Annotated in this window: 53 protein-coding genes and 1 tRNA gene (1 of these 54 running past the window's edge); 28 read left to right on the top strand and 26 right to left on the bottom strand. The window is 63.5% G+C overall.

Annotated features, from left to right (window positions below; all coding sequences use genetic code 11):
* Nucleotides 1–252: 252 nt before the first annotated feature.
* The 5 genes from NKH21_RS23920 to NKH21_RS23940 form a co-directional block, all read right to left on the bottom strand.
* Nucleotides 253–717: a Ros/MucR family transcriptional regulator gene (locus tag NKH21_RS23920; RefSeq protein ID WP_352669322.1), complete on the bottom strand. Its 465-nt coding sequence runs from the start codon at nt 715–717 to the stop codon at nt 253–255.
* A gap of 164 nt (nt 718–881) precedes the next feature.
* The gene (locus tag NKH21_RS23925) at nt 882–1,586 is read right to left on the bottom strand and encodes an ROK family protein (RefSeq protein WP_352669325.1); all 705 of its coding nucleotides are present in this window, start codon (nt 1,584–1,586) and stop codon (nt 882–884) included.
* Nucleotides 1,587–1,605: 19 nt separating this feature from the next.
* Entirely contained in the window at nt 1,606–2,982 is a 1,377-nt protein-coding gene (zwf, locus tag NKH21_RS23930; RefSeq protein ID WP_352669327.1) for a glucose-6-phosphate dehydrogenase, read from the bottom strand.
* Between the two features lie 22 nt (nt 2,983–3,004).
* Nucleotides 3,005–4,021, bottom strand: a complete 1,017-nt coding sequence (gene gnd, locus NKH21_RS23935; RefSeq protein ID WP_352669330.1) for a phosphogluconate dehydrogenase (NAD(+)-dependent, decarboxylating) — start codon at nt 4,019–4,021, stop codon at nt 3,005–3,007.
* Between the two features lie 100 nt (nt 4,022–4,121).
* Complete coding sequence (locus tag NKH21_RS23940) at nt 4,122–6,521, bottom strand: glucan 1,4-alpha-glucosidase (RefSeq protein WP_352669333.1); 2,400 nt, start codon at nt 6,519–6,521, stop codon at nt 4,122–4,124.
* A 218-nt stretch (nt 6,522–6,739) separates the two neighbouring features.
* On the opposite strand from NKH21_RS23940, the gene NKH21_RS23945 reads away from it, so the two are divergent.
* The 5 genes from NKH21_RS23945 (at nt 6,740) to NKH21_RS23965 (ending at nt 13,435) form a co-directional block, all read left to right on the top strand.
* Nucleotides 6,740–7,753 (top strand): ABC transporter substrate-binding protein, encoded by a 1,014-nt coding sequence (locus NKH21_RS23945; protein ID WP_352669335.1) that lies wholly within the window; start codon nt 6,740–6,742, stop codon nt 7,751–7,753.
* Between the two features lie 47 nt (nt 7,754–7,800).
* Entirely contained in the window at nt 7,801–9,321 is a 1,521-nt protein-coding gene (locus NKH21_RS23950; protein WP_352669338.1) for a sugar ABC transporter ATP-binding protein, read from the top strand.
* A gap of 1 nt (nt 9,322) precedes the next feature.
* Entirely contained in the window at nt 9,323–10,297 is a 975-nt protein-coding gene (locus tag NKH21_RS23955) for an ABC transporter permease (RefSeq protein WP_352669339.1), read from the top strand.
* Between the two features lie 2 nt (nt 10,298–10,299).
* Entirely contained in the window at nt 10,300–11,247 is a 948-nt protein-coding gene (locus NKH21_RS23960; protein WP_352867936.1) for an ABC transporter permease, read from the top strand.
* A 118-nt stretch (nt 11,248–11,365) separates the two neighbouring features.
* The gene (locus NKH21_RS23965; RefSeq protein ID WP_352867938.1) at nt 11,366–13,435 is read left to right on the top strand and encodes a 3-hydroxyacyl-CoA dehydrogenase NAD-binding domain-containing protein; all 2,070 of its coding nucleotides are present in this window, start codon (nt 11,366–11,368) and stop codon (nt 13,433–13,435) included.
* An 8-nt stretch (nt 13,436–13,443) separates the two neighbouring features.
* On the opposite strand, the gene NKH21_RS23970 is transcribed toward NKH21_RS23965, so the two are convergent.
* Entirely contained in the window at nt 13,444–14,256 is an 813-nt protein-coding gene (locus tag NKH21_RS23970; RefSeq protein ID WP_352669345.1) for a helix-turn-helix domain-containing protein, read from the bottom strand.
* A gap of 114 nt (nt 14,257–14,370) precedes the next feature.
* On the opposite strand from NKH21_RS23970, the gene NKH21_RS23975 reads away from it, so the two are divergent.
* From NKH21_RS23975 to NKH21_RS24020, 10 genes are all read left to right on the top strand, one after another.
* Nucleotides 14,371–15,501 (top strand): ABC transporter ATP-binding protein, encoded by a 1,131-nt coding sequence (locus tag NKH21_RS23975; RefSeq protein WP_352669348.1) that lies wholly within the window; start codon nt 14,371–14,373, stop codon nt 15,499–15,501.
* A complete protein-coding gene (locus NKH21_RS23980; protein ID WP_352669351.1) occupies nt 15,482–16,645 on the top strand; it encodes an ABC transporter substrate-binding protein in 1,164 nt (387 codons plus the stop codon). Before NKH21_RS23975 ends, NKH21_RS23980 begins: the two co-directional genes overlap by 20 nt.
* A 76-nt stretch (nt 16,646–16,721) precedes the next feature.
* Entirely contained in the window at nt 16,722–17,585 is an 864-nt protein-coding gene (locus NKH21_RS23985) for an ABC transporter permease (protein WP_352669354.1), read from the top strand.
* Nucleotides 17,585–18,397: an ABC transporter permease gene (locus tag NKH21_RS23990; RefSeq protein WP_352669357.1), complete on the top strand. Its 813-nt coding sequence runs from the start codon at nt 17,585–17,587 to the stop codon at nt 18,395–18,397. The genes NKH21_RS23985 and NKH21_RS23990 overlap by 1 nt, the downstream gene beginning before the upstream one ends.
* A 12-nt stretch (nt 18,398–18,409) precedes the next feature.
* Entirely contained in the window at nt 18,410–19,171 is a 762-nt protein-coding gene (locus NKH21_RS23995; protein ID WP_352669360.1) for an SDR family NAD(P)-dependent oxidoreductase, read from the top strand.
* 145 nt (nt 19,172–19,316) lie between these two features.
* The gene (gene pcaF, locus NKH21_RS24000) at nt 19,317–20,522 is read left to right on the top strand and encodes a 3-oxoadipyl-CoA thiolase (protein WP_352867942.1); all 1,206 of its coding nucleotides are present in this window, start codon (nt 19,317–19,319) and stop codon (nt 20,520–20,522) included.
* Nucleotides 20,523–20,674: 152 nt separating this feature from the next.
* Entirely contained in the window at nt 20,675–21,706 is a 1,032-nt protein-coding gene (locus NKH21_RS24005) for a BMP family protein (RefSeq protein WP_352669365.1), read from the top strand.
* Between the two features lie 205 nt (nt 21,707–21,911).
* Complete coding sequence (locus tag NKH21_RS24010; RefSeq protein ID WP_502903466.1) at nt 21,912–23,402, top strand: ABC transporter ATP-binding protein; 1,491 nt, start codon at nt 21,912–21,914, stop codon at nt 23,400–23,402.
* Nucleotides 23,402–24,457, top strand: a complete 1,056-nt coding sequence (locus NKH21_RS24015; RefSeq protein ID WP_352867946.1) for an ABC transporter permease — start codon at nt 23,402–23,404, stop codon at nt 24,455–24,457. Before NKH21_RS24010 ends, NKH21_RS24015 begins: the two co-directional genes overlap by 1 nt.
* Entirely contained in the window at nt 24,454–25,398 is a 945-nt protein-coding gene (locus NKH21_RS24020) for an ABC transporter permease (protein WP_352620589.1), read from the top strand. Before NKH21_RS24015 ends, NKH21_RS24020 begins: the two co-directional genes overlap by 4 nt.
* 14 nt (nt 25,399–25,412) lie before the next feature.
* Here NKH21_RS24020 and NKH21_RS24025 read toward each other — a convergent pair whose 3' ends face one another.
* Nucleotides 25,413–26,180, bottom strand: a complete 768-nt coding sequence (locus NKH21_RS24025) for an SDR family NAD(P)-dependent oxidoreductase (RefSeq protein WP_352669369.1) — start codon at nt 26,178–26,180, stop codon at nt 25,413–25,415.
* A 267-nt stretch (nt 26,181–26,447) separates the two neighbouring features.
* Between NKH21_RS24025 and NKH21_RS24030 the strand changes: the two genes are divergently transcribed.
* Both NKH21_RS24030 and NKH21_RS24035 read left to right on the top strand, forming a co-directional pair.
* Nucleotides 26,448–26,603 (top strand): hypothetical protein, encoded by a 156-nt coding sequence (locus NKH21_RS24030; protein WP_023678176.1) that lies wholly within the window; start codon nt 26,448–26,450, stop codon nt 26,601–26,603.
* Nucleotides 26,604–26,733: 130 nt separating this feature from the next.
* Nucleotides 26,734–27,696: an LLM class flavin-dependent oxidoreductase gene (locus NKH21_RS24035; RefSeq protein WP_352669372.1), complete on the top strand. Its 963-nt coding sequence runs from the start codon at nt 26,734–26,736 to the stop codon at nt 27,694–27,696.
* Nucleotides 27,697–27,703: 7 nt separating this feature from the next.
* On the opposite strand, the gene NKH21_RS24040 is transcribed toward NKH21_RS24035, so the two are convergent.
* From NKH21_RS24040 to NKH21_RS24095, 12 genes are all read right to left on the bottom strand, one after another.
* On the bottom strand, nt 27,704–28,033 hold the full coding sequence (locus NKH21_RS24040) for a GYD domain-containing protein (protein WP_352669375.1): 330 nt from the start codon (nt 28,031–28,033) through the stop codon (nt 27,704–27,706).
* A gap of 1 nt (nt 28,034) precedes the next feature.
* Nucleotides 28,035–28,709, bottom strand: a complete 675-nt coding sequence (locus NKH21_RS24045; protein WP_352669377.1) for a cysteine hydrolase family protein — start codon at nt 28,707–28,709, stop codon at nt 28,035–28,037.
* Between the two features lie 17 nt (nt 28,710–28,726).
* Nucleotides 28,727–29,806 (bottom strand): ABC transporter ATP-binding protein, encoded by a 1,080-nt coding sequence (locus NKH21_RS24050; RefSeq protein WP_352669380.1) that lies wholly within the window; start codon nt 29,804–29,806, stop codon nt 28,727–28,729.
* Between the two features lie 15 nt (nt 29,807–29,821).
* Nucleotides 29,822–30,682: a dimethylarginine dimethylaminohydrolase family protein gene (locus NKH21_RS24055; RefSeq protein WP_352867950.1), complete on the bottom strand. Its 861-nt coding sequence runs from the start codon at nt 30,680–30,682 to the stop codon at nt 29,822–29,824.
* Nucleotides 30,683–30,872: 190 nt separating this feature from the next.
* On the bottom strand, nt 30,873–31,670 hold the full coding sequence (locus NKH21_RS24060) for an ABC transporter permease (protein ID WP_352669385.1): 798 nt from the start codon (nt 31,668–31,670) through the stop codon (nt 30,873–30,875).
* On the bottom strand, nt 31,667–32,005 hold the full coding sequence (locus tag NKH21_RS24065; RefSeq protein WP_352868008.1) for an ABC transporter permease subunit: 339 nt from the start codon (nt 32,003–32,005) through the stop codon (nt 31,667–31,669). The genes NKH21_RS24060 and NKH21_RS24065 overlap by 4 nt, the downstream gene beginning before the upstream one ends.
* Complete coding sequence (locus NKH21_RS24070; protein WP_352868016.1) at nt 31,924–32,508, bottom strand: ABC transporter permease; 585 nt, start codon at nt 32,506–32,508, stop codon at nt 31,924–31,926. Before NKH21_RS24070 ends, NKH21_RS24065 begins: the two co-directional genes overlap by 82 nt.
* Nucleotides 32,509–32,563: 55 nt before the next feature.
* A complete protein-coding gene (locus NKH21_RS24075; RefSeq protein WP_352867952.1) occupies nt 32,564–33,208 on the bottom strand; it encodes an extracellular solute-binding protein in 645 nt (214 codons plus the stop codon).
* A gap of 524 nt (nt 33,209–33,732) precedes the next feature.
* A complete protein-coding gene (locus NKH21_RS24080) occupies nt 33,733–34,812 on the bottom strand; it encodes a LacI family DNA-binding transcriptional regulator (RefSeq protein ID WP_352669391.1) in 1,080 nt (359 codons plus the stop codon).
* Nucleotides 34,813–34,908: 96 nt separating this feature from the next.
* On the bottom strand, nt 34,909–35,859 hold the full coding sequence (locus NKH21_RS24085; protein ID WP_352669393.1) for a dihydrodipicolinate synthase family protein: 951 nt from the start codon (nt 35,857–35,859) through the stop codon (nt 34,909–34,911).
* Entirely contained in the window at nt 35,849–36,844 is a 996-nt protein-coding gene (locus tag NKH21_RS24090; protein ID WP_352867955.1) for a Gfo/Idh/MocA family protein, read from the bottom strand. Before NKH21_RS24090 ends, NKH21_RS24085 begins: the two co-directional genes overlap by 11 nt.
* Nucleotides 36,841–37,812 carry a Gfo/Idh/MocA family protein gene (locus tag NKH21_RS24095; protein WP_352669397.1) on the bottom strand — a complete coding sequence of 324 codons (972 nt, stop codon included), beginning with the start codon at nt 37,810–37,812 and terminating at the stop codon, nt 36,841–36,843. Before NKH21_RS24095 ends, NKH21_RS24090 begins: the two co-directional genes overlap by 4 nt.
* Nucleotides 37,813–37,912: 100 nt before the next feature.
* Here NKH21_RS24095 and NKH21_RS24100 point away from each other — a divergent pair, with 100 nt between their 5' ends.
* The 7 genes from NKH21_RS24100 (at nt 37,913) to NKH21_RS24130 (ending at nt 45,076) form a co-directional block, all read left to right on the top strand.
* On the top strand, nt 37,913–38,626 hold the full coding sequence (locus tag NKH21_RS24100) for a FadR/GntR family transcriptional regulator (protein WP_352669398.1): 714 nt from the start codon (nt 37,913–37,915) through the stop codon (nt 38,624–38,626).
* 32 nt (nt 38,627–38,658) lie between these two features.
* Entirely contained in the window at nt 38,659–40,239 is a 1,581-nt protein-coding gene (locus tag NKH21_RS24105) for an ABC transporter substrate-binding protein (RefSeq protein WP_352867959.1), read from the top strand.
* A 64-nt stretch (nt 40,240–40,303) separates the two neighbouring features.
* Nucleotides 40,304–41,263, top strand: a complete 960-nt coding sequence (locus tag NKH21_RS24110; protein ID WP_352669404.1) for an ABC transporter permease — start codon at nt 40,304–40,306, stop codon at nt 41,261–41,263.
* Nucleotides 41,263–42,165: an ABC transporter permease gene (locus NKH21_RS24115; RefSeq protein ID WP_352669407.1), complete on the top strand. Its 903-nt coding sequence runs from the start codon at nt 41,263–41,265 to the stop codon at nt 42,163–42,165. The genes NKH21_RS24110 and NKH21_RS24115 overlap by 1 nt, the downstream gene beginning before the upstream one ends.
* 18 nt (nt 42,166–42,183) lie before the next feature.
* Nucleotides 42,184–43,101 carry a dihydrodipicolinate synthase family protein gene (locus NKH21_RS24120; protein ID WP_352867961.1) on the top strand — a complete coding sequence of 306 codons (918 nt, stop codon included), beginning with the start codon at nt 42,184–42,186 and terminating at the stop codon, nt 43,099–43,101.
* Nucleotides 43,098–44,108 carry an ABC transporter ATP-binding protein gene (locus tag NKH21_RS24125; protein WP_352669423.1) on the top strand — a complete coding sequence of 337 codons (1,011 nt, stop codon included), beginning with the start codon at nt 43,098–43,100 and terminating at the stop codon, nt 44,106–44,108. Before NKH21_RS24120 ends, NKH21_RS24125 begins: the two co-directional genes overlap by 4 nt.
* The gene (locus NKH21_RS24130) at nt 44,108–45,076 is read left to right on the top strand and encodes an ABC transporter ATP-binding protein (RefSeq protein ID WP_352669412.1); all 969 of its coding nucleotides are present in this window, start codon (nt 44,108–44,110) and stop codon (nt 45,074–45,076) included. The genes NKH21_RS24125 and NKH21_RS24130 overlap by 1 nt, the downstream gene beginning before the upstream one ends.
* Nucleotides 45,077–45,296: 220 nt before the next feature.
* Here NKH21_RS24130 and NKH21_RS24135 read toward each other — a convergent pair whose 3' ends face one another.
* A complete protein-coding gene (locus tag NKH21_RS24135) occupies nt 45,297–45,617 on the bottom strand; it encodes a DUF167 family protein (protein WP_352669414.1) in 321 nt (106 codons plus the stop codon).
* 13 nt (nt 45,618–45,630) lie between these two features.
* Nucleotides 45,631–45,921 (bottom strand): YggT family protein, encoded by a 291-nt coding sequence (locus NKH21_RS24140; protein WP_023678162.1) that lies wholly within the window; start codon nt 45,919–45,921, stop codon nt 45,631–45,633.
* Nucleotides 45,922–46,085: 164 nt separating this feature from the next.
* On the opposite strand from NKH21_RS24140, the gene NKH21_RS24145 reads away from it, so the two are divergent.
* From NKH21_RS24145 to NKH21_RS24160, 4 genes are all read left to right on the top strand, one after another.
* A tRNA-Ala gene (locus tag NKH21_RS24145) sits at nt 46,086–46,161 on the top strand.
* A gap of 240 nt (nt 46,162–46,401) precedes the next feature.
* The gene (locus NKH21_RS24150) at nt 46,402–46,860 is read left to right on the top strand and encodes a hypothetical protein (RefSeq protein ID WP_352669417.1); all 459 of its coding nucleotides are present in this window, start codon (nt 46,402–46,404) and stop codon (nt 46,858–46,860) included.
* Between the two features lie 120 nt (nt 46,861–46,980).
* On the top strand, nt 46,981–50,193 hold the full coding sequence (locus NKH21_RS24155; protein WP_352867965.1) for an AfsR/SARP family transcriptional regulator: 3,213 nt from the start codon (nt 46,981–46,983) through the stop codon (nt 50,191–50,193).
* 482 nt (nt 50,194–50,675) lie between these two features.
* The gene (locus NKH21_RS24160) at nt 50,676–51,779 is read left to right on the top strand and encodes an LGFP repeat-containing protein (protein WP_352867967.1); all 1,104 of its coding nucleotides are present in this window, start codon (nt 50,676–50,678) and stop codon (nt 51,777–51,779) included.
* A gap of 379 nt (nt 51,780–52,158) precedes the next feature.
* Here NKH21_RS24160 and NKH21_RS24165 read toward each other — a convergent pair whose 3' ends face one another.
* The 5 genes from NKH21_RS24165 to NKH21_RS24185 form a co-directional block, all read right to left on the bottom strand.
* Entirely contained in the window at nt 52,159–54,213 is a 2,055-nt protein-coding gene (locus tag NKH21_RS24165) for a M3 family metallopeptidase (RefSeq protein ID WP_352670461.1), read from the bottom strand.
* A 90-nt stretch (nt 54,214–54,303) separates the two neighbouring features.
* Nucleotides 54,304–54,714, bottom strand: a complete 411-nt coding sequence (locus NKH21_RS24170) for a nuclear transport factor 2 family protein (RefSeq protein WP_352670458.1) — start codon at nt 54,712–54,714, stop codon at nt 54,304–54,306.
* Between the two features lie 10 nt (nt 54,715–54,724).
* Nucleotides 54,725–55,369, bottom strand: coding sequence for a carbonic anhydrase (locus tag NKH21_RS24175; protein WP_352670456.1), 645 nt, complete (start codon nt 55,367–55,369; stop codon nt 54,725–54,727).
* A gap of 167 nt (nt 55,370–55,536) precedes the next feature.
* The gene (locus tag NKH21_RS24180) at nt 55,537–56,562 is read right to left on the bottom strand and encodes a transporter (RefSeq protein ID WP_352670453.1); all 1,026 of its coding nucleotides are present in this window, start codon (nt 56,560–56,562) and stop codon (nt 55,537–55,539) included.
* 87 nt (nt 56,563–56,649) lie between these two features.
* Nucleotides 56,650–57,281 carry the end of an inorganic phosphate transporter gene (locus NKH21_RS24185; RefSeq protein WP_352670451.1) on the bottom strand. The gene runs 973 nt beyond the window's last position, so the window shows 632 of its 1,605 coding nt (coding positions 974–1,605); the start codon falls outside the window, past its right edge — the gene reads right to left on this strand; its stop codon occupies nt 56,650–56,652.

The following is a 57,281-nucleotide window of genomic DNA, read 5'->3' on the forward strand; positions in this document are numbered from 1 at the left end:
CATTCAACCCTCCTTCGGCTTTTCCGGCCGAAATAGAATCGAGCTTCGCCGCAAAGCGCAACCCAGATGTGTGAATGCGATAGGTGAAGGACGGGGAGAGGGGTCGCCAGCGTTGCGGCCAAGCCCCTTCTCCCCGTTCTTTACGGGGAGAAGTGCCCGGCAGGGCGATGAGGGGCAGCGCCACGATGGCAATTGGTGCTGCTACGCGATGCAGAGACCGCCGTTCGCAGGCCGATCAAATACCAACGAAGCCTAAGCCGTCGCCTTGGCCTTCCTGCCTCTGCCCTTGACGGGCGCGGGCGGGGCGGCTTTGCGGCCGAGGCCGATCGCCTTGGCGAGCTGCGAACGCGAGGCCGCGTAGTTGGGGGCGACCATCGGGTAGTCGGACGGCAGGCCCCATTTGGCGCGATAGGCGTCTGGCGTCAGGCCGAAATGAACGCCGATATGGCGCTTCAAGGATTTGAACTTCTTGCCGTCCTCGAGACAGATAATGTAGTCCGGCGTCACCGATTTCTTGGGATTGACGGCAGGCGTCAGCGGCGCGGCGACCGGCACTGCCGGTTGCCCGAGCCCGCTTATGGAAGCGCTGACGCTGGCGATGAGATCGCCGAGGCCGGAAGCCGGCAAGCGGTTCTTCTCGACATATGCGGAGACGATATGGGCGGTCAGCTCGAGCAGGTCGATGTCTTTGCGAGCGTTGTTGGTGTCGTCGATCAATCTATTTCTCCGTCCGTGGGGGTCGCAGAAATTCCTAGTCGGCAAATCTGCGCAATGCAATGACGCCGCACCACGTCACACATTATTTTGAATAATAATACTAACGGCAGCGCGGGATTAACAACCCTGAGCCGGTGCTCGATAATATCAGACAATCAGCAATATCAGATAATCAGGGATTTGTCGCGCCACAGTCGAAATCCGCCTTCGAAGGCGCGTGTGTTGTCGCCGCGTCTGCAATCGGCGGGCAAGTCGGTGAGTTCATCGACATTGCCGCCGCCGATGACCACGTAATCCGGCTGCATGGCGGTGCGAAGCCGGTCGACGACGTCGAAGACGTATTTGCGCCATTTCTTCTTGCCGCGCTTTTGCAGGCCGCGTTCGCCGACATAGTCTTCGAAACTGCCGCGCTTCTTGTAGGGAAGATGGGCAAGCTCCATCGGCTGGGCGACGTTATCGACGATCATCGCGGCGCCCAGGCCGGTGCCGAGGCCAAGGAACAGCATGCGGCCGCCCTCATAACTGCCGATGGCCTGCATAAGCGCATCGTTGACGACTTTCACCGGCTTGCCGAACTCAGCGGCGAAATCGCAGCCGACCCAGCCCTTGCCGAGATTGGCGGGTTCGATCAAAGGCCGGTTGTGGTACGCCGGGCCCGGATAGCCCATCGAGACGACATCGTAGTGCAGCCCTTCGGCGAGCGTCTTCACCGCCGCGACCATCTGCTGCGGCGTCAGCTCCGGTCCGGAAGCGGTTCTGCGCTCCTCTGCGGCGGCGCTGGTGCGGATCTTGACGTGCGAGCCGCCGATATCGATCGCAAGCACGATCTTTTCGGCATCGGGTGCCGGTTGCTTTACTGCTTTCGCCATGGCCGTCGCCTCCCAGAAATCATGTCGCTGGATTGATCCAGCCGTTCGGCGGCCCGAATCCAGCCATGGCTTCGGCCGGCCCCCATGTCTTTGGCGCGTAGACGGGAGGCGGCGTGGTGTCGCCGAGCACCGGGCCGACGATGCGCCAGGCGAGCTCGCTGGCGTCCTGGCGGGTGAACAGCTGGCCGTTGCCGTTCATGGCGTCGCCGATCAACCGCTCGTAAGGCGGCATGTCGCCCTTCGAATCGTCGAGCGCGGTGAGCTCGACCTGTTCGCCGACCATGTCGTCGCCGGGTGCCTTGCGCCGGGCTCCGATCGAGATCGCCACCTGCGGATCGATGCGGAAGCGCACGTGATTGCAGTCGCCGGGCTTGATTGGATCGAAGACGTCGAGCGGCGGCCGCTTCAGCCGCACGATGACCTCGGTGGCGTGCACCGGCAGGGATTTGCCGGCGCGGATGAAGAACGGCACATCCTGCCAGCGCCAGGTATCGACGAAAAAGCGCACCGCCGCGAAGGTCTCGACCGGCGAGTTCGGCGCCACGCCCGGCTCGTTGAGATAGCCGTCGAACTGGCCGCGCACGACATCGTCCCTGGTCAGCGTCCGGATCGCCCGCAGCACCTGCACCTTCTCGTCGATCAGATCGTCGGCCGAGCGGCCGACCGGCGGCTCCATGGCGAGCAGCAACAGGATATTGAGCAGGTGGTTTTCGATGACGTCGCGGATGCAGCCGACCTCGTCATAGAAGCGGCCGCGCCCCTCGACACCGAAATCCTCGGCCATGGTGATCTGCACGCTCTCGACGTAATTGCGGTTCCAGATCGGCTCGAGGAAGGAATTGGCGAATCGGAAATAGAGCAGGTTCTGGATCGCCTCCTTGCCGAGATAGTGGTCGATGCGAAAGATCGACTTCTCGTCGAAGACCAGATGCAGCACCCGGTTCAGCCAGCGCGCCGACTGCAGATCGTGGCCGAATGGCTTTTCCACCATCAGGCGCGCGCCTTGGGCGGCGCCCGACTGCTCCAGCCCCTGGACGACCACCTCGAACATCGGCGGCGGCACCGCCAGATAGTGCAGCGGCCGCTCAGCGCTGCCGAGCGCGGTCTTCAGCTTCTCGAAGGTCGCAGGCGCCCGGTAGTCGCCGCTGACATAGCGCAGCAGCGATGCAAGCCTGGCAAAGATATTGTCGTCGATGCTGCCCAAGGCGTTGACGATGCCGTCGCGGGCGCGCGCCTGCAGCTTGGCGAGGTCCCAGGGATCGAAGGCAACGCCGATCACCGGCTCGTTCAGCGTCCCCTTGGCCACCATGGCGTAAAGGGCAGGGAAGATCTTCTTGTGGGCGAGATCGCCGGTGGCGCCGAAAAGCACCAGCGTGTCCGATCGTTCCTGGCTCATGAGCGTGCCTCCCTGTCGCCCGTCACGCGCCGGCCTTGGGTTTTTCGACATGGCCGCCAAAGGCATAGCGCATGGCGGACAGAAGCTTGTCGGCGAATTCGGATTCGCCTTGCGAGGAGAACCTGTCGAACAGCGCCGAGGACAGCACCGGCGCCGGCACGCCGGTGTCGATCGCCGCCTTCAGCGTCCAGCGGCCTTCACCGGAATCCGAGACCCGCCCGCCGAACTGCGTCAGCGACGAATCGGCCTTCAGCACGCCGGCCGTCAGGTCGAGCAGCCACGAGCCGATGACGCTGCCATGCCGCCAGACCTCCGCCACCTCAGCGATGTCGATGTCGAACTGGTAATATTGCGGGTTTTCGAGCGGGCTGGTTTCGGCGTCGGCGGTGCGCTGCCTTTTGCCGGCATTTGCCGACTTCAGGATGTTCATGCCCTCGGCATAGGCGGCCATGACGCCGTATTCGATGCCGTTATGGACCATCTTGACGAAATGGCCGGCGCCGCTTGGTCCGCAGTGGAGATAGCCGAAGGGCGCGGTTCCAGCATCCTTGGCAGGGACGGGCGAAGCGGCGTCGACGCCGGGCGCCAGCGTTGCGAAGACCGGGTCGAGATGCTGGACCGCGCTGTCGGGGCCGCCGATCATCAGGCAGTAGCCGCGCTCGAGGCCCCAGACGCCGCCGCTGGTGCCGACATCGACATAGCTCAAGCCTTTCAAGGCGAGGCGCGCGGCGTGGTCGACGGCCTCGTGATAATAGGAATTGCCGCCGTCGATGATGATGTCGCCAGGTTCCATCAACGCGGCCACCTGGTCGACGATCCTGCCGGTGATCGCCGCCGGCAGCATCAGCCAGGCGCTGCGCGGCTTCGCCAGCTTGCCGACGAACTCCTCCATCGAGGCGGCTCCGACCGCGCCGGCGCTCACAAGCGCGGCGACGCTCGCCGGGTTGATATCGTAGACGACGCATTCGTGGCCATCACGCAGCAGGCGCCGAACCATGTTGGCGCCCATCCGGCCCAGTCCCATCATTCCTATCTGCATGGTCTTGTCCTGCCTTACTTGAGGGATCGATGATCTAGTGGCGCTGTTATTGAAGCATGATCTTTTCCGAAAGCCGGTCTCCACTTTGCGGGATCATGCTCTATCCGGTATCGCCGATGCCGACAGAAAAATCAGCGTTCTCCCAACCGTCGGCATCGGACCAGAAGAATGTGAAGACAATGCTATTGCCCGGAGCAAGCTCGGCAACCGGCAATTCCGCAAGATGGATGCCGAAAGCGTTCGCGGCGGTCTCGGTGTCATGGACGGTTGCCCAATTGTCGCTGCTCCAATGAACCACCGCCCGGGCCAGAAGTTCGATGCGCAGCGCCTTGCCTGTCGGCATGGTACGGATCTTGTGGTTGAAGCGCCATGCCCTGAAGCGCGACACCGTCCTGCCCTCGATATAGCGCTTGACGCCTTGCGGCGGCATGTCGAACACCGTGCCGTCGCGCAGCGACCGCAGCAGCTTGATGTGCTCGGAATGCGCCCAGACCAGCGGCTTGGCGCTGCCGGAGGGCCCGCCATGCCGCAATTCGCGCTCCGGCATGTCCGGACCATCCCAGACCTGCTCCGGCAGCAGGCCGCCCGGTCCGGCAGAGTTCTCGAACGTCCTGAGCAGGCTTGCCGCGCTGTCCTCGCGTCCGGCCGCCAGCTCGTAATGGGCGCGCTCGCCGACCAGAAGAGGCCAGGGCCGACCCTGGCCGGTTCCATCGAAGGGTGCGCCGTCGGCATGCTCGCCATAGCCATCGCCATTGTAGCGGTACCAGAGCGGGCCCTGCGGCAGTTCGCAGCGCAATTGCGCGTCGATGACCTTGACCGTGTCGAGGATGCGCGGATCGTCGGCTGCCCTCAAGCCGAAGCGGACCAGCGCCAGCGCATCCGGGCTAACAATCGCTTCGGCCGGCCGATCCGTATCGCCGGGTGGGCGGTTCTTGATCGGCACAAAGCCGTCCTTCGGCGATGCCGCGCCGGCGGTGTCGGGCGGGGCGATGCGGACATAATAGCCTTCGACGCCGGCTTGCTCGCATGCGGCGGTGCCGGCGACGTAGGTCCAGCGCTCGGTCTGATCGTTCCAGACATCGGCAGTCTCGCGCAGATAGTTTGCCGGCTCTGTTTTGCCGGCGGCATCGAACATGTCGGCAGCCGCAAGCAGCGCGGCGATCTCGACCGCAAGCGTGAACGGGCTGTAGCCGGCGTCTTCTTCCCAGCGGTCCTCGCCGGTGACCGGGCCATTGCGAACGACATAGGCGGCAGCGCGCTCGATCATCGGCATGAAGGAGGAGAGTACCGCAGCCGGCAAATGCCCGGCGCGGCGCAGCGCGTCGGCGAGCAGCAGCGGGAAGGCGCATTCGTCCATCTGGATGCCCGGCCAATAGACCGATCCGTCGAGCCAGGCGTTCTGCGGCCAATGGCCGTCCGGCTGCTGGATCGCGCGCAGATAGCCAAGGATGCGCAAGGCTTCCGCCGGGTCGCCGGCGGCGAGGAAGCCGCCGGCGGTTTCGACCAGATCGCGCGGCCAGACCAGGTGATAGCCGCCGAGATCGTCGTCGCCCTTGTTGAAGCCCCACGGGATCGACAGGCTGGCAACCGCGGCTCCCGCCGACGACCGGTGTGTAGCCAGCACAGCCGTGCTGAGGCGGTAGCTGTTGAGGCAGGACGCCGCATGCCGGTCCAGCGGCAGCAATCCGGCCTGCCATTGGCGCCATTTGTCGATGTAGGATCTGGCTGCGGGCCCAAAACCTTGCCTCAGGCTGGCGAAAGCCGTTTCCGCCGCCTGTTGCGGCGTCGTGCCGAAGCCGAGCGCCAGCAATATTTTTGGGTTCGCGGCCGAAAAGCCGATCTCGCCGGTCAGCGCGACATTGCCGTCCTCGGCCCTGCGGCAGGCCGGATCGAGCCGGCCGCCTTGACGAAGCTGCTGCCAGCCGTCGGAGACGCCGACATAGCCGGCCGAGCACGCCTTCCACGGCAGCGACGAGGCGAGCGCCAGGCAGGTGCCGCGTCCCGATGCAAACAGGACAGGCTGTCCTTCATGGTCGCCGATCCAGGCGGTGTTGCCCATGCCGGCGTTAACGAGGTGTGGAGCCAGCAGCGCGTGGACGCGGTAGTCGGCGGCAGCGCCTTTGAGCGGCGTGAACATGATCTCCTGCAGCAGGACGGGACGTTCCGGATCCGTCAGGATGCGCTTTTCGATCCGGTAGGTTCCATCGCTTGCGGTGTTGACCAGCCGGTAGGCGGGCACCGCGTCCTCGAGGGGTTCGATGTGATGCTCGGCGTCGCGCTTTTCTTCCGAGAAATAGCCGTCGGGTCCGGTGACGATCAGCCCCAGATCGCGGGTGCAGGCGCTATCGAGGCGGGGATAGTAGATCTCGTTGAGGATACCGTGGCTGATGGTGAACCAGATCGGGCAGGCCAGCGAGAGCGCGGTGCCGACGCCGCTCTTGGCGCTCGACGTCCAGCGCGCCGGAATGCCGGGTGCACCCGGGGCAAGATTCGCTGCCATTCAATCGATCTCCAGTGCCATCCCTAGACCAGGAGTCGAACCGGTTTCAATGATTGCACCGCAAGTTGATCGCCGGCCATGGATTGCTGTTGACAGCTTGTCGCCTATCTGCATTTGTCTGATAATAGATAAAAAACAAGATTGTGAGCGTATCAGCCATTACCCACCAGCCAGCCATTAACCACCAGTAAGACAGCAACTCACGGGAGGAGTATGACATGAAGAAAATATTCGTTTTGGGCGCCCTTGCGGCAATGCTCGCCGCAGGCACCGCGCTTGCCGACACCAGCGGCAAGAAGATCGCCTTCTCCAACAATTACGCCGGCAATTCGTGGCGGCAGGCGATGCTGGACAGCTACGCCATCGTCACCAAGAAGGCGGTTGCCGACAAGGTAGTCGGCGCCGCGGACGTCTTCACGACGGCCGACAAGGAAGTGCCGACGCAAGCAGCCCAGGTGCAGAACCTGATCCTGCAGGGCTATGACGCGATCGTGATCAACGCGGCGTCTCCGGATGCGCTCAACGGCGCCATCAAGCAGGCCTGCGACGCCGGCATCGTCGTCGTCTCCTTCGACGGCATCGTCACCGAACCCTGCGCCTACCGCGTCGTCGTCGACTTCAAGGACATGGGCAAGCAGGAAGTCGAGCAGATGGCCAAGTTCCAGCCGAAGGGCGGCAACCTGCTGGAAATCCGCGGCCTCGCCGGCACCTCGATCGACGATGCCATCCATGCCGGCATCCTCGAAGGTGTCGCCGCCCACCCCGAGTTCAAGATCGTCGGCTCGGTGACCGGCGACTGGGACCAGACCACGGCACAGAAGGCCGTCGCGACGATCCTGCCGTCGCTGCCGGATGTGGTCGGTGTCGTCGACCAGGGCGGTGACGGCTACGGCGCGGCGCAGGCCTTCGCCGCCGCCGGCAAGCCACGCCCGACCATCATCATGGGCAATCGCCAGGACGAGTTGCAGTGGTGGAAGGAGCAGAAGGAAAAGGACGGTTACCAGACCTGGTCGGCATCGATCGCACCGGGCGTATCGACGCTTGCCTTCTGGGTGGCGCAGCAGGTGCTCGACGGCCGCACCGACGTGCCGCACGACCTGCTGGTGCCCTATCTTGCCTTCACGCAGGACGATTTCGAGACCGCACTGCCGAAGATTCCGAAGGGCGGCGTCGCCAGCCACGAATACACGCAGGAAGACGCCATCGCGGCGATCAAGGCCAACATCAAGTGAGCATGGCACTATTGTTGCCGCCACAGATAACCGGGTATCGTTGAGGGATGCCCGAGGCCAATGCAGACATCATCAGGCCTGACGGCGCCGTAAAACCTTTCGGCGCCGTCAGTTTGGACATCATAAGACTGGACGGCGCCGAAAAACATTTCGGTGCCGTCAGGGCGCTTGCCGGTGTCGATTTCAGCGTTCGTGCCGGAGAATGCGTCGGTCTCGTCGGCCATAACGGTGCCGGGAAATCGACGCTCATGCATATGGTGGCGGGCACGCTTACCCCGGACGGCGGGCGGATCGCGGTCCGCGGCGGCGTCGAGGCAAGTTATTCGGTGCCGCGCGCACAGCAGCTCGGCATACGCTGCGTTTTCCAGGAACTGTCGCTCTGCCCGAACCTCAGCGTCGCCGAGAACACGCGGATCAACCACGCGTCGCTTAATGGCTTCGGCTGGCGGCGCAAGGCGGCCGATCTGATCGCCGCCAAGCTCGACGAGATCTTCCCCGGCCACAGCATCTCGGCATCCGACATCGTCGGCGACCTTTCCATCACCAGCCGGCAGATGGTGGAGGTGGCACGCGCCTTCACGGTCACGCAGGAGCCGCTCGAACTGGTCATCCTCGACGAGCCGACCTCCTCGCTCGATGCGCATACCGCGGGCCAGCTGCTGGCGTTCGTGCGCCGCTTCATCGCCGCCGGCAAGAGCTGCATCCTGATCTCGCATGTGCTGGGCGAAGTGCTCGGAAACGCCGACCGCATCGTGGTGATGCGCGACGGCAAGGTGGTCGCCGCCGGACAGGCCTATCAATTCGACCGCGACAGGCTGGTGACGGCGATGGGCGGAGCGGAGGCGCGCGAGAAGGCCGCCGCAGAGATTGCGAGCGGCAAGCCGGAGCCCGGTCCGCTGCGGGTCCGGGCGCGTCCGGCGCGACAGCAGGACGGCAACGAGCTTGTCGCCCATGCCGGTGAGATCATCGGCCTTGCCGGACTTGCCGGGCATGGGCAGACCGACCTTTTGCTGGCGATCTTTGCCGCGGCTTCGCGTGCCAAAACCGGCATCGAGGTCACCGCGCCGGTGGCGCTGGTTGCCGGCGACCGCCAGTCGGACGGCATTTTTCCGCAATGGTCGATTGCCGAGAACATCGGCATCCGTTCGCTTGCGCGATTGCGCAACGGCCTCTTGATCTCGCCGCAGCGCGAAGCCGAGCTCGCCGAGTTGTGGCAGCGGAAAATCGGCATCCGTACGCCCGACATGAACAACAACATCTTCTCGCTGTCCGGCGGCAACCAGCAGAAGGCGCTGTTCGCGCGGGCGCTCGGCTCCGACGCCAAGATCGTGCTGATGGACGATCCGATGCGCGGCGTCGACATCGGCACCAAGCTCGAAGTCTACGACCTGGTGCGCGAGGAGGCTCGCCATGGCCGCACTTTCCTCTGGTATACCACCGAAACCGAAGAGCTCGACAATTGCGACCACATCTATGTGTTCAAGAACGGCCGGATCGTCGCCAACCTTCGTCGCGACGAACTGACGGAGGAAAAGATCATCCAGTCCTCGTTCGGCGACGCGGCCTGAGATGACAGCGGTATCCATCGAGAATGGGCTAAAATCTTCGGCTCGCGCCACGAGGCGGGCGCGCATGCTGCGCAGCCTGCTGCCGGCACTGTCGCTGGCGCTGGTGCTCATCGCCATCGCCTGGCTCAACCCGCGCGCCATCAGCTACTTCGGTTTCAGCCTGATGCTCAATCTGGCGATCCCGATCGCGCTGGCGACGATCGCGCAGATGTTCGTCATCGCCGGCAACGAGCTCGATCTGTCGATCGGCACCTTTGTCGGCTTCGTCGGCTGCGTGACGGCGACATGGCTGAAGGACGCGCCGCTGCTCGGCGTCATCATCCTGCTCGGGTCGATCGGTGTCTACGCGCTGCTCGGCGCGCTGATCCATTTGCGCAACCTGCCCTCTATCGTGGTGACGCTCGGCATGAGTTTTGTCTGGCAGGGCATGGCCATCCTCATCCTGCCGAAGCCCGGCGGCAAGGCGCCGGACTGGCTGCTGGCGCTGATGGCCTTCAAGCCACCCTTCATTCCGTTCCCGATCATCGCCGCATTGCTGATCGCGGCCGTCGTCCACTTTGGCCTGATGCGCACTTCCTATGGCGTCATCCTGCGCGGATCGGGCGGCAATTCAGCTGCATTGAAGCGCGCCGGCTGGTCGCTGCTGCGCACCAAGATCGCGCTGTTTGCGCTGACCGGCCTGTTCGGCGTTTTGTCCGGCATGGCGCTGATCGGCATCACCACCTCGGCCGATGCCAATATCGGCAATGGCTACACGTTGCTTTCGATCGCCGGCGTCATCCTCGGCGGCGGCGAGTTCGTCGGCGGCCGGGTGTCGCCGATCGGCGCCGTCATCGGCGCGCTGACGCTGGCGCTGGCGGCATCGCCGCTCTTGACCTTCATGCACATTCCGCCCGACTGGCAGGTCGCCGCCAATGGCGCCATCCTGATCATCGTGCTGGCGGCGCGGGTGCTGATCAGCCGCAGGGAGAGGTGAGCATGGCCTCGCTGCGGACACTGCTCGCCAGACCCTGGATCTGGTCGTTCTTCGGGGCGCTGCTGGTATGGCTGGCGACCATCGCCTTCACCGGCGGCTATGGCGGCGGCGGCATGATCACGGCGGCGCTGTCGCTCGCCGTCTTCACCGTCATCGTCGGCGTCGGGCAGATGTTCGTCATCACGCTCGGGCCGGGCAATGTCGACCTGTCGCTGCCGGCCAATATCGGCCTTGCCAGCGCCGTCGCCATGAAGGTCATGGACGGCAATGATGCGATGATCGCGGTCGGACTGCTGGCAGCGCTTGCCTGCGGCATGGCGATCGGCGCCGTCAACTACCTGCTGATCTGGGCGCTGCGCATTCCGCCGATCATCGCGACGCTGTCGGCCAGCTTCGTCATCCAGTCGGTCGATATCAGCTATGGGCGCGGCTTGCAGATCAAGCCGCCGCCGGGCTTTGCCGATTTCACCAACTGGCAGGTGTTCGGCATCCCGGTGCTGGCGATCCTAACCGTGCTGTTCACCATCGGCGCCGGCATCGTTTTGCAGCGCATGATTTACGGACGCTCGGTGCTGGCGATCGGCCAGAACATCCGCGCCGCCTGGCTGGCAGGCGTCAAGGTCGGCCGCACCCGCTTCCTTACCTACACACTGTCGGGCGCGCTCGGCGGCCTCGACGGCGCACTGCTCGCCGGTTATTTCCGCGGCGCCAACGTCGATATCGGCAATGAGTATCTGCTGGCCTCGATCGCGGTCGTTGTCATCGGCGGCACGTCGGTGGCGGGCGGCAAGGCCAATGTGCCGGGGGTCTGGGGCGCGGCGCTGTTCCTGGTGCTGCTGTTGACCATGCTCAACACGTTCGGCGTCAGCGTCGGCGTCCGCCTGGTGCTGACAGGGCTGATCATCGTCGGCGTCATTACCGCCGCCGGTGGGCAGAAAGCGCTGCGCTGAGGCAAGGACACCGACGGCGCGAGGATATCGATCCGGCCCGCAACACGTGGTTCCCATCCGCATGCCAGCGCTGTAAATCCCGTCGCGATATTGGCCAACATCATTGCATGAGGTTTGCGTGTCCGATTTCGTCAGCACTACAAGACACGGCAACGTCGCGCTGGTGAGCATCGACAATCCACCTGTCAACGCGCTGAGCTTCCATGTGCGCGAGCCGCTGATGCGGGCGCTCGTTTCCCTGCGCGACGAGCCGTCGGTGGGAGCAATCGTGATAGCATGCGCCGGGCGGACCTTCGTCGCCGGCGCCGACATCACCGAATTCGGCAGGCCGGCACAGCAGCCGGAATTGCGCGCCATTGTCGCCGTGCTGGAAACCATCACCAAGCCGACGGTCGCCGCCATTCACGGCACTGCGCTCGGCGGCGGCCTGGAACTGGCGCTCGGCTGCCATTTCCGTGTTGCCGACCGAGCGGCAAGGCTCGGCCTGCCGGAAGTCAAGCTCGGCCTGCTGCCGGGCGGCGGCGGCACGGTTCGCCTGCCGCGCTTGGTTGGTCCGCTGAAGGCACTCAGCATGATCGTTTCGGGAACGCCGGTCGGTGCGGCCGAGGCGCTCGCCGACGGCCTGGTGGATGCCGTCTTCGATGGCGACCTGATCGCGCAAGCGGTGAGTTTTGCGGCAGACATGGCCGCCAAAGGCGGTCTCTTCACGCCGGTGCGCGATCGCAACGATCGCCTCGACCAGGCCGACTTGCCGGCTTTCGACAAGCAGGCCGCAGCGCTTGCGGGCAAAGCGCGCGGTCTCGAGGCGCCGATCGCCTGTGCGCAGTCGGTCCGCAACGCCCTGACGCTGCCCTGCGACGAAGCGCTGGCGGCGGAGCGCGACCTGTTTCTCAAGCTTGTCGCCGGTGACCAATCACGCGCGCAGCGGCATTTGTTCTTCGCAGAACGTGAGGCGGCAAAGATTGCCGGCAAGGATGTCGTCAGGCGCAAGATCGCCCGGGTCGGCGTCATCGGGGCCGGCACGATGGGCGGTGGCATCGCCATGGCGTTCGCCAATGGCGGTCTTCCCGTAACCTTGCTGGAAACGACGCAGGAGGCGTTGCAGCGCGGACTGGCGACGATCAACAAGAATTATGCCGTTTCCGTCACCCGCGGATCGCTGAGCGAAGACGCCAAGCGCCAGCGGCTTGGGTTGTTCAAGGGTTCCACCGACTATGCCGACCTCGCCGATTGCGATCTGATCGTCGAGGCCGTGTTCGAGGAAATGGCGGTCAAGAAGGAGGTATTCGGCAGGCTCGATGCCGTGGCCAAACCGGGCGCGATCCTCGCCACCAACACCTCCTATCTCAACGTCAACGAAATCGCCGCTTCGACGTCGCGGCCGCAAGATCTCCTCGGCATGCATTTCTTTTCGCCGGCTAACGTCATGAAGCTTTTGGAAATCGTCCGCGCCGACAAGACTTCACCCGACGTGCTGGCGACCATCGTCGATCTGGCACGGCGGATCGGCAAGGTGCCGGTCGTCGTCGGCGTCTGCCACGGCTTCGTCGGCAACCGCATGCTGGCTGCGCGCGGTGCGGAACTGGAGACGCTTCTGCTGGAAGGTGCAATGCCGCGCCAGGTCGACCAGGTGTTCACCGATTTCGGCTGGCCGATGGGGCCGTTCGAGATGAGCGATCTCGCCGGCCTCGACATAGGCTGGCGCAACCGCAAGGCGCGTGGCCAGACGGCCGTGATCGCCGATGCGTTGTGCGAACAGGGGCATTTCGGCCAGAAGACCGGCAGCGGCTTCTATCGCTATGAGAACGGTTCGCGCACGCCGCTGCCCGATCCCGAGGTCGAGGCGCTGATCCGCAACAAGGCTGCCGAACGCGGCATTGCACCGCGCGCGATCGGCGCCGAGGAGATCATCGAGCGGACGGTCTATCCGATGATCAATGAGGGCGCCAAAATCCTCGAGGAAAAGATTGCCGCCCGGGCCTCCGATATCGACGTCGTCTGGGTCAACGGCTATGGCTTCCCGGTCGGCAAGGGCGGACCGATGTTCTGGGCAAGCCTCGAAGGCGTGGACAAGATCATCCGGCGGCTGGATCACTGTTACCAGCAGACCGGCAAGGACGTCTTTCGGGTGGCGCGCCGGCTCAGGCAGATGGCTGAAACTGGTTCCTGGGACGGCGCTGCCGGCTGAACTTGGGACTACCGAATCCGAGTGTCCATGATCTCGACAAAACGCGCGAACAGACCCGCCTGCGACTTTATCTTGAGCTTGCGGTAAATGTTGCGGCGATGGACTTTTACGGTTCCCGGCACGATGCGCATCGCCCTGGCAATCGATTCCGTGGAATGGCCCTGAAGCACCAGATCGACGACATGCTGTTCGCGCGGCGTGAGCGAAAGGCTCTTCCAGATGTGAGCACGTTCGAACTCGCTGACCGGAGCAATCGCCTCGTCTTGCTTCGTCCCAACCGGTCCGTCAGCCGGAAGGGTAGGCCAGCGCAGCCTGACGAGGCTGATCACCGCAGGCGCCATGTCGCGCAGCAACCTGGCATCGGCGGTTCCGAACGGCCCCGAAGCGCGCAATCGCATTAGCGAGACCACCAGCGCGTCCTTTCCCGGCAGCGGCACGAAGAAGCCGACCTCCTCCGCAAGCCTGGTCTGGCTGTAATAGGAGCGGTAATATTCGCTGGCATAGAAGCGGTCCGGCGCCAGTTCGCGCATGCGCCAAAAGCCTTCCTTGCGCTCGACTGCCGCATGGTGGAACGGATCGAGCAGATAAGGCCCTTCCTGATAGAGCGCGACGAAGACGTGGCTTTCGGCCGGCGAGAATGTCTCGAACAGCAGCGGCGGGCGTAAGGCGCCGCGATAGCCGAAGATCACGCAATGATCGAAGCTGACATGCTGGCGGAGCCAGGCGACCATTGCCTTGCCGAAAAGCTCGTCGCTCGTCTCCCGCGTCGCTGCGATGAGCGCAGCGAGCAGGCTGTATTCATCGCTGCGCGAAACGCCCAATTCATACCCCTCCAAACGAGAAAATAGACGAAATATACCACCTGGGAGGTATATACTAGCTGCCATTGGCTCTGATAGCGTTTCGAGGTTAGCTACCCGCAGGAGCCCGCAGCTTTGACCGCAGTGCCCGACATCGAGTTTCGCGGGGTCACCAAACGCTACGGCAGCGTGACCGCGGTCAGCGGCATCGATCTTGCCATCCCGCCGTCTGCCTTTGTCGCCTTGCTCGGGCCGTCCGGCTGCGGCAAGACAACCTGCTTGCGCATGATCGGTGGCTTCGAACAGCCAAGCGAAGGTGCGGTATTCATCCGTGGCCACGACATGGCCGGCACGCCGCCCTATCGGCGGCCGGTCAACATGGTGTTCCAGCAATATGCGCTGTTTCCGCATCTGGATGTGGAGGATAACGTCGCCTATGGCCTGCGACAGGCGCGGCCGCGCCTGTCGTCGCGGGAGATCAGCCTGAAGGCAGGCGAGGCGCTCGCCATGGTTCGGCTTGCCGGCTATGGACGCCGCAAGATCCATGAGCTTTCCGGCGGCCAGCAGCAGCGTGTCGCCCTGGCGCGGGCGCTGGTCAACAAGCCGGCGGTGCTGCTGCTCGACGAGCCCCTGGCGGCGCTCGACAAGAAGCTGCGCACCGACATGCAGATAGAGTTGCAGAACCTGCAGCGCGAAATCGGCATCACCTTCGTCCTGGTCACCCACGATCAGGAAGAGGCACTGTCGATGAGCGATTTCGTCTGCGTCATGAATGGCGGGCGCATCGTCCAGCTTGGGCAGCCGAGCGAAATCTATGACGAACCCGCCGACCTCTTCGTCGCCGACTTCGTCGGCAAGACCAATCTCTTGAGCGGCAAGGTCGTCGGGCTCTCGGGCAAGCTCGTCGAGGTGGCGCTCGCCGACGGCACAGTCATTGCCGCGCGCAAGCGCACTCCGCTAGCTCAGGGTGAAGCCGTTTCGGTCAGCCTGCGCCCTGAATCACTAAGCCTCGGCGCGCCCGGAAGCGGCCGGCTGGACGGCCTTGTCCGCAACCGGATCTTTCTCGGTTCGACCGCGGAATATGCAATCGAGGTCCAGGGCATCGGGACACTGCTCGCAAAGGCCGATCATCTGGTCGGCGGTGGAAATCTCTTCAAGCCGGGTGAACCCGTCGCCGTCGGCTTTACAGCCGGAACGCCGCTGGCGTTTCCGGAGAATAACGGGACCAACCAGAGGGAAAACAAAAATGTCGAAATCGTATCGTGACGGACTGCCGATAAGCCCTGAAAACTTCGTCGACCAATTGATGCGCCTCAAGCGCGGTTCCATCGGCCGCCGCGAGTTCCTTGGCCTCACCGGCCTAGGCATCGCAACGGCAGTAATGGCCCGCGAACTCGGCATCATGCCGTCGCCAGCCTTCGCCCAGGAGGGGCTTGGCGACCGCATGTCGATTGCCACCTGGCCCAATTATCACGACCCGGCGACGTTCGAGAATTTCAAGGCCGAGACCGGCGTTGCCGTCGAGGTCAACGTGTTCGGGTCAAACGAGGAGATGCTGGCCAAGCTGCAGGCCGGCGCCTCGGGCTGGAGCCTTTTCGTTCCGACCAACTACACGATCTCGACTTACAAGAAGCTTGGCATCATCGAAGCGCTCGATATGGCCAAGCTTGCCAATGATGACGGCTCGCAAGAAGACCCGCGCTTCACTGGGGAAGGCACCATCGACGGCGTGATCTACGCTGTGCCGAAGAATTGGGGCACCACCGGCTTTGCCGTCAACACCAAGAAACTGACCAAGCCGATGACGAGCTGGAAGGAATTCTGGGACACGGCCATGGCGGAGGGCGACGGCCGGGCCATGGTTCATGATTACCAGCTGACCACGATCGGCAACGCGCTGAAATATTTCGGCTTCTCGTTCAACTCGCTGAAGCCGGACGAACTCGCCAAGGCGGAGGAATTGCTGCTGAAGGTCAAGCCGCATCTGTTCGCGGTCTCCAGCGACTACCAGCCGTCGATGCGTGCCGGCGACGCCTGGATGACGATGTGCTGGACCAATGACGGGGCGCAGCTCCACCGCGACATCCCCGAAATCGCTTATGTGCTTGGCAAGGAAGGCGGCGAGATCTGGACCGACTTCTACGCAATCCCCAAGGATGCGCCGAACAAGCCTGCCGGCTATGCCTTGCTCAACTACTTGATGAACCCGAAAGTTGCGGTCAAGGAGCACCTGGCCAACGGTGCGCCTTCCACCGATGCGCGGGTCAATGCGCTGCTGCCCAAGGAGGTGCTGGACAATCCGATCCTCTATCCGGCGGTGGATCTGCTGAAGCCGCTCGAATTCGGTGCGGCTGCGACGCTAACCGATCCGGGCCGGGCCGAATTGATGGCACGCTTCAAGTCGGCTTGAACCGGGCGGGCCACAGGCTCGATGCAGGCAACTCCCCGGCGGACAGATGTCCGCCGGCACCGGGGCGGTTTTTTCAATGCGCAGCAATGCCCTTCGTCACAATCTCCTGACCGCCCTGCTGCTCGGTCCAGCAACCGCGTGGCTGGTGGTGTTTTTAGTTTTGCCGTTCGTGGCGATCGCCGTTTTCAGCGTCGGCGATCGGGCGCCGGAAGGCGGCTATCAGGCTGCTTTCACCTTGGCGCAATATGCCAATCTTCCGGCGCGGGCGACCGCCTTCTGGAACACCATGGTGCTGGCGCCGGCGGGCGCACTGGCCTGTCTTCTCGTTGCCTATCCGGTCGCCTATTACCTCGCTTTGCGCGCGCCGGAACGGTGGCGGCTGATCCTGCTGGCGCTTGTCGTCATCCCATTCTGGACCAGCCTGCTGATGCGAACTTATGCCTGGATGTATGTGCTTGGCGGGCGCGGCATCCCAGCTCTGCTGGCCTATGTCGGGATGGAGGACGTGCGGCTGATCAACACGCCGGGCGCGGTTCTACTCGGCATCGTCTATGGTTATCTGCCGCTGATGATCCTGCCGATCTATGTCAGCCTCGAGCGGCTCGACCGCCGCTTGCTGGAGGCCTCCGCCGATCTCGGCGCGACGCCGATCTCGACATTCCTCGGCGTGACGCTACGGCTGTCGCTGCCAGGTGTGATGACCGGCTTCTCGCTGGTCATGATCCTGCTGCTCGGCGAATATCTGATCCCGACGTTGCTCGGCGGCGGCAAGGTCTTCTTCATCGGCAACGCGCTGGTCGATCTGTTCCTGCAATCGCGAAACTGGCCATTCGGATCGGCAATCGCCATCACGCTTGTGGCTGTTTCCGTGGTCGTGCTGCTTGTCGCGAACCGCATTTCGACCCGGCTTTCGGGTGCCCGCCGGGTGGACCTGATCTGATGCGTGCCTTCGTCGTTGCGGTCTTTGCCTTTCTCTACCTGCCGATCGCGCTGGTGGTGCTGTTTTCGTTCAACGCCGGCCATCACGCCAGCGAGTTCACTGGCTTCTCTGTGCAATGGTACGGCAAGGCCCTGGCAAACCCGTTCCTGGTCGAAGCGTTGAAGAACAGCCTGTTCATCGCCACGACCAGCGCCTTGCTGGCGGCGCTGTGCGGCACGGCGGCCGCGCTTGGCCTGGCGCGTGTCGGCGCACGGACGCGAGCCGTGTTCGATGCGCTTTTGGGTGCTGCGATCGTCGTTCCTGGCGTCGTCATCGGCATCTCGACGCTTGTCGCGCTGGTCCAGCTATTCGGGGTGGTCAACCCGTTTGTCGCTTCACTGTGGCCGAACGACCAACCACCGCGTCTGGCGCTTGGCTATGGCTCGATCATCGCCGCGCACGGGCTGTTTTCGATGGCGCTGGTGGCGATGATTGTCGGCACGCGCCTCGGCAGCCTCGACCGCAATCTGGTCGAGGCCTCGAGCGATCTTTACGCCACCCCGCTGACGACGTTCCGCAGCATTGTGTTTCCGCAGATCATGCCGGCGGTGATCGCCGGCTTCCTGCTCGCCTTCACATTCTCCTTCGACGATTTCATCGTCGCTTTCTTCGTCGCCGGCGCACAGACGACATTGCCGATCTATGTCTTTGCCTCGATTCGGCGCGGGGTCACGCCGGAGATCAATGCCATTGCGACGATCGTTCTTGTCGCCTCCGTTCTGCTCGTGGTGCTTGCCCAATGGCAGTTGCGGCAACGAAAACCATCACACTGAAAGACAAAAAACATGATTCTGAGAGATCGCATCGCCGTGGTGACGGGTGCCGGGTCGGGGATCGGGCGTGCCGGCGCCATGATGATGGCCAGGGAAGGCGCGCTCGTGGTGATCGCCGACAGGGACCAGGCGGCGGGGGAAGCAACCGCTTCCGACATTCGTGCGGCCGGCGGTCGGGCCGAGGCCGTCGCCACCGATGTCGGCGAGGATGCGGCGGTCGAGCAGCTCATTGAAGGAACGTTGAGCCGGCATCGGCGGATCGACATCCTGCACAACCATGCCGGGATCCAGGTCGGCGGCACGCTGACCGAAGTCGGCGCCGACGGCATGGATGCCTCCTGGCGGATCAATGTGCGGGCGCAGTTCCTCGCGGCCAGGCTGGTCATGCCGTCGATGATCGCGCAGGGCGGCGGGGTGATCCTGAATACCGCCTCGAATTCGGGTGTGTTCTACGACCGCGAAATGATCGCCTACGCAACGTCAAAACATGCCGTGGTGGCGATGACCCGGCAGATGTCGCTCGACTATGCCAAACACAATGTCCGCATCAACGCGCTGTGCCCCGGCTGGGTCGATACGCCCTTCAACGAGCCGTTCATCAAGCAGATGGGCGGGCGGGCGGCGATCGAGAACTATGTCCGCACCAAGATTCCCATGCAGCGCTGGGCCAGCGCGGAGGAAATCGCCGAAGCGATCCTGTTCCTCGTCTCCGACCGCTCGTCCTTCATGACCGGCCAAGCGCTGGTGATCGACGGCGGCGAAAGCATCGGCTGATCCGCTACTCCCCGCATGTAGGAGCGGAAGATATCCTCTTGGCCTAACGGCCGGCGCCGAGATGTGCTTTCGTCTCAAGGAGAATGCGGCCAACATGGCTGGGCCGGGAGCAGAAATCGTCAGCGCAAAAGGGAAGGCTGCATAAATGGCCGAGGCCTATATCTGCGACTACATCCGCACGCCGATCGGACGTTTTGGTGGGTCGTTGTCGGCGGTCCGTGCCGACGATCTCGGCGCGATCCCTCTAAGGGCGCTTGTCGAGCGTAATCCCCGCGTCGACTGGGCTGCCATCGACGACGTCGTCTATGGCTGCGCCAACCAGGCCGGCGAGGACAATCGCAATGTCGCGCGCATGGCGCTGCTGCTGGCCGGCCTGCCCAAGGAGGTTTCCGGCTCGACCGTCAACCGTCTCTGTGGTTCGGGCATGGATGCGGTGATGATTGCTGCCCGCGCCATCAAGGCCGGCGAGGCGGAGCTGATAATATCAGGCGGCGTCGAATCGATGAGCCGCGCTCCGTTCGTGCTGCCGAAGGCAGAGACCGCGTTTTCGCGCAATGCCGAGATTTACGACACCACGATCGGCTGGCGCTTCATCAATCCGCTGATGAAGAAGCAATACGGCGTCGATTCGATGCCGGAGACCGGCGAGAACGTGGCGGAAGAGTTCGCTGTCTCTCGCGCCGACCAGGACGCATTTGCGGTGCGCAGCCAGGACAAGGCCGTAGCCGCACAAGCCAATGGCCGTCTGGCAAAGGAAATCACGCCGGTGATGATCGCGCAGCGCAAGGGCAATCCGGTCGTTGTCGACAGAGATGAGCATCCCCGCGGGGGCACGTCGATCGAAGCGTTGGCCAAGTTGCCGACGCCGTTCCGGCAAGGCGGCACGGTCACGGCCGGCAATGCGTCGAGCGTCAATGACGGCGCCGCGGCGCTGGTCGTCGCCTCGGAAACCGCCGTGAAAAAATACGGGTTGACGCCGATCGCCCGCATTCTCGGCGGTGCCACCGCCGGCGTGGCGCCGCGCATCATGGGCATCGGCCCGGTGCCGGCCACGCAAAAGCTGTGTGCCCGGCTGGGTCTAAAGCCGCAGCAATTCGACGTCGTCGAGCTCAACGAGGCCTTTGCCTCGCAAGGCATCGCCGTGCTGCGCCAACTCGGCATTGCCGAAGACGCGGAGCACGTCAACCCGAATGGCGGCGCCATCGCGCTTGGCCATCCGCTCGGCATGTCCGGCGCGCGCATCACCGGCACGGCGGCGCTGGAGCTGCGCGAACGCGGCGGCCGCTACGGCCTCGCGACCATGTGCATCGGGGTCGGCCAAGGCATCGCCGTGGCGCTCGAGAGATTGTGAGCAAGCGTGGGTTTGCCGGGCCATTTAATGGCGCGTTCCGCCCACTCAAATTTGACCATGTGGACAAAAGCCGGGCACCGCTCCATAGTTCCTTCGCCGATATTCCAGAGAAGAGAGCCGGCTCGACACGGCGCCAATCAGAGGGGCATGCAATGAACAACGGGAAGAGCAGAATCCAATCGAAACGCGACGGGCTTTCGCGCCGCAACGTGCTGGAACTGGGCGCGCTCGGCTTGGCGGCGGCGATACTGCCGGGCAGCGCCTTTGCCAAGACCAAGAAGCTGAAAGTGGCGGCGATCTTCGCCACGCCGATCGAGGAGCCGTGGGACAACCAGATCCACGTTGCCCTGCAGAAGGCCGAGAAGGAACTCGGCATCGAGTACAAATGGTCGGAGAAGGTGCAGACCGCCGATTTCAGCCGCGTCATGCGCGAATATGCGCAGGGCGGCTATGAGCTGGTGCTGGGCGATGCCTTCGCCGCCGAGCGCGAATCGCGCAGGACCGCCAAGCAATTCCCGAAGACCGCCTTCCTGTTCGGCTCCGGCGCCGGGCCGGCCGAGCCGAATTTCGGCGTTTTCGACAACTGGATCCACGAGCCGGCCTATCTGTCCGGGATGATTGCCGGAAAAATGTCGAAATCGGGCACGATCGGCGCCGTCGCGGCGATGGGCATTCCGGAAGTGAACCGGCTGGTCAACGCTTTCTTTGCCGGCGCCAGGGAGGTCAATCCCAACATCAAGAAGAAGGTCGCCTTCATCGGCTCGTTCTTCGATCCGCCGAAGGCAAAGGAAGCGGCTGTCGCCCAGATCGATGCCGGCGTCGACGTCATCTATGCCGAGCGCTTCGGCGTCATCGAAGCGGCGGCGGAGAAGAAGATCCTCGCCATCTCCAACATGTCGGACCAGTCGAGCCTCGGCCCCGACACCGTGATCACCGGGCCGGTCTGGGATATGTATCCGACCGTCGAGCAGGCGATCAAGCTGGTCAAGGCCGGCGTCTTCACCGCGCAGGATTACGGCGATTTCTCGCGCATGGCCAAGGGCGGCTCGTATCTCGCGCCCTACCACAAGTTCGACAAGACGCTGCCGGCCGAGGTCAAGGAACTGGTCGAGAAGAAGAAGGCCGAGATCCTCGACGGCAATTTCCGCGTCGACGTCGATGAGAATACGCCGGTCTCGGACTGAGATCCCTCCCCCTTAAGGGGAGGGTGGCCCGCAGGGCCGGGTGGGGTCCTCGGCGACGCGCTCCGTCGTCTTAAGTCAAAAGTCGAGGCAGCTGAGGTTACCCCTCCCGCCTCGCTTCGCTCGGCACCCTCCCCTCAAGGGGGAGGGATATCGGCGTCAACGCCACCAGGATCCCGCCTTGTCAACGCCTGCCCCTCTCATCGAAATGCGCGGCATCTCCAAGAGCTTCGGCGCCGTCAAGGCGAACGAAGCCGTCGATCTCAGCGTCGCGCCGGGTGAAATCCTCGGGCTGCTCGGCGAAAACGGCGCCGGCAAGACGACGCTGATGAATGTGCTGTTCGGTGCTTATGCGCCCGATGCCGGCGAGATCCTGGTGCAGGGCCTGCCGGTGGCGATCAACAGTTCGGCCGATGCGCTGGCCGCCGGCATCGGCATGGTGCACCAGCATTTTCATCTCGCATCGCGGCTTTCGGTGCTGGAGAACCTTTTGATCGGCATTCCCGGCAGATCGGGCCGGATCGACCGCGCCGGCGGGCTGGCACGGCTCGCCGAGATCGGCCGCCAGCATGGACTGACGCTCGACCCGGACCTTCCCGTCTCGGCGCTGGCGGTCGGCGAGCAGCAGCGGCTGGAAATCGTCAAGGCGCTGTTTCGCGGCGCAAGGCTGCTGATCCTCGACGAGCCGACGGCGGTGCTGGCGCCGACAGAGGTCGACGGACTGTTTTCGGCGCTTCGCTCGATGGCGGCACAAGGGCTCGGCATCATCTTCATCTCGCACAAGCTCAACGAGGTGCGGGCACTGACGCATCGCTGCGTCGTGCTCAGGCATGGGCGCGTTGCCGGCCGGGTCGATGCGCCGGCCAGCACCACGTCCTCGGAGATGGCGCGGCTGATGTGCGGCCACGAGATCGTGCCTCCGGCCAGGGGACCGTCGATGCCCGGTGCGGCCGTGCTGACCCTCGACGGCATCTCGACATCGCATCATTCCGGCATGGCGCTGCGCGATGTTTCGCTATCGGTTCGTGGCGGCGAGATACTCGGCATCGCCGGCGTCTCCGGCAATGGCCAGCGCGCGCTTGCCGAAGTGATTTCCGGCGTGCGAGCGCCCGATGCCGGGAAGATGACCATAGCCGGCAAAACGGTTTCGCGGTTCTCGCCGAGCACAGTCCAGGCGCTCGGCCTCGGCCGCATCCCGGAAGACCGTATGACGACCGGGCTGGTCACCAATCTGCCGCTTGCCGATTCCATGGTGCTGCCGCGCATAGGTACGGCGGCGTTCAGCCGCAACGGCCTGCTCAAGCCGGATGCGATCCGCGCCTTCGCCGAGGCGCAGATCAAGGCCTACGATATACGCTGCCCCGGGCCGATGACGCGCGCCGGGGCGCTTTCCGGCGGCAATCTGCAAAAGGCGCTTCTGGCGCGCGAGCTCGCTTTCGATCCGAAGGTGCTGATCGTTTCGCAGCCGACGCGCGGCCTCGACATCGGCGCGGCGCGCTTCATCCACGAAAAATTCCTCGACATGCGCGCCAAGGGCTGCGGCATCATCGTCATCGGCGAGGATCTGGAAGAGTTGCTGATGCTCTCGGATCGTATCGCGGTGATGTATGAAGGCCGCATCGTCGGCACGCTGGACAGCGCAGATGCCAGCGTCGCCAGACTTGGGTTGATGATGACCGGGGCGGAGGGAAAGGCTTGATGTTCCGTCTCGAGGCTCGCACCTCAACGCCCGGCTGGTTCAATCTGGCGCTGCCGCTGCTCGCCATCGGGGCGACGCTGATCCTGTGCAGCGGCCTCATCGCATTGGCCGGCGCCGGCGTCGTCGAGGCTTATGGTGTGATGTTTTCGGCGTCGTTGGGCGACAGCTACGCCGTCACCGAAACGCTGGTGCGTGCCACCCCAATGATCTTCACGGGGCTGGCTGTGGCCGTCGCTTTCCGCGCCAAATTCTGGAACATCGGCGCCGAAGGGCAATTGCTGGCCGGTGCGGTGGCGAGCTGTGCGGTCGGTGCAATCCCGATGCCGGGACCGCTCGCCATGCTGCTGATGGCGCTGGCGGGTGCCGCCGCCGGCGCGGCCGTCGCCCTGATCCCCGCGACGTTGCGGGTGAAATTCAGGGTCGATGACGTGGTCAGCTCGCTGCTGCTCAATTCGGTCATTTTCTACGCACTGATGGCGCTGATCGAGGGGCCATGGAAGGATAGTTTCAGCGGCTACCCGATCTCGCCGCCGATCGAGGATACGGCCAATTTTCCGGTGCTGCTCGAAGGCACGCGGCTGCATCTCGGCGTCGTCGCGGCGCTGGTCGCAGCACCCCTGATCTGGTTCGTCGTCGCGCGCACTACGCTCGGCTTCCGCATCAGGGTCACCGGCGAAAACCCCGAGGCTGGGCGCTATGGCGGCATCAATGTCGAGCGGGTGCTGATTTCGACGGCGCTGCTGTCCGGCGCATTGGCCGGCCTTGCGGGCGTCGGCGAGGTCGGCGGCGTGCATTTCCAGGTAATGAGCGACATCTCGCCGGGCTATGGCTATTCCGGCATCGTCGTCGCCATGCTGGCAAGGCTCAATCCGCTCGGCGTGGTGCCGGCGGCGATCTTCCTTGCTGCCGTCATGACCGGCGCCGAGGCGATGTCGCGGGCGACCGGCGTTCCGGCCTTCCTCAGCGACGTTATTCAGGGAACGGCGCTGCTCGCCATGCTGGTGGCGCTGCTGTTCACCGCCTATCGCATCCGCCGCGTGGGAACAGCCAAATGAGCGTGGTGCTGGAGCAAATCTTCCAGGTCGGCTTCCTGGCCGCGATCATTCGCATCGCCACGCCGCTTGCCTTCGCGACGCTGGGCGAAATGTTTTCCGAACGCGCCGGCGTGCTCAATCTCGGCATCGAAGGCATCATGCTGTTGTCGGCGATGACCGGCTTCACCGCGGCGAGCCTCAGCGGCAGCCTTTGGCTCGGCGTGCTCGCCGCCGTGCTGACCGGGGCGCTGATGGGCGCCGTGCACGCGCTGTTCACGGTGGCGCTCGGCCTCAGCCAGCATGTCTGCGGCATCGGCGTGACGCTGTTCAGTTCAGGCCTTGCCTACTTCCTCTATCGGCTGATCTTCGGCCAGCAATCGGTGCCACCGAACATCAAGGGGTTCGAGACGCTGCCGATCCCGATCCTGTCCGACATTCCGGTGCTTGGGCCGGCGGTGTTCAACCAGTTTTCGCTGGTCTACATGGCGATGCTGTCTATTCCCCTGGCCGCCTTCGTGCTCTACCGCACGCCATGGGGCCTGTCGGTTCGCATGGTCGGTGAAAACCCGCGTGCCGCCGATTCGGCCGGCGTCAGCGTCATCGCCACGCGCTTCCAGGCGGTGATCCTCGGCGGTGCCTTGATGGGGCTGGCCGGTGCCTTCCTGTCGATGGCGCAGTTCAACGCGTTCACCTTCGGCGTGGTTTCGGGGCGTGGCTGGGTGGCAATAGCGCTCGTCGTTTTCGGCCGCTGGGATCCATGGCGATCGGCAGGCGCGGCACTGCTGTTTGCCTTCGTCGATGCCTTGCAGTTGCGTATGCAGGCGAGCGGGCTTGGCCATATCCCCTACGAGGCCTTCCTGATGCTGCCGTTCATCTTCACCATCGTCGCTATGGCGGTGATGTCGCGCAATGCGGTGGCCCCGTCGGCGCTGCTCAAGCCGTTTAGGCGCGAAGAGCGGTAGCGGCGCTTCGCCTCTCACATAGCGGTAAAGCCGTTGTCGACGAACAGATGGGCGCCGTTGACGAAGCTGGCCTCGTCGCTGGCCAGGAACAGGGCTGCCTTCGCCACCTCTTCCGGCTCGCCGATCCGCCCTTGCTGCGCAGCCATTGCCGCGTCGGAGACATCGACGCCGAGTTTGTCGAGATCGGCGACCTCGCGCAGGCCGTGCGGTGTCCTGATGAAGCCTGGACAGACCGCATTGCAGCGGATGTTGCGGTCGCGGAATTCGACGGCAATGGCGCGCGCGAACATGTGGCAGGCGCCCTTGGTGGTGTCGTAAAGCACCTCCATCGGCGTCGCCGCCACCGCCGAGATCGACGAAGTGCAGACGATGGAACCGCCGCCGGCGGCGATCATGCCGGGCAACACGGCGCGCGTCATCAGGAACATCGAACGCACATTGACGGCATGCAGCCAGTCCCATTCCTGCAGCGTGGTCTCCAGGAAGGGTTTGATAACGATGGTGCCGGCGTGATTGAACAGAACCGTGACCGGGCCGAATTTTTCCATCACGCCCGTCACCGCCGCTTCGACCTGCGCCTCATCCGATACGTCGGCGACCCAGTGTTCGGCGACATGGCCGCGTTGCCTGATTGCCGCTGCGGTGGCAGCGGCGGCTTCCCCGTTGCGGTCGATAATCGCCACCTTGGCGCCCTCGGCCGCGAAAAGCTCCGAGGCCGCACCGCCCATTCCCGTCGCGCCGCCCGAAATGATGGCGACCTTGCCAGCCAGTCTTGTGCCCATGTTTTGCTCCTTGCTGCCTTGCCGTGACGTCGCGGCTTTCCGCTGAAGCAGCGATGCTATCCCGCATCCGTGGGATGGCCAAGGAGCCACAGACACATGGACTTGACGTTTTCTGCCGCTACCCCGGCGTGCCTCAAAAGGGAGCGCTAAGCAGTAAAAGCACTAATTTGTCCGCCGTTTGGAGAAAATTGTTCTAAGGATCGCACGAAAATAGCACTCGACAAAGTCTACTGATTTTATAGATTAAGCGCCGAGACGGAGGTCGATATGTCCTATAGCCAGAACGCTCAGACTGCCCGCAAAGGCCAAAGGCTGGGTTCCGACCAGGTGTGGCGGCCGGCCTATGCCGGCGCTTTCGCCTATCTCGTCTTTGCCCTTGCGTTTGTATTCACCGGGGCAGTGGTACTGGGGCTGATCCCCTGATTATTGAGGCTTTGATCGTCGAGGCCTCCTCGGGATAGCGGCCTGCCGTTTGCAGAAATTCCGGAGTTGATGAACCGAATGCCGGTGCGCTTTTGCGCGCCCTGATTCCAACGTGATGGAGGAGATGGCAATGCCGATCGAGTTCACGCATGTTCCCGGTAAGATCCACGCCGCCGACGCCAGCTTTTTCTACGACTTTGTCGAGACCGCGACGAAGCTGTCACTGATCGAGGATGCCGGATTCCAGAGGATCGTCATCGACGACCAAGCCGGACTGCTGACCAATATGGACCTTGCCGCCCAGACGCTGGATCGGACCTCCTCCCTCGAAGTCGTGCTAACGCATTGGGCGGGCGTGATCGAACCAACCGTGGCGGCGCGGCAGCTCGCTGCCCTCGACCAGAGAAGCGGTGGCCGGCTGTCGCTCAGGATGCTCAGTGAGCCGCTGAGCGACGACGATGCCGAGACGCGTCCCGCCGGCCACACAGTGGTCTGGCAACGCATCGACGAATATCTGGTGCTGCTGAAGCGGTTGTGGTCAAACGACATGCCGTTCGACCATGAAGGCACCTTTTACAGCATCAAAGGCGGCTATGTGCCGCGCAAGGGGCCGCATGGTGCCGATGTGACCATCCGCATGGGTGGGCAGTCGGGCACTGCGCTCAGGGTCGCGGGCCGGCATGCGGACGTGTTCGAGTTGGCGCCGGGCTCGCTTGCAGAAATCCGCCAGTCAATGGAGCGCGTACGCCGCGCCGCCGCCGAACACGGCCGGGCCGGCAAGCTGCGTTTCGCGCTTCCCGTCCGAATCCGTACGGAAGACCGAATCCGTTCGGAAGATAGGCCGGCCGCTTCCTGCCAGAAGGCGCTCGAACTTGCCGGGCCGCCGGCGCAGGTCGCGCTGTCGCTGCTTTCCTACGCCGCTTTGGGGATCAAGGAGTTCATGATCGTCGGCGTCGACAGGCCACGCGAGATTGCGACCGCCGGCCGCGAGGCGATCGCACTGCTGTGCAATTCGCTGGCACGGCGCGAGGCCGATGTCCCTCAGCCGGGGGCGTTTGCGTCACGCGCGACACAGGGAGCACGCGCCGGTTGAACGCTGGTCATCTCAGGACCCGTCCGACGATCTCGCCGAATGCCGACGGGTCGAATGCCGGCAGGATCAGCGGCTCGACGAAACCATCGCGCCGGGCCGTAAGTACATATTGCAGCATGGCTTCGTTATCAGGCATTTCGAAGACCTGGACGAAATCATAGGCGCCGAGGGTGGCATAGAAGGCGACCGACCGTCCGCCGAGTGCTGCAACGCGCTCCTCGCTGACCTTTCTGCGATCGGGGCTGCCGGCCAGCTCTGCCAGCCCTTTATCGGTCAGCCGCATCAGCGACACGTACAGGCGCTTGGTCGCCACCTTGTTGCTAGTCTCCTCGGACATATCAGCGCCCCTTGCCCGGTAATTGCGACAGTGCCGCAATGACGGCGGTCGAATCGGTCAGCGCGCCGAAGATGCCGTTTTCGACCGTCACCATGTGCAGCGCGGCCTCATGCGCATATCTGTCGCCGCTGGCGCAGGCATCCGAGATTGTCAGGCACTGGAAATTGCGGTCGCAGGCCTCGCGCAAGGTCGTGTGCACGCAGACGTCGGTCGTGCATCCCGAAAACAGGAGATGCGTGATGCCTTGCGCGCGCAGCACATGCTCGAAATCCGTGTAGGTGAAGGCACCGTTGCAGGTTTTGTCGACGACGATGTCCTCAGGCGCCACCTCGATCTCGGCAACGATCTGGAAGCCGGGGCTCGAACGCAGCAGAATTTCGGTTCCTTCGAGGCCTGCCCGCTTGCGCCGCCATTTCTCATAGGGCGTCATGTCGGCCATATCCGCCCGATAGCCTTGCCTGGTGTGGATGATCCTGAGGCCGGCCGCCCGCGCGGCCGCAATCAGACGGTTCACAGTCGGCAGAATGGCCCGCAGCGGGCCAGGATCGGAGCCCTGCCTGGCGAAATAGCCTGTCGTCGACAGGAAATCCTCCTGCAGATCAATGACGATGAGCGCAGTGGTTTCGGCAATCAGCCTGCCGTCATAGGGAAAGTCGAACGGTTCTGCCTTGATCATGATGACTCTCGTAGAATTCAGGATATCGAGGCTTCGTTCGGCAGGACGCCGACGGCGGAGGGATGTATGCGGCAATCGACGACCTGTCCGGGCGCGGCGGCGATAGCCGCTTCCGAGCGCAGCGTCGCGACCATCTCTTCGCCCGCCGCCGTCCTGAGCAGGATGCGTTCAAGCGCGCCGACAAAGGAATTCTCGACGACCATCGCCCGAAAGCCGATCTCGTCACCCGTTGCCTGGCCAATGCGGATGTCCTCGGGCCGCACCCACACAGTCAGGATATCGCCGGGCCGCTCGCGGCGGCCCTTTCCCTTCGGAAACCCGAAGCGCGTGCCGAACGCCTCGATCATCGTTTCGTCGTCGTCGGCGCAGTGCCCCGACAAGAAGTTGTTTTCGCCCAGGAAGCCGGCGACAAAACGCGTCGAGGGTTTCTTGTAGAGCTCGCGCGGCGGCCCGACTTCAACGATCCGGCCGTGGTTGAACACCGCGATCCGGTCGGACATTGCGATCGCCTCTTCCTGGTCGTGGGTGACGTAGACGAACGTCACCCCGGTCTCGCGATGCAGCCGCTTCAACTCCTTTTGCATCGCTTCGCGCAGCATACGGTCGAGCGCCGAAAGCGGCTCGTCCAGAAGCAGGATCCGCGGCCCGAAGGCCAAAGCGCGGGCTATGGCGACGCGCTGCTGCTGGCCGCCGGACAATTCGCGCGGCTTGCGCTCGGCAAGATTGTCGAGGCCGACCAGCGACAGCATCTCGGCAACCCGTGCGGCTATCTTCGCCTTGTCCCATTTGCGGACGCGAAGCGAGAAGGCGATGTTGTTGGCGACCGTGAGATGCGGAAACAGCGCATAACCCTGGAAGACGAAGCCGAAATTGCGGTCCTCGGGGTCGACGTGGGTTATGTCCGTGCCATCGAGGCGAATCGCCCCTTTGGTCGGCGTGGTGAAGCCGGCCAGCGACATCAGCAAGGTCGTCTTGCCGGACCCGGAAGGCCCGAGCAAAGTGACGAACTCTCCCGCTTCGACCGAGAGGTTGATCCCGGTCAATGCGGTGACCTTGTCATAGGTCTTTGTCAGATCGTCGATGACCAGCAACGCCATCAGTTCGAGACCATATCAGATCGGGTCCCTGATCAGCGGCGCGGTCGAGCAATGCAGGCCGCCGCCGCCGAGCTCGACCGTCTCGTAATTGCAGGTCAGCACGGTGATGCCGGCGGCGTCGAGCCGGTCCGACAGGCGCTGCGAGCGGCTGCCATGCATGATCACGCGACCGGGCGCGACGGCCAGGCAGTTGAGCGACATTGCGCTGTCCTCGGGAGGCAGTTCGATCATTTTGATGCCGCGCTTCTGCAGATATTCGATGAATGGATAGGGCAGTTCGTTGACGTTGACGATCGCCGTCTCGACATCGACCATGATGAAGGCGCCGTCGATGTGAATGCGGTATCCGGGCATAGGCACCTTGATCAGCTCCACGCCCAGCCCGGCGAGGATGCTCTCGACCTGCCGCACGCCTTCCGGGTTGCAGGCGATGCTGACCGTGCAAACGGCGGTCTTGGCGTCGATGAAGGCAAAGCCGCCGCCTTCGAAGACGGCGGAGCCGTGGATGGTGCCGAGGATCGGGCAGCCGGCCTTGGCCAACGCCCGGGTCACCGGCAGTTCCTCGCCGCGGCGCACCCGCCGCGCCAGGCGCGTGACGATGGCGCCGCCCGGAACGCCGATGACGCTGTCGCGCGTATAGATCTGTTTCATCGCTCCGGGAGCGGCCCTGTCAACGAGAATGACGTCGACGCCTTCCGCACGCAGCAAATTGGTGAACTCGTCATGGGCGCGCTGCATGGCGGGCAAATCGGGCATTGTGCGGCCCATCCAGTACCAGCCTTTCTCCGGATCGCCGAAGCCGCCGACTTCGGGCATCGGCTTGTTTTCGACGACGGAGAGCTCGTCGCCGGGCCGGTGCATCAGGACGGCACGCAAGCGGCCGACATCGTTCGAACAGCCCCAATGGCGCCCCCATACCGGGATCTGTTCCTCAGCCGTATCGAAGCCCGGCTCAGGGACGGAGCCGAATATGCTGAAGAACTTATTCTCCGGTACTCGTTGTCGCTCATTGCGGTGCTCATTGGTCTTCCTTTCCTCGATTGTTCCCGGCGACCGGGTGCTTGAACTAGGATTTCTGTTGCCGGCGTTCGGCCAGCGCGCGTGCGGTAAGCGCCAGCACCGTTATGACGAGCAGGACGGTGGCTATCGCCGCCAGCGCCGGATCGACCGCATCCTGGATGCTGGTCCAGATGCGGCGTGGCAACGTGACGACGGCGCGCCCGGTGATGAAAAGCGTCACCGTGATCTCGTCCCAGGAGGCGACGAAGGTGAGCAGCGCGCCCGCGGCAACGCCAGGCACGATGTTCGGCAAGATCACCTTGCCGAACACGGTCATCGGCCTGGCGCCGAGGCTTCTGGCGGCCTGTACCAGCTTCTGATCGAGATTGGAGAGCGAGGCACCGATCGCCAGCACGGTCAACGGCAAGGCCAGCACGACATGTACAAGGATAACGCCGGTATAGCTGTCGAGCAGCGACAGACGCGCCCACAACTTGACCATGCCGACGGCGTATATGATCGGCGGCACGATCATCGGCGACAGCAGAAGTATGCGCATTAGGGATGGCCACCAGCCTCCTGCCGCCCAGGCGCCGACGGCGAAAGCGACGCCGAGCGCGGTGGCGATCGCAGCGCAGGCAAGCGCGATACCGGCACTGGTCAGCATGCTGGGTAGCCAACCCTTACTCCAGTCGGCGAGCGCCGCGAAATGCTCCATCGAAATGCCGTCCTGCGGCAACGACAGATAATCGCGGTCGGTCAATGCGACCGGGATCACCACCAGGATCGGAACGAACAGGAAGCCGAGCAAGCACCATGCCACAAGGCGCGGCAGTCCGATCTCGAGGATGCGCCGCGGCTTCATTGCTGCGGCCTGGCGACGAAGGCGGCGCGCAGCGCAGGACTGCGCATGGCGGCAAAGACGATGATGCCGACCACCAGAAGCAGCATGGTCGACAGCGATGTCGCTAGATCCCAGCGCGAGGTGCTCGAGATCTGCACCGAGATGTATTCGGCGATCATCAGGGTCTTGCCGGCGCCGAGCAGGGCCGGCGTCACGAGAAAGCCAAGCGAGAAAACGAACACGAACAGTGTCGCCAACGCGATGCCGGGCAGGCTTAGCGGCAGCCAGACGCGCCAGAAGATCGTTGCCGGACGCGCGCCCAGCGACCGTGCCGCCTGAATGATGCGGCGGTCGATATCGACAGATTGGCATAGAGCAGCAGGATGGCGAACGGCATCATATAGTGCACCATGCCGATGGTGACGCCGAAAAGATTGTAGACGAGGTCGAGCGGCGTGGAGATCACGCCCATATCCATCAAGGCGCTGTTGAGGACGCCCCGCCGGCGCAGGATGGTGATCCAGGAAAACGCCCTGACCAGCACCGATATCCAGAACGGCACCAGCACCAGGAACAGCGAGATGCGGCGCCAGCCCGCCGACATATGGATGATGGCGAAGGCGACGACATAGCTTGCCAGCACCGTCATCACCGTCGTCATGACGGACACTTTGAGCGTCGTCATGACGACACGGCCGACCGCTGCGTTGGCGAACAGGTTCTGGTAGTTGGCAAGGCCGAGCTTCGGCTCGGTCAGGCTCAACGCCAGAACCTGCAGGATCGGCGCCGCATACAGGCCGATTGCCACCACGCTGGCGGGAACCGTCAGCAGCAGAGCTGTTGTTTTGAAATTTCGCATCGGACATAGGCCGCCAACTTTGCCGGAGGCGGCCTTTCCTTGTTGGCTCGCCCTCTCAGCTCGAGATGAAGTCCAGGTATTTGTTCTGGAGCTCGGTCTCGTGTTCCGCGTAATAAGCGGGATTGAGCATGATCTGCGAGGCAGCATTTTCCTTCGTCGTCGGGTTCACGAGGGCGTCCTCCGGCGTCATCAAGGCGAGCGTCTTGGGGTTGGACGGTCCATTGCCCATGATCTGCAGCAGCACGAGCTGGCCGGCCGGATCGAGCGTCGAATTGATGAAGTCGAACACTTTCTTGCCGGCGGGATTGCCCTTCGGAACCGACCACGCGCTGGCCGAAAGGATGTTCTGTTCCCAGATCCACTTGAATTTGTCGGGGGTCTCCTTGTGCAGGAGATTGGCGCGGGTGTGCCAGATGTTGCCCATCGCCACTTCGCCCTCGCGGAACAGTTGCTGGGTCTGCGCACCGCCTTCCCAGAAGATGATGTCGGCGAGCATCGGCTTCAGCTTCTTGAACGCCCGGTCGACGTCGAGTGGGTAGAGGTCAGCGGGCGCGACCCCGTCCGCCATGAGGACGAATTCGAGCTGGCCCTGGATCCATTTGCACATTGTGCGCTTGCCGGGGAATTTGGCCGTGTCGAAGAAGTCGGCCCACCCTGTCGGCGCGACACCCTTGGTTGCGTCGGCATCGTAGGCGAGCACGTTCGAATAGACGGTAGTTCGAGATGCCGAACTCGCCGGCGAAATTCTCGGGCACCTGCGACTTGTCGACGATCGTGTAGTCGATCTTCTCGACCAGATTGCCCTTGCCCAGCGTCAGGGAATCGATCATGCCGCCGTCGGTGGCATCCCAGATGACCTTGCCGGACTCGACCATGGCCCGGATTGTGCCGATCGCAGGCCCTGCCCCGTCGATCACCACTTTCATGCCGCTCTTCTGGGTGAAAGGGTTGCCATAGGCCTTGGCGAAGGCGTCCGCCGCAGCCCCTCCCCAGTTGCAGACGACGATTTCGGAGGCGTCGGCCTGGGCAACGCCGGGCTTGAAGGCGGTCACAAGTCCGAGGCCGCCGAGAGCAAAGAGGAAAGAGCGGCGATCGATCTCACCGCGGTTGAATTTTTCCAGCGCGATCTGCGCCGCGTCTTGTGCGAAATGCGAGATTGTCATTTTTCATTCTCCCATTGTTGATGGTGGACTGCATGTCTTCGCGGATTTGATCCGTCTCTGTTCAAATTCCCACTCTTGCCGGCGGTCGGTTTTCCGCTGAGGCGTTTCCAGCCAGTTTCCAATGCGTCTTGCGCGGCGCGCCCACGGAGTGGCGCACGACAAGTTTCACCGCAACCGGCGCCGCGTCCGGTATGTCGACGCCGTTGATGTGGTCGATCAACAGGCCGACGGCTCGACGGCCGAATTCCTCCGCCGACTGACGGATGGCCGTCAGCGGCGGATCGAGCAGGTCGACATTGCGGATGTCGTCGAAACCGACCAGCGACAGATCGGCGGGCACGCTGATGCCGAGCTTGCGACAGCCTTGCAAAATCCCCAGCGCCAGCATGTCTGCAGAGGCGAAGATTGCGGTCGGCGGGTTGTCCAGTGCAGCGAACCGCCGGATCGCGCGCAGGCCGGACTCCTCGTCATAGTCGCCGAAAAAGACGTAGCCGGGATCGAGCTGCAGGCCTCTGCGTTCGAGGCATTCCTCGAAGGCTCCGAACCGCTCCCTGCTGCTGAGCAGCGCCGGCGGGCCGCCGACAAAGGCGATCGCCTGGTGGCCATTATCCAGAAGATGCTCGGTCGCCAGCCTGGCGCCGCGACGGTTATCGGCAAACAGGCGCGGCGCAATGGCGCCGGGAACGTCCTCGTCGACCAGGACGACGTTGCTGCAGGCATTGATCTTCTGGACCAGCGCGCCATCGTCCGGATGGTTGGTCATCAGCAGGATACCGTCGACCTGCGCGTCGTCGATGCGCGACAGGAAGCTCAGTTCCTTGGCGGCGATGTTGCGGCTGTTGAACATCACCAGGCTGTAGCCGAGCCGGCTTGCCTCTTCTTCGGCCGCACTCGCGATGGCGGCGAAAAATGGGTAGGAGATGTCGGAAACGATCAGGCCGATGGTTTCGCTACGACCCTTGCTCAGCCGTCGCGCGATGGCGTTGGGGCGATATTCCAGTTCCGCCACCGCCGCCCTGATGCGTTCGCTGGTTTCCGCCGGCAGCTTGATGCGGCCGTTCAGGTGACGCGACACGGTGGTGACCGAGACGCCGGCCGCATGTGCGACGTTCCTGATCGTGGATGCTGTGGGTTTCTTCATGAGGCGACTTCGCCCAGCGTTGCCGATGGGCAGAGTTCAGCACAGGAATTTACGCTTGTAAACCGCTTTACTAAACCGGTTTCGTGAAATCGAGCGCTACCACCATTCCGGGAAAGCTGCGTGAGCTGCCCTGGCCAGTGTCGGGATTTCCTGATCGGGAACGGAGCTGTAAGGCCAGAGCAGTCGCGGGCCGAGCGGCGCCCACCCGCCAGCCGCCGCCATCGCCTTGTCAAGTGCCGCATCGCTGACATTGTAACGGGTGCGAAACGGTAGGACATGTGCGGCGAGGAAGGCCTGTATGCGGGCCTCGACCTCGGCAGCGGCGACCATATCGGTACGGATCATCCGCCACCACTGCACCGCGTCCTTCGGGTTGAGGCAGGCAACGTTGGAATAGCTGCCGTGAGCCCCTCCAGCATAGCCCGTTGCCAGCGTATGGCCGGGGACGAAGACGGAAAATCCGTCCAGTTTGCGGCGCATATCCGCATACCAGCCCGCGTCGCCGCCCGGCAGCTTGGCGCCGACCAGCGATGGCACGGCCGCACGCAGCCTGGCGATGCCGTCGAGCGTCAGGCGGCGCTTGGCATGCGGCGGATTGTAGAGCACCAGCGCCGTTTCGGGCGCAGCGTCGCAGAGGCCGCCGGCAAAGCGCATGACCTCGTCGTCGCTGGGCGGCCACCAGTCGGGCAGCGTGAATTGCACCGCTGTCGGGCGAAGCGCGGCCACCCGCGTCAACCGCTCGCGCGCGACGCGTGGATTGGACTGGCTGATGCCGATCTGGAAAGGAAGGCGCGCGCGGCCGGCTATGGTTGCGACCAACTCACAAAGCCGGTCGAATTCGGGCTCGGTCTGGCAATGGAATTCGCAGGCCGTGCCATTGGAATAGACGCCGTCGACGCCTGAGGCGCAGAGCCGGGCGATCGTCTCTTCCGTCGCCTGCCAGTCGATCGCTCCGCGATCGTCGATGGCCAGCATCACCGCGCCCCATACGCCGCGCGGCGCATGTGCGGGCAAGCGGGCCAGGTGGTCGTCGAGGTCAGCGTGCACCGGCGATATCGTGTTCGCGGCGGGTTTCGTTCGACGCGAAGGCAGCCTCGATAATGGCGATCATCTTGCGGCCATAGGAGCCGTCGACCGGCACCGGCGTGTCATCGGCAATGGCATCGCGCATTGCGCTCCATTCGCGCACCAGCGCGTTATGCATCCAGTTCGGCTCAAAGGAACCGGGCAACTCGGTCCAGACCGTATCGCGGCCAAGCATCGTGGCGCGGTCCATGTCGATGCGCAGCGTTCCCTGCTCGCAGACCAGGTCCATGGCGTAGGTGGTAGCACCGGTGCGATAGCCGACGCTCTGCACCTGGCCGATGCCGCCGCCGGCGAAGCGCAGTCCGAGCAAGGCGCTGTCGTCTGCTTCCTGGTCATGGAACTTGGCGCCGAGCATGCCGCTCACCGACACGACATCGTCATCCATCAGCCAGACGAGGCGGTCGAGCGCGTGGATGCCGGCAGTCAACAGCATGCCGCCGCCGGTCGCCTTGCGCAGATGCCAGTCGCGGCGATTGTGCTCCATCCACAGCTTGATGATCCAGCTCGATCCGGCGAGCGGCCGGCCGAGCTCGCCTCCCTCAAGAATTTGCCTGGCTGCGATGCAGGGCAGGGCGAAATGCATGAGATGGGCGACCATCAGCTTGACGCCGCTCTCGGCCACAGCGGCATTGATCGCATCGCAGGCAGCCGCCGTCGGCGCCATCGGCTTTTCGAGCAGGATATGCTTGCCGGCGTTTGCCGCGCCGATGGCCATTTCCGCATGGAGGTGGTGCGGGCTGGCGATGAGCACCGTGTCCACCTCCTTGTCGTCCAGCAGCTTGCGCCAGTCGGCGTAACCGCGGCCGCCATGCTCGGCGGTGAAGCGCTGCAGCGCGTCGGCATTTCCTCGAGAGGCGGCGACGAGGCGAATGCCTCCAACCTCGCCGATTGCCCGCGCATGGGCTGCGCCGAAATCGCCGGCGCCGATAATTCCTATTCCAATCATGGTCGTGCCTTTTCATAAGCGGCGTCGATCAGCGACATCGCCGCAACATAATCCTCGATGGACACCGGCGGAGGCGCCTCTCTGGCCAGCCGGTCAAGCGTATCGCGCATGAACAGACGATAGCGCATTGCCGGCAGTTCAACCGGCAAGTCGACGATTGCTGCATCGTCGAGCGTTACGCAGGTGGCATGGTCGCCATGATCGATGAGGGTGGCATTGGCACTGACGATACGCCACTCGAAGTCACCGCCGGGGCGCATCGAAGCAAAGGTGTAGCCGGCCTCGACGATGAACAGCGCTCCGGCTTCGTCTTCCAGCACCAGAAGAGCGTGATCCTCGACCGGGCCGGGATGGATGCGGTTCGCGATCGAAACGCTTTTCAGGCCGAGCTTGCCGGTTGCGAGGCTGAGTGCCGCGTCGACGCCGTGTATGCCGAGATTCCTCAACGCACCCCCGCCACCAACCGCCGGGTCGAGGACCCAGGCGACACCGTCGGCGATGTAGCGTTGCGGCGGGCCGTTGACCAGCCGGAACTGGCAATGCGCCACCGGGCCAGCGCGACCTTGCCGGCGCAGCCGTTCAAAGCCGGCAACGGCCGGCCCGAAACGGTTGGGCAGGGGAACAGCGACAAAAGCCTGGTGCTGCCTGGCAAGCTCGCGCAGCGCTATCAGTTCGCTCGTACGGCTGGCCGCAGGCTTCTCCAGGATCAGCGGTATCCCTGCCGCGATGATCGCGCCTGCCCGCGCCGGCACCATCGAAGGGTGCCCCATCAACAGGATCACATCCGGCGGGCTGGAGAGTATCTCCGCAAAATCTTCGATAAACGGCAGGTCGTGGTGTGCGGCGAACGCATGCGCTTGGCCAGGTTCCTCGTCCCAGATACCGGCGATCTCCGCACCGTAAATGTGTGCGGCGTCGAGGTGCATTTCGGCGTGCCAGTGGCTCGAGCCGGCGAGGGCAATCTTCATTCGGAGGCAGCAGGTTTGTTATGGGCTTGCAGGATATCCTACAAGTAGCTATACGACAAGCGGCGGGCAGACTAATCCGGCGGACGATGAAAGCAGTGGGATGGCGGAACTGAAGTCGATCGAACCGTTGAGTAGACCGCCGCTGCTTCACGTCACCGTGCAGGAAAGCCTCAGGGCCTATATCGAAAGCAACCAGCTCAAGGCAGGCGATCCCCTGCCGCCGGAGACGTTCCTGGCGCAGCGGCTCGGCGTCGGCCGCAACTCCGTGCGGGAAGCCATCAAGGCGCTGGAGTCGATCGGCATCTTGGAGACGCGGCGCGGCATCGGCGTGTTCGTCAAGGAGTTCTCATTCAAGCCGCTGCTGGATAACCTGGCATACGGTTTGCAGGATTCGCTGCGCGATGTCGAAGAGCTGCGCGAAATCCGCCGCGTACTGGAAACCGGCCTCATCGCCAAGACGATCGAGATGATCAGTGCCGAGGACATCGAGGCGCTGCGCCAGTTGACCGAGCGCATGCGGCAACGTGCCGAGCGCCACGAGAGCTTCGCCGAAGAGGACCAGCAATTCCATCAGCTGCTGTTCCGCTGCCAGAACAATCACATGCTGAGCGCGCTGATCGACATCTTCTGGATAGCGTTCAACAAGGCCTCGAATTTCACCAATCTCGACAATCCGACGCCGCTGGCGACATGGCGCGACCATCACGAGATCGTCGAGGCTGTCGCCGCCAAGGATGTCGACCAGGCGCGTGGGCGGCTCGACGACCATTACCGGGGGATCCAGCAGGTTATCGCCAAAAACCGAGCAAGCTGAAGAACAACCTGAATATGCCGAGGGAGGAAACCATGCGCATCAGGATCATCGCATTCTCAGTCGCCGGGCTGCTGCTCGCCAGCATTGCCCCGTTGACCAGTGTCCAGGCACAAAGCGCCAAGACCATTACGGGCGGCTTCGACGTCGGCCCCGGTGGTTTTCCCAAGAACTTCAACCCGCTGGTCGCGACCGGCGGCTACACCTGGCTCAGCACCTATTTTGAACCGCTGGTCATCTACAATGTCGGGCTGACCGATATCGAAGGCGACCTCGCCAAGAACTACAAGATCAGCGACGACCAGCTGAGCTATACGTTCAACCTGGTCAACGAGACCTGGCATGACGGCAAGCCGTTCACGTCGAAGGACGTCAAATTCACCCTCGAGCTTGCCAAGAACAAGGCCTCCGGCAGCCTGTTTGCCGCCCGCCTCGCCAACATCGCCTCGGTCGATGCGCCGGATGACCACACCGCAGTGGTGAAGCTATCGAAACCGAACGGCTCGTTTCTATCCATTCTCTCGCAGCTGATGATCCTGCCGGAGCATGCCCTGGCCGCTCTGCCGCCAGAATCGCTGGCGACAAGCACCTGGTGGTCGACCGCTCCGGTCGGCACCGGCCCGTTCAAGTTCAAGCGGTACGTGACCGATCAATATGTCGAACTGGCAGCCGATGACGATTATCGCGGCGGCAAGCCGAAGGTAGACGCGCTCATCAACCGCTATTTCGAGTCGCCGGCGGCGGCCGTTGCCGCGCTCCGTGCCGGCGAGATACAGTTCACCTATGTCGAGCCCGACGATGCGGCATCGTTCAAGAGCGACAGCAATTTCAAGGTGATCGAAGGTGCCTCGTACGTGGTCAACTATATCGGCCTGAACCAGAAGGTCGACCTGTTTAGGGACATCCGTGTCCGCCAGGCGATCATGCACGCGATCGATCGCAACGCCATCATCGACAGCCTCTACGGGGGTGCCGCCAAGCCAGCCAATTGCGGCTATGTCGCGCCGCATCTCGTTCCCGCAGGCCTCGAACCCTATGCCTACGATCCGGCAAAGGCCAAGGCGCTGCTGAGCGAGGCGGGCTGGGACAAGATCAACGGCGACAAGCCGATCACCTTGCTGACCTATTACGGCTCGCCGCAAGCGGCCAATGTGATGGCCGCTGTCCAGTCGATGCTGGCCGAGGTCGGCATCAATGTGGTGCCGCGGGTTGTCGATACGCCGACCTATAACGGCATCGTCTACAAGCAAGGCACGCCGGACTGGAACGCCTTTCCGATGGTCTATGCCGGCCTGCAGAACGGCCCCAACCCGGCCGGCCTCAATCCCGGCCTCAACAAGTCGCAGATCCCGCCGGCAGGCTTCAACACCATGCGCATCGAGTTCGACGACCTGAGCACCGCGTTGGACGCCGCGCTCGGCCAGACCGATCCGGCCAAGCTCGACGCCTCCTGGCAGGAGGTCTGCAAGGTGATGAACAAGGAGCTGCCCTGGGCGACGTTGTGGGTGGCCAACCGCTATGGTGTGGCCTCCAACAAGCTGCGTGACTTCGTCTGGACGCCTGCGCCGGGCGGCGGCCCCTACGCAGCTCACCCCGAGCGCTGGGACATCCAGTAAGAAACCCAACCAAGCGAGCAGGCGGGACCACTTTGGCGCCGTCTGCCACCGCCACGGAAAGCCCATGTTGAGCTTCATCGCCCGCCGCGGCGCCACCGGACTGCTGATGCTGGTCGCGCTCAGCGTCCTCATCTTCATCCTGTTGCGGCTGGCGCCGGGCGATCCGATCGACGCCTATATCAACCCATCGGTCCCCATGTCGGCTTCCGACCTCGAGGGCCTGCGCGAACGGCTCGGGCTCGATCGGCCGCTTCCCGTGCAATATCTCGCCTGGCTGCGCGCGGCGCTGAGCGGTGACTTCGGCTATTCGATCCAGCGCAGCGGCGTTGCCGTGCTGCCACTGGTCATGGAACGCATCGGCCCGACGGCGCTGCTGATGGGCACGGGCCTGGCGATCGCCATCGTGCTCGGCATTTCCGCCGGCATTTTCAGCGCCGTGCGCCGTAATGAACCGTCCGACATCGCGCTGTCGGTGCTGTCGTTCATCGGTATCTCCAGCCCAGCTTTCCTGACGGCGCTGCTCGGTCTCTATTTCTTCTCGGTGCTGCTGCGCTGGGCGCCGTCCGGCGGCATGCAGACCGCGGGTGGGCCGTTCTCGGCGACGGATGTGCTTGCACACCTCATCCTGCCCGCCTGCCTGCTGTCCATCGGCCATGCCGCGCTGATCATGCGCTACATGCGCGCCTCGCTGCTGGAAGTGCTCAACCAGGACTACGTGCGGACGGCGCGCGCCAAGGGCGTGCGCGAGTTCTGGGTGATCATCAAGCACGCCACCCGCAATGCGCTCTTGCCGGTCATTACCCTGATCGGTTCGACGGTCGGCATCGCCATCGGCGGCGCCATCTTCCTGGAAAGCGTGTTCAACTGGCCGGGCATGGGACTGCTTCTGGTCAACGCCGTCGGCACCCGCGACTACCCGGTGATCATGGGCGCTACCCTGGTGATCGGCGTTTGCGTCATCCTGGTCAACCTGTTGACTGACGTCGTCTATGCCGTCGTCGACCCGCGCATTCAGGTGGCTTAATGGCAATCACCGCGCCAGATCCTACAGTTGACCCGATAGCCGCGCCGCAAACCAAAGGGCCGCTTCGCCGCGCGCTCGACCGCTTCTTTGAAAACCGCGCGGCGCGTGCCGGGCTTTTGATCGTCATCCCGATCCTGCTGGCGGTTTCGACTTATCCTCTGTGGTGGCCGCTCGGCCCGAACGCCATCGACCTCCGAGCAATGAACAAGGCGCCGTCGGCCATTCATTGGCTGGGTAGTGATGGCGTCGGGCGTGATGTCATGGCCCGGCTGCTGCAAGGCGGGCGGATCTCATTGCTGGTTGCCGTCAGCTCGGTCGCCATTTCGACCGTCATCGGCTTCCTGGTCGGCGCCGTCGCCAGCTTTGGCGGGCGGCTTGTCGACGGCACGGTGATGCGCCTGGTCGACCTGGCGATGACGCTGCCGCCGGTGATCTTCCTGCTGGTGCTGGCCTCAATCGCCGGCACCGGCATCGCCCCGACCATCCTGGTGATCTCCCTGCTCTCCTGGCCGGTGCTGTCGCGCATGGTGCGTGCCCGGCTGCTCGAACTGCGCGAGCGCGACTTCGTCGTCGCCGCCCGCGGCATGGGGGCGGGGCTGCCGCATCTGCTGTTCCGGCACGGCCTGCCCAATTGCATCGATATCCTGGTCGTCTACGCCACCTTGCAGATCGCCAACGCCATCCTGCTTGAGGCCGGCCTGTCCTTCCTCGGCCTCGGCATCGCACCGCCCGAAGCCAGCTGGGGCAACATGCTCAACCTCGCCCGCTCCACCGTCGTGCTGGAAAATTACCCCTGGCAATGGCTGTTCCCGGGCGCCGCACTGGTGCTCACCGTGCTCGCCATCAATTTTATCGGCGACGGCTTGCGCGACGCATTCGACCCTCGCTCCGATCTCAACTGACCTCAAAGGTTCATCAAAATGCCCCTGTTTACCGGCGTCGTGCCACCTGTCGTCACCCCGCTCAATGCCGATTTCAGCATCGACTTCCCGTCGTTCACGCGCACTATCGAGAACCTGCTCGACGGCGGTGTTCACGGGCTGTTTGTGCTCGGCTCGACCAGCGAGGTGGTCTTCCACGACGAAGCGGGCCGCAGGGCCATCCTCGAGCATGCGGTCAAGGTCAATAACGGCCGGGTTCCGATCTTCGCCGGCGTCATCGATCCGACGACCGATCGTGTCATCAACCACGCCCGCATCGCCAGATCGGCCGGCGCCGACGCCGTCGTTGTCACCGCGCCCTTCTACACCCGCACCAGCCAGCCCGAGATCGCCGATCACTTCCGCTATATCAAGGATGCGATCGATCTCCCTGTCATCGCCTACGACATCCCGGTCTGCGTCCATGTCAAGCTGGAGCGCAAGACCACGGTCGGCCTCGCCAGGGAAGGCGCCATCGCGGGCATCAAGGATTCCAGCGGCGATGACGGCAATCTGCGTTACGTGCTCAAGGACATGGCAAACGACCCGGGTTTTTTCGGCATGACCGGATCCGAGATCCTGGTCGACAGCGCGCTGGCCATGGGTGCGCATGGCGTCGTGCCGGGCCTCGCCAATGTCGACCCGCATGGCTATGTCAAGCTGTGGAAGCTGACCCAGGCGGGCCAGTACGCTGAAGCCCGCCTGGAGCAGGAGCGGTTGTTGAAACTGTTCGAGATCGTCTGGATCTCGCTTGGCAGGACAAGCGCCGGCTCGGCCGGCCTCGGCGCATTCAAGGCAGCGATGAAGAGCCTCGGCATCATCGCCTCGAACACCATGGCGCGGCCGCAACGCAGCCTGAACGGGGAGGAAACCGCGAAGATCGACATGATCCTTCGCGACGTGGGGCTGCTCCGCTGAGTGTCGCGCCGATCCTCTCGATTTCCGGCCTGCGCGCGGTGTTCCGCATTGCGGGGCGCGACATCGCGGCGGTAACGGATGTCGACCTGACGATCGGCTTCGGCGAGACGCTGGCGCTCGTCGGCGAATCCGGATCCGGCAAGTCCGTCACCAGCCTGTCGATCATCGGCCTGTTGCCGAAAAGGGTCGGACATATTGCCGAGGGATCGATCGCGCTGCGGCGCAAGAACGGCACGGTCACCGAGCTGACCAGCCTCGACGCCGAGTCGCTGCGCAAGATACGCGGCAACGAGATCGGCATGGTGTTCCAGGAGCCGATGACCAGCCTGAACCCGGTCTACACGATCGGCGAGCAGATCGCCGAACCGATCCGCATCCATCTCGGCAAATCGCACCGCGAGGCAGAAGCAGACGCGGTGCGGCTGCTGGAGCAGGTCGGCATTCCCGATCCGAAGCGGCGGGCGCGGCAGTATCCACACGAACTTTCGGGCGGGATGCGCCAGCGCGCCACTATCGCCATGGCCCTGTCCTGCGATCCGGGCTTGCTGATCGCCGACGAGCCGACAACGGCATTGGACGTCACTATCCAGGCCCAGATCCTCGATCTTTTGGCGGCGCTGCAGGCGCAGCGCGGCATGGGCATCCTGTTTGTCACCCACAATCTCGGCGTCGTCGCCGAAATCGCCGACCGGGTGGCGGTGATGTATGCCGGGCGTATCGTCGAAACAGGTCCGGTGAGCGAAGTGTTCACCCGTCCGCGTCATCCCTATACGGCCGGGTTGATGCGCTCGGTGCCGCGGCTCGGTGAGGCCACGGCGCTGAAGGCGGCGGGAACGCCGCTCCCGACGATTGCCGGCAATGTTCCCTCGCTCGCCTTGCTGCCCAAGGGCTGTTCCTTCGCGCCGCGCTGCCCGATGGCCATCGCCGCCTGCCGCGCCGCGGTTCCTCCGTTGTTTGCGGCGACGCCGACCCAACAAAGCCGCTGCCTGCGCTGGGAGGAGCTCTGATGGCCGACGCCCCCTTTCTCACGGTCAAAAACCTGACCAAGCATTTTGCGCCGACTGCATTCTCGCGCGGACCCGTCGTTAGGGCGCTGGAGGATATTTCCTTCGATATCAGGCGTGGCCAGGTGGTCGGCCTGGTCGGCGAATCCGGGTCCGGCAAGACCACGATCGGCCGCTCGGTGCTGCGTCTGATCGAGCCGACGTCCGGCGAAATCAACTATGACGGCACCGATATCACCAGGCTGAGTGCGGCCCAGTTGCGCCGCCAGCGCCGCAAGATGCAGTATATTTTCCAGGATCCCTTCACCAGCCTGTCGCCGCGCATGACGATCGGGCAGATCCTCACCGAAGGCCTGGACATTCAAGCCATTGGCAAGAAATCCGAGCGGCGGGCGAAGGCGAAGAAGGCACTTGCTGCGGTCGAGTTGCCGGTCGACGCCTATCACCGCTACGCCCACGAATTCTCGGGTGGGCAGCGCCAGCGCATCGGCATCGCCCGGGCGCTGACGCTCGAGCCGGAATTCATCGTCGCCGATGAGCCGGTCTCGGCACTCGACGTCTCGATCCAGGCGCAAATCATCAATTTGTTGCGCGACCTGCAGCTCCGGCTCGGTCTGACCATGCTGTTCATTTCGCACGATCTGGCCGTGGTCGAGTACATCTGCGACACGGTCATCGTGCTCTATCTCGGGCGCATCATGGAGGTTGCGCCGGCGGTCGAACTCTATGCCCGGCCGCAGCATCCCTACACGCGCGCGCTGCTGTCAGCCATTCCGTCGCTCGATCCGCTGGCCAGGCAAGGCCGGCAGGTGCTCAAAGGCGGCATTCCCAGTCCGGCGAACCCGCCGTCGGGCTGTGTTTTCCGAACCCGTTGCCCGTTTGTGCTGGAGGCTTGCGCCGGGGCTGTACCGCCGCTGCGGGCGACAGCCGACCGCCATCTGAAGGCCTGCATCCGCGACGACATCGCGTAAGGAGTGATTGCGGCCTAGACAACGGCTCCAGCCTGGGTTCACGAAGCTGTTATAGTGGTCTCCGGTCATTAAAACGTCAGCAATGCCGACCCATATGCAATCCGCGCCGGATGTTTCCTCCCATTCGTCCGGCGCGTTCCCCTCTGAAGGTTTTCGACCTTCACATCTGGCCGGGCTTTGCAGCCCGGCCTTTTTTGCGGGGTAAGTGAGCGAGCCGAGATCATGGCGCAGGCGTGCCCAGCGTATCGATGCGTTTCGCTAGCGCCGCGGGATCGCCAAGCACGCGCAGCGTCTTCAGCCGAGCAGTGCCGCCGGCGGCGATCGAGACGCCCGATGCCGGCACGCCAAGCGCTTTGCCGACCAGCTTTTCCAGCGCTCGATTGGCGGCCCCGTTTTCCGGCACGGCGCGGACGCGGGCTTTTAGATAGCTTCGCCCATCCGCCGATGTTTCGATGCCCTCCAGCCTGTCCATCGCCGCTTTCGGCGTCAGCCGGACGAATAGGTCGATGCCGTCGGTGCGCGTGCGGAACGGCGCGCTCATGGGACGCCTGAACTCAGACGACCAGCGAAAGCACGGTGGTGAGCAGGAACTGCCGGATGAAGAACAGGATCAGCAGCAGGATGATCGGCGAGATGTCGATGCCGCCGAGATCGGGCATGAAGCGGCGGATCGGCCGCAGCGCCGGCTCGGTCAGCCGATAGAGCATGTTGCTGATGGTGTCGACGAACTGGTTGCGCGAGTTGACGACGTTGAAGGCGTAGAGCCAGGAAAATATCGCCGAGGCGATGATGATCCACCAGTAAAGGTCAAGCGCCATGACAATGGTCTGAATGAGGGCGATCATGCCGGTCTCCGATTGTTGCCGACATGTAGCCACTGTAGGGGAAAGCGGCAAGAGCCGCCTTCCGCAGCATGGCGAAGCCGGACAAACGGCCGAACGGCATTTCGGCAGCAAGCGCAGCCTTGACAGGAAACCGCAGCGGCCGATAAAAGCCCCATCCGCTGGACGGGGCTGTAGCTCAGCTGGGAGAGCGCGTCGTTCGCAATGACGAGGTCAGGAGTTCGATCCTCCTCAGCTCCACCAGCGGATTTTTCGAATCCCTTACCTGGTTGCATGCCGAAGACCCGCTTGGATTTCATGGCTATCCTCAGCTGAAGCAACCGAATGCATCGCGGGCCCTCTGCCGGCTTGGCACTGTCATCGTCGGGTGGATTCACATCGGCGGCGTAAAGGTCCTCTACACCAGTAGCGTATGCGGCCTATTGCCACTGCGCCTCGTCCTTGCCAGACTTGGCCCGTCTTCAAAACCGAGGGGAATTCACTATGACCAGCACGACAAGACGTGATTTTGTAGGTCTTACAGGAGTGGCAGCGACTGCCCTGGCCGGTGCTGTTGCAACACGAGCTACCGCTGCTGAAACCGACGTATCGCCATCGTTCGATGAGGTTCTTCAAGAGTACAATCAAAACAACACAGAAAGGACTAGATCAAGGCTGGCGATCTATGTGGTGCTTTCTCATCTGCACGCCAGCCTCGAGGAGGAATTTAGTGACCTTGGGCTAGAGCTGCCTTTGGGAAAAAAGGCCCTGCCATCGAATCTGCCGGCCAATTTCGAGGACGCGCAGGTTGCACCCCTTCCTTGGCTCTTCAAGCCCTCGGAAGTTACCGACCAGGAACGAAGCGGCTATGCGACGATTGCAATGCGAATGAACGCAGTGATGGCAAGACACACCGCCGACGTGAGTGTCGGGGTTTCGCATATCATGTCACACAAGGGATAACCGCGACCTTGCCGGCGAGCACGGCACGTCAGGCGAGCACAACGCCGGCCGGCGATTTGTTGTTGCGGGCGAACCGATTACCTGTTTTCGCGAGGCGACTGCGCTGCGAGAGTCCTCACAATGGATAAATCCTTCCGGGACGCGCCGCGCGAGATAGCAAAGCTCTCGGCACCCCGGCCAGTGGGAATTGTCAGCCGTCCGCGCGTAGTGGCGCTGCTTTCGCAGGCCCTCGACAGCGGTGCATGCTGGCTGGCTGCGCCTGGTGGATACGGCAAGACCACCGCGGTGATCGACTTTCTGGAACAAGGCGGGCTGAAGCGAGGCGGGCTGAAGCAAGGCGAATCGGCGTACAACTGGTATCGGGTCGACACCGAGGACCAGGACGTTGCGCGCCTTTTCCACTACCTGACGCTGTCGCTCGACGGCGGGCATGCCGGCATGCCCGTCTTCGGTCCGGAATATGCCGACAATTCCGACGATTTCGCGCGGCTGTTCTTCCGCACTTATTTCTCGCGGCTTGATCCCGGCACGATCCTGGTCCTCGACGATCTGCATCGTGCCGACGCGCCAGGCTTCCGCCGGACGCTGGCGATCCTGTTGCGCGAACGCCCCAACACCATCCGCTGCATCTGCACATCGCGGATGCTGCCCGAGGGCGATGTCGCCGACCTCGTGCTGTCGGGACAGTTGCCGGTCCTCAACCAAACGCTGCTGGAGTTTTCGCCTGCGGAGGCACGCAACCTCGTCGCCGCCCGCTCGCAATCGCCGTCCGAGGTCGGCGACATTTCGGAGGCGCGCGGCTGGGCGGTGGGCCTTCTCCTGCTGGCCAACGCCGGAATGTACTACCCGCTTTCGCAGACCGGCCTTGCCGGAGGCGCCGGCCTTCGGGAGATTGTCGGACGTTATTTCCTGCGCGACATCGCGCCGGAGGACCAGGATCTGCTTATCAGGCTCAACGTTCTGCCGGAGATCAGCACTGAGCTTGCCGATGCGTTCCTGGGCTCGCCGCAGGCTGCTCGCCTGCTGGTGCGGCTGCAGCATCGCCAGCTGCTGATCACGCGCGACGGTCCGGGCGGCGCCGCCTTCCAGCTGCATGACTTGTTGCGCGAATACCTTGCCGGCCTACTGGACCGGCGCGTGACGGAAGCGGACCGTTCCAGGCTGCGCGAGCAGGCTGCAAAGGTCCTGCACGAGGCAGGCAAAACCGACGCGGCAATCGTCCTGGCGTTGCAGGCGGGCGCCTGGCCGCTGGCACGCCAGCTCATTCTGGTGTGCGCCAACGGCGTTCTCTCGCAAGGGCGCCGGGCCAGCTTCGTCGAATGGTGCAACAGGCTGCCCCCCGACCAGATGGACGGGTGGGTTCATTATTGGCTGGGCGTCGCCTTCGCATCGGCCGATGCGAAGGCCGAACCGCACTTCTCCAAGGCATGGCAAGCATTCGAGAACACCGACATGCGCGGCCAATGCCTGACCGTCGCGCGGGCGGTCGTGGTCAAGACCGCCAGCTGGCGTACGCATGAGGGGCTGGCGGACTGGACGCGCCGAGCCTCACAGCTTCTTGCCAAGGGATTGCCGGAGTTGGATCCGGAGGAACTCATGATGGTCAGGCTCGGCATCCTGCGGGCCATCGATTTCGCCGAACCCGGCGAATTCGAAGCCCACGACGCCAAGCGCCTCGTGAATGATATCCAGCAGCGCCTGACACGTCTGCCGATAGAAGATTCGGTCGAGTTGCGCCTGCTGGCAAGCGAAGCGCTCATCGACTACGCGACCTCGTCGGGGCAGCGCGACATTTTTGCCAATGCCGTGGACAGCGTTGCCGCCGATCTCGAACATCCGGATATCCCGCCCCTGGTGCTCGGCATGTGGCTGGTGTCCTTTGGCTCGGCCAGCGGCCGTTACTTCCCCTATTCGCGGCGCGGTTTTGTCTATGCATCGGCCGAGGATGCGTTGCGACGCGCAACGGCGATAGGCGAGCAGCACGCCTTACGGGGCGTCGAGTTCAGCGCCCTCTATCAGCTTCAATTGCTGATGAAGCTTCACAACAAGTTCTCGGAATTCAATGCGCTTGTCTCCCGGCTGGGCGAGATCGCGGACAGCAGGTTCACCACCCAGGTCGCGGTGGTCGCCGACTGCCACGCGGCGATGCACACGCGCAATGGCGACTTCGCCAAGGCCTATCTCGACTGCGATGTCTTCATGGATGCGATCGAGCGGGCGAATGAGCCGATGATCGAACGCTGGCCGCATTACGTCACCAAATACCAGGTTCTGCTTGCCGACCGGCGTCCGGCGGAGGCGACTACGCTACTCCAGGAGATCGTCGAAAGGCTGAGCGGCGGCCCCCGCCAGCGTGTCGAACTGAGCATTCTGGCCGCCCAGGCTCTGGAGCAGAAGTGGAACGGCGGCGCGTCCTATGGCGCTCGTCTGGCTGAATTCATGGAGGCGCTGCGCCAGGTCAACCCCTCCGCAATCCTGCTCAACCTGCCGGACTTATTGGCCGATCTGGTCGCCGATGCGCTGGAGCGAAAGATCGACGTCGATCTGTGCCGCCGCGTCGTTCGGGCGCGATATCTGGTCCCGCCCGCTGGCCGACCCGCCCAGTGGCCTTGGCCGCTCAGGATCCACTTGATGGGAGGCTACCGCCTCGAGATCGATGGCGCCGAGGTCGCGCCCGGTGCCAAACCTACCCGCGCGCTCGACATATTGCGCATTATCTGCCTGTCGAGGGACCAGGTCTCTTCTGTGGAAACCCTGCAGGATTGGCTCTGGCCCGACCTCGACGGCGACCAGGCCAAGGCGGCTCTGGAGCAGGCGCTGCATCGTCTGCGCAAATTGCTCGGGCAAGGCGATTTCGTAACGCTGAGAGAAGGCCGTTTGCGACTCGCTGCCGACAAGGTCTGGGTCGATCTACAGGATTGGGAAGACCGGCTGAAACGTGTGCTGTCGGGCCAAGGAGACAGCACGATCGAGGAGAAGGAAGCGCTGCTGGAAAGCTTTTTCGGTCCGCTTTTCTCGAATGGCCCGGCGCCCGCCTGGTCGAACGCCGCGGCCGACCGGGTGCGGGACGGGTTGGTGGAGCTTGCCGTGCGAATCGCCAAACACTGGCAGAGCCAAGGCAACGCGGATCGGGCACGCCAGGCGTGCCGGCGTGCCCTCGATTTCTACCCGGAATCGGCCAAACTCCATGGGACGCTCATCCAGGAGAGCCTCTCCAGGAACGACCATGCCGGTGCCATCGAGGATTACCGGCGCTATGAACGCGCGCTCGCTTCGACCGGCGATGACGAGCCCTCGCCTTTGCTGCGCTCGCTCGTGCGCCCGTTTCTCTAGACCGGTTCATCGTTTCACGGAAACGCCGAACCGCTCTATCTCTTTATTTTTGCGCAATTCCCTAGGGAAAGCGCTACGCGATTTTCCCGGGAAAACCGTTTCACACTTTTCCGGGAATTGCTTTGGCGCAGCTCGGAACTCTGTAAGCCGTCCGTAAGTCGCGGTCTGGGAACCTCAGCCCGTCGATCAAAACCGATCGCCGGAGGCCTGAAGCCCCCGATACCAACACTCACAGGAAGGAAAAGGTCATGCCGTATACTGCCAGAGCAACTTCGAGAGTGCGTGCCGGCGCCGTCCGCGCTGGAGCCACAAGATTTGCCGACCAGCTCAGGATCGGGCCTTGGTCGCTCCTCTCGCCCGAAGCTGTCATACAGCAAAAGTACAACTCCCTTGGAGGCGCCGGCTTCGCCGAGATCGACAGGAAGGACACTGGAAAAGCCTGGTATCTCAAGAACGGCTCATGCATTTGCTACAACGATGCCATGCACGACGCCTTTGAGATCCATGGCGAAATCTACAAGAAGTGGATTGCGCTTGGCGGTCTCGCGTGGGGCATTCCCTGCACCGACGAAACCGGAACTCCCGACGGCGTCGGCCGATACAATCACTTCAACAACAATACCGCTTCGATCTACTGGACACCGAACACCGGTGCTCAAGCGATTTGGGGGGCCATTCGCGGCAAATGGGCAGCAATGGGCTGGGAGCGCTCGGTTCTCGGCTATCCGGTGACCGACGAAACTGGAACTCCCGACGGCGTCGGGCGCTACAACCATTTTGCCAATGCCGGCTCGATCTACTGGACACCGAACACAGGAGCCAACGTGGTGTACGGTGACATCCGCAAGAAGTGGGAGAGCCTGGGCTGGGAACAGTCATATCTGGGCTATCCCACGACCGACGAGACCGAATTTGCCGATGGTGGCCGTGCCAATCTGTTTGAAAACGGTGGCATATACTGGTGGCCCGACACCGGCGCGGTCGACCTTCGAGATGTCGTCGTCCACTATACCGGCCTCCATTGCTTCGGCGAGACCGACTGGGATCAGGGGTCGAGTGCGGATGAACCCTATGTCATCGTCAGCGTGACAACGCCGCAGGTCGCCGACACCAAGCGCAGCCAGGTCTATGGCGACGTTGATGCCGGAGATACAAGACCCGACCTTATGGAAATTTATCGAGGCAAGCCCTACGGCATCAATATCGGTACGGTGCTGATGGAAAATGATTTTGGCGATCCCAACAAGTACAAGGACGAGGTGCAGAAGATCGTCATGGGCGTCCATACGGCCGGTACGCTGGCTTTGGGCCTCATTCCGGTAGCGGGACCTATCATTGCCGCCATAGCCGGCCCGGCCCTGGGATCCTTGATGCCATCGATCGGCGGCGCCATCAGCGATCTCTTCGATTGGGGCGATGACAGGATCGGGAGCGCGACAGTGACCATCTCCGCAAAGCAGATGGTGTTGCTCGCGGCACGCACGAACAATACCACCTTCAGCGGGATTGGGTTCAAAGTGGAAACGCCCCTGATTTCCGGCGATGGGGCTTCCTACAAAGCCTACTTTGGCTTTGTGCCTGCCTAGGCCAATCGCCCCGGCAAAAAAGCTTGCCGGGACAATCAACTTACCAGCCCCGCCTTCCGTTGGCGGGGCTGACAGCTCGACTGAGAGATTTATTTCCGTAGCGGTCGTCGCAAGGCGCGGTCCAGATGCGGCAGCGCCGATCAGCATAGCGGGCAAGCTGTCGTTGTACCCCCGCACAGCCCGTAGCGCCGCAATGAACGCGGCTCCTTTGGCCGGAACGATGGAGACCGCATTAAGTGCAGTCACCTCAACGATGCGGCCGCAGCCAGCGAGGCCGAGCCGGACCGGCGGAAACCGGATCAGGCGGTGCGCAACCCGACGCGATGACAGCCGACATCAATCAGGATGGAAAGAGAACGATTACAAGAGCGGGCATGCATCACACCAGCCCGCGCTTGGCCATCATTGCTTCCGGGGAAGGCATCTTGCCGCGGAAGGCGGTGTAGAGTTCTTCCGGGTCCTTCGAGCCGCCGGCGGCGTAGATGTTCTTCCGCAGCCGCTCGGCCAGCGCCGGGTTGAAGGGATCGTCTGTTTCCTCGAAGGCGGCGAAAGCGTCGGCGTCGAGAACTTCCGACCACATGTAGGAGTAATAGCCGGCCGAATAGCCATCGTCGGCAAAGATATGGCCGAAATGCGGGGTGCGGTGACGCATCGCGATGGTGTCAGGCATGTCGAGCTTTTCGAGCGTTTCGGCTTCGAAACGAAGCGGCTGGTCCGGCGCATCCGGCCGCGCATGGTAGGCCATGTCGACCAAGGCCGAGGCGGTGAACTCGACTGTGGCGAAGCCGGCGCCGAAGGTGCGCGCCGCCAGCATCTTGTCGACCAGCGCCTTTGGCATCGGCTTGCCGGTCTTGACATGCAGCGCATGCTTTTCCAGCACTGCCGGCACCGTCAGCCAGTGTTCGTAGAGTTGTGAAGGCAGCTCGACGAAATCGCGGCTGACCGAGGTGCCAGCGACCGATGGCCAGGTAACGTCGGTCAGCATGCCGTGCAGCGCGTGACCGAATTCGTGGAACAAGGTCTTGGCCTCGTCGACCGACAGCAAGGCTGCCTCGCCGGCCGGCGGCTTGGCGAAATTCATGATGTTGTAGATGACCGGCCTGGAGCCATCGCCAAGCTTGTAGCCGGATTTCAGCGCGCTCATCCAGGCGCCGGAGCGCTTCGAGGGTCGCGCGAAATAATCGGCGAGGAACAGGCCGCGCTCGCTGCCGTCGGCATTCTTCACGACGAAAACACGTGCGTCCGGATGCCAGGTGGCAATGCCCTTCTTTTCCTCGAAGGAAATGCCGAACAATCGTGTCGCCACGTCGAAACAAGCGTCAATGATGCGGTCGAGCTGCAGATATGGCTTCAGCTCGGCCTCGTCGAAGGCGAATTTCTCGGCGCGCAGCTTCTCCTGATAGAAGCGCCAGTCCCAGGCGGCGAATTTCTCGTTGCTGCCGGCCTTCGCCGCCAGCCGCTGCAATTCGGCCCGGTCGCTTGCCGCCTTTTCCACCGCCTTTTCCCAGACCGGATCGAGCAGCGCGTGCACCGCCTCCGGCGTCTTGGCCATGGTATCGTCGAGCTTCAATGCGGCGTAGGAAGGATAGCCGAGCAGCTTCGCCTTCTCGGCGCGCAGGCGCAGCATGTCGCGCACCACTTCCGTGTTGTCGGTGGCGCCGCCATTCTGACCACGCATGATGAAGGCGCGGAACGCTGTCTCGCGCAGGTCGCGGCGTTCTGAGAAGGTCGAGAACGGCTCGTAGATCGACCGCGACAAGGTGACGGCGTAGCGGCCCTTCTGGCCGCGCATCTCGGCGGCTTCCGCCATCGAGCCTTTCAGGAATTCCGGCAGGCCGGCAAGATCGGCCTCATCGAGGAATAGCGCCCAGTCGCGCTCGTCGGCAAGCACGTTCTGGCCGAAATTGGTGCCGAGCGACGACAATTCCTCGTTGATCGATGCCAGCCGCTTCTTGCCTTCGGCGTCGAGCCTGGCGCCGGAGCGGACGAAGTTTTTCCAGGTCTTTTCCAAGACCCGCAGCGTTTCGGCATCGAGCTTCAAAGCCTCGCGGCGCTGATAGAGGTCGTCGATGCGGGCAAACAGGCCCTCATTCATCGAAATCGCCGAGAAATGCCGCGACATTTTTGGTGAGATGTCGCGCTCCAGCGCCTGGATCGCCTCATTGGTGTGGGCGCCGGCGCGGCACCAGAAGATCGACGAAACATGGTCGAGAGCCTCGCCGGCGAGTTCGAGTGCGGCAAGCGTATTGTCGATGGTCGGCGTCTCGCCGTTGCCGGCAATCGCCTCGATCTCGGCCTCATGCGCCTTCAGGGCCGCGTCGAAGACCGGAGAAAAATCGCCGTCGCCGATGCGCGTGAAATCAGGCAGGCCGAGCGGCCCTTGCCACGCGGTCAGCGGATGGGCGGCGAGGTCGACGGTGGACGGCATGGGCAAACTTTCGCTGAGTGGGTGGGGGAAGCGGATCGTCACCGATGTAAGGCGCCGGCCGGCTCCACGCAACAGCGCGCCCCGTTCATGATTTCCTCAGTAGCCATCGCAATTTTCGGCGATCGCGGCTTGCGAACTGGCGGTGATTTGGTCGTTGGCGACCGCAAAGGTCTCCTGCATCAGCATGTCGTTGCTGGGAAAATCATAGCAGGCGATCACAGTGGTGACGCCGCCCTCCGATTTCTCGATCCGGTGGCGGATTTCGGCCCCGGCGACGGCGCCTTGCCACTCGGCGATCGAGGCGATGAATTCCTGCTTGCTTTGCACGACGCCGAGGTCGTCGAGCTTGATGCGGACGTTGTCGGCGAGCAGGTCCGACAATTCGCTGCGGTCGGCGACGAGCAGTGCCGAATACCAGCGGTCGATGATCGCGCTGTCGTCGGCACGGGCGAAATCCGCCGAGCAGAGCAGTGCCGCAGCCGCGAACGCGTCCCGAAGTCGCACCATGCCCAGCCTCCTACTCCGTGTCGGGCCGCTCGAAATCGCCGGTGTCCTTGTTCATCACCCAAAGCTCCCCGGTCGAAATATCGAACCAGGCGCCGTGAAGTGACAGCCGCCCCTTGCCTTCGAGGATCGAAACACAAGGGAAGGTGCGCAGATTGGCAATGGAATAGCGGATCGAGATGCGCTCCAGTGCCGTCTGGCGCTCGGTCGCGGTCATGAAGGTGCTCGACGATACGGTCTCGGCCGCCGGCGCGATCAGGCTCATCCATTTGCCGATGAAATCACCCGGCGACAACGGCGCGGCCGTGGTGTCGAGTGCCGCGCGGATGCCGCCGCAGCGGCCGTGACCCATCACCACGATGTTCTTGACCTTGAGGCTCTGCACGGCAAATTCGAGCGCCGCCGATGTCGAGTGGAACTGATCGTCGGGCGCATAGGGCGGCACCAGATTGCCGACATTGCGCAGCACGAACAACTCGCCTGGCCCGGCATCGAAGATCGCTTCAGGCGCGGCGCGGGAATCGCAGCAGGCGACGATCATCGTTTCCGGTGCCTGGCCCTCCCGCGCCAGCGCGCGATAACGCCCGCTTTCGGTGAGATACCGACCGCTCATGAAGTTGCGGTAGCCGGTGAGAAGATGCTCGGGAAGGTGAGGCATGGGCAGCGATGGGAGCCTTTCCGGGTTAAAGGCACGGTTCAATCCCGAAAGGCTCTAGCGCATCGGCCCGAAAATCGGAACCGATTTTCGGAGGGCGGGATGGCGTGGTTTCGACGTGCCAGCCCGTACTTTGCATACGGGTGAACGAACGGCGCCATTAATCGGCCTCAGAACCGCAGATTGGCGCCGGCGCGCAGCAGAAGCCAGTAGAACAGGCCGGTCGCGCCAACCGCCAGCAGCATCGCCAGGAAGAAGCCGCTAGGACTCTCGGCAAATGGCAGTCCGCCCGTGTTCATGCCGAAAATGCCGACGATCAGCGTTCCCGGCAAAAGCAGCGCGCTCATCACCGCCAGCGCCTTGAGGCTGCGGTTCGATTCGTCGGCAAGCTCAGCCGCAAGCTCCTCCTGCAGCAGCCTTGCCCGGTCGTTGATCATGACGACCTCGCGGTCGAGCCGTTCAAGGCGCGCAGCAAGCCGGCGCAAAACTTCATGTGCGCCGGCGGAAAGGTTCCAGACGGAACGGTCTTCATCCTGGAAAAGGGCCGCCAGGGCCGAGATCGGCCGATGCAGGGATACGGCAAGGCGGCGCACATCCTTCAGCTGCCGTCTTTCGTCGGCAAGCCGCTCGGTCACGAGATGATCCTCGACCGCATCCAGCCGCTTCGTCGCCGCGGCGAGCCGCAGGCTGGTGGTCTTGCAAAAAGCCATGACCAGCGTTTCGAACAGTTCGAATGCCGTGGCCGGCCGCAGCCCCGCGGCAAGGGCAGTGTGCACTTCCTCCACCGCCGCCAGCGGATGCCGGCGGCCGGTGACCAGCAGCCGCTCCGAGACCGCAAAATGCAATCTGCCGATGGTCGTCGACTGATGAGCGATCTCGCCATGCAGGTCGGCCGAAATGCCGTGGACGACGCCATTCTCATGCGCCAGCACCAGGCTGTCCTCATGTCCTTCGAGGATTGCATGAGCCGACGCCGGCAGCGCGCAGGCGTGGCTGACCCAGGAATGGGCGCGCCGGTCGACAAGGTCGACATGCAGCCAGACCCAGCCGTCCGCTGAGGCTAGCGCGGCCTCTATGTCTCGGGGCGCCAGCGGTTCGGGAGCTTTGCCGGGAGCGGCATGATAGGCCCAGACCAGCCCAGGAGTATGGTGCTGATCGTCCGCGGCAAGCAATGTCAGATGCGATGCGTCATTCATGGCCGCCGCCGAAACAATGCACGTTCAGGTGATCCGGGCGGCGCCGGGGCCGGCGCCGCGACATTCTGGTCAAAACCCTGCCCCCGCTCAGAACACCTGGCGGAAGATGACGAACAACACGAAGGCAAGACAGATGGAGGCCGGAAGGGTCAGTATCCAGGCCATCAGCATGTTGCGCACCGTCGACCATTGCAGGCCCGAACCATTCGCCGCCATGGTGCCGGCAACGCCCGAGGACAGCACATGGGTGGTCGAGACCGGCAGGCCGAGATAGTCGGCCGATGCGATCGTCGCCATCGCGACAAGCTCGGCGGACGCACCCTGACCATAGGTCAGATGGCTTTTGCCGATCTTCTCGCCGACAGTGACGACTATGCGCTTCCAGCCGACCATGGTGCCGAGGCCGAGCGCAAGCGCGATGGCGACCTTGACCCAGAGCGGGATGAACTTCGTCGCGTTGTCGACCGCCTTATGATAGGTCGTCACCGCCTTCAGGTCGTCTGCCTCCATCGGCAGCAGCTTCTTCTTGTCTATCAGCTTCAGCGCTTCACCAATAAGATAGATGTTGTTGCGGGCGTTGCTGACCAGCGTTGTCGGCAGCTTTTCCACGGACGGATAGGGCGACAACATGGCGCTGGTGTCGTGGATGAAGCTCTGCAGGGCAGGCGTGGTCTCGTCCTTCCATGTCTTGGTGCGAACGGCGTCACCGACCACGGTCG

Origin of the sequence: Mesorhizobium sp. M1329 (assembly GCF_040318035.1) — a bacterium.
Lineage (GTDB): Bacteria > Pseudomonadota > Alphaproteobacteria > Rhizobiales > Rhizobiaceae > Mesorhizobium.

What these genes read in the sequence shown, in the direction of transcription:
- NKH21_RS23950 (WP_352669338.1), top strand. Translation starts at nt 7,801, where the DNA reads ATGCCCGAGGCCAATGCAGACATCATCAGGCCTGACGGCGCCGTAAAA.
- NKH21_RS23955 (WP_352669339.1), top strand. Translation starts at nt 9,323, where the DNA reads ATGACAGCGGTATCCATCGAGAATGGGCTAAAATCTTCGGCTCGCGCC.
- NKH21_RS24130 (WP_352669412.1), top strand. Translation starts at nt 44,108, where the DNA reads ATGGCCGACGCCCCCTTTCTCACGGTCAAAAACCTGACCAAGCATTTT.
- NKH21_RS24160 (WP_352867967.1), top strand. Translation starts at nt 50,676, where the DNA reads ATGCACGACGCCTTTGAGATCCATGGCGAAATCTACAAGAAGTGGATT.
- NKH21_RS24005 (WP_352669365.1), top strand. Translation starts at nt 20,675, where the DNA reads ATGAACAACGGGAAGAGCAGAATCCAATCGAAACGCGACGGGCTTTCG.
- NKH21_RS24135 (WP_352669414.1), bottom strand. Translation starts at nt 45,617, where the DNA reads ATGAGCGCGCCGTTCCGCACGCGCACCGACGGCATCGACCTATTCGTC.
- zwf (WP_352669327.1), bottom strand. Translation starts at nt 2,982, where the DNA reads ATGAGCCAGGAACGATCGGACACGCTGGTGCTTTTCGGCGCCACCGGC.
- NKH21_RS24015 (WP_352867946.1), top strand. Translation starts at nt 23,402, where the DNA reads ATGTTCCGTCTCGAGGCTCGCACCTCAACGCCCGGCTGGTTCAATCTG.
- NKH21_RS24155 (WP_352867965.1), top strand. Translation starts at nt 46,981, where the DNA reads ATGGATAAATCCTTCCGGGACGCGCCGCGCGAGATAGCAAAGCTCTCG.
- pcaF (WP_352867942.1), top strand. Translation starts at nt 19,317, where the DNA reads ATGGCCGAGGCCTATATCTGCGACTACATCCGCACGCCGATCGGACGT.
- NKH21_RS24140 (WP_023678162.1), bottom strand. Translation starts at nt 45,921, where the DNA reads ATGATCGCCCTCATTCAGACCATTGTCATGGCGCTTGACCTTTACTGG.
- NKH21_RS24095 (WP_352669397.1), bottom strand. Translation starts at nt 37,812, where the DNA reads ATGAAGATTGCCCTCGCCGGCTCGAGCCACTGGCACGCCGAAATGCAC.
- NKH21_RS23940 (WP_352669333.1), bottom strand. Translation starts at nt 6,521, where the DNA reads ATGGCAGCGAATCTTGCCCCGGGTGCACCCGGCATTCCGGCGCGCTGG.
- NKH21_RS24120 (WP_352867961.1), top strand. Translation starts at nt 42,184, where the DNA reads ATGCCCCTGTTTACCGGCGTCGTGCCACCTGTCGTCACCCCGCTCAAT.
- NKH21_RS24080 (WP_352669391.1), bottom strand. Translation starts at nt 34,812, where the DNA reads ATGAAGAAACCCACAGCATCCACGATCAGGAACGTCGCACATGCGGCC.
- NKH21_RS24100 (WP_352669398.1), top strand. Translation starts at nt 37,913, where the DNA reads ATGGCGGAACTGAAGTCGATCGAACCGTTGAGTAGACCGCCGCTGCTT.
- NKH21_RS23960 (WP_352867936.1), top strand. Translation starts at nt 10,300, where the DNA reads ATGGCCTCGCTGCGGACACTGCTCGCCAGACCCTGGATCTGGTCGTTC.
- gnd (WP_352669330.1), bottom strand. Translation starts at nt 4,021, where the DNA reads ATGCAGATAGGAATGATGGGACTGGGCCGGATGGGCGCCAACATGGTT.
- NKH21_RS24030 (WP_023678176.1), top strand. Translation starts at nt 26,448, where the DNA reads ATGTCCTATAGCCAGAACGCTCAGACTGCCCGCAAAGGCCAAAGGCTG.
- NKH21_RS23945 (WP_352669335.1), top strand. Translation starts at nt 6,740, where the DNA reads ATGAAGAAAATATTCGTTTTGGGCGCCCTTGCGGCAATGCTCGCCGCA.
- NKH21_RS24105 (WP_352867959.1), top strand. Translation starts at nt 38,659, where the DNA reads ATGCGCATCAGGATCATCGCATTCTCAGTCGCCGGGCTGCTGCTCGCC.
- NKH21_RS24175 (WP_352670456.1), bottom strand. Translation starts at nt 55,369, where the DNA reads ATGCCTCACCTTCCCGAGCATCTTCTCACCGGCTACCGCAACTTCATG.
- NKH21_RS24060 (WP_352669385.1), bottom strand. Translation starts at nt 31,670, where the DNA reads ATGAAGCCGCGGCGCATCCTCGAGATCGGACTGCCGCGCCTTGTGGCA.
- NKH21_RS24025 (WP_352669369.1), bottom strand. Translation starts at nt 26,180, where the DNA reads ATGGGCACAAGACTGGCTGGCAAGGTCGCCATCATTTCGGGCGGCGCG.
- NKH21_RS23925 (WP_352669325.1), bottom strand. Translation starts at nt 1,586, where the DNA reads ATGGCGAAAGCAGTAAAGCAACCGGCACCCGATGCCGAAAAGATCGTG.
- NKH21_RS23985 (WP_352669354.1), top strand. Translation starts at nt 16,722, where the DNA reads ATGCGCAGCAATGCCCTTCGTCACAATCTCCTGACCGCCCTGCTGCTC.
- NKH21_RS23990 (WP_352669357.1), top strand. Translation starts at nt 17,585, where the DNA reads ATGCGTGCCTTCGTCGTTGCGGTCTTTGCCTTTCTCTACCTGCCGATC.
- NKH21_RS24020 (WP_352620589.1), top strand. Translation starts at nt 24,454, where the DNA reads ATGAGCGTGGTGCTGGAGCAAATCTTCCAGGTCGGCTTCCTGGCCGCG.
- NKH21_RS24040 (WP_352669375.1), bottom strand. Translation starts at nt 28,033, where the DNA reads ATGTCCGAGGAGACTAGCAACAAGGTGGCGACCAAGCGCCTGTACGTG.
- NKH21_RS24035 (WP_352669372.1), top strand. Translation starts at nt 26,734, where the DNA reads ATGCCGATCGAGTTCACGCATGTTCCCGGTAAGATCCACGCCGCCGAC.
- NKH21_RS24110 (WP_352669404.1), top strand. Translation starts at nt 40,304, where the DNA reads ATGTTGAGCTTCATCGCCCGCCGCGGCGCCACCGGACTGCTGATGCTG.
- NKH21_RS24090 (WP_352867955.1), bottom strand. Translation starts at nt 36,844, where the DNA reads ATGATTGGAATAGGAATTATCGGCGCCGGCGATTTCGGCGCAGCCCAT.
- NKH21_RS24180 (WP_352670453.1), bottom strand. Translation starts at nt 56,562, where the DNA reads ATGAATGACGCATCGCATCTGACATTGCTTGCCGCGGACGATCAGCAC.
- NKH21_RS23995 (WP_352669360.1), top strand. Translation starts at nt 18,410, where the DNA reads ATGATTCTGAGAGATCGCATCGCCGTGGTGACGGGTGCCGGGTCGGGG.
- NKH21_RS24010 (WP_502903466.1), top strand. Translation starts at nt 21,912, where the DNA reads ATGCGCGGCATCTCCAAGAGCTTCGGCGCCGTCAAGGCGAACGAAGCC.
- NKH21_RS24050 (WP_352669380.1), bottom strand. Translation starts at nt 29,806, where the DNA reads ATGGCGTTGCTGGTCATCGACGATCTGACAAAGACCTATGACAAGGTC.
- NKH21_RS24070 (WP_352868016.1), bottom strand. Translation starts at nt 32,508, where the DNA reads ATGCGAAATTTCAAAACAACAGCTCTGCTGCTGACGGTTCCCGCCAGC.
- NKH21_RS24045 (WP_352669377.1), bottom strand. Translation starts at nt 28,709, where the DNA reads ATGATCAAGGCAGAACCGTTCGACTTTCCCTATGACGGCAGGCTGATT.
- NKH21_RS24170 (WP_352670458.1), bottom strand. Translation starts at nt 54,714, where the DNA reads ATGGTGCGACTTCGGGACGCGTTCGCGGCTGCGGCACTGCTCTGCTCG.
- NKH21_RS23980 (WP_352669351.1), top strand. Translation starts at nt 15,482, where the DNA reads ATGTCGAAATCGTATCGTGACGGACTGCCGATAAGCCCTGAAAACTTC.
- NKH21_RS24115 (WP_352669407.1), top strand. Translation starts at nt 41,263, where the DNA reads ATGGCAATCACCGCGCCAGATCCTACAGTTGACCCGATAGCCGCGCCG.
- NKH21_RS24150 (WP_352669417.1), top strand. Translation starts at nt 46,402, where the DNA reads ATGACCAGCACGACAAGACGTGATTTTGTAGGTCTTACAGGAGTGGCA.